The sequence below is a fragment of the Mesorhizobium sp. B2-4-17 genome (assembly GCF_006441275.1).
GTDB lineage: Bacteria > Pseudomonadota > Alphaproteobacteria > Rhizobiales > Rhizobiaceae > Mesorhizobium.
Genome location: NZ_VFUX01000020.1, coordinates 56,687 through 111,457, shown reverse-complemented (window position 1 = coordinate 111,457; position 54,771 = coordinate 56,687). Strand labels below are relative to the sequence as shown.

Below are 54,771 nucleotides of genomic sequence, written 5' to 3'. Positions count from 1 at the left end.
GCCTTGAAGGCCCGATCCTACCTCTGAAAACTCGCCGCTCCTCGGGTAGAATCGGGGCACGCCGGGGGGCTGGCCAGTATTTGGGTCAACAGCCGGCATGCCCGTCGAGTCGCCGGATGCGACCCTTTGTTTGGCCCGTGCGATGTAGGACTGAACCTGTGGGCCCAGAGGAGAGGATTGGTAATCCTCCCATGGCCGACGCGTCTGATATTCCTGCCATGGAAGCGGCTGGCCTTCTGAAGCGCGCCGCGCCGCGTCCGCTTCGGCCTCTGCTCGGGCACGCGCCAAAGACAGCGCGCTACCCGGTTGCTGCATGCCTTGGAACGCCTTGACGGCGGTATCCTGATCAGGCGCGTCAACCTCATAAGTCGCGCCGTCTGGGCCTTGCAGTTCGAAGATCGCCATCTACTGCTTCCTCCGAATCTTCACGCCGTTGCCGGTCGATACGTTGCGGTCCATGGGCTTTTCCTTTTCCAAGGATTGTCAGGCGTCGCCGGGATGTTGACGAGATCAACCATCGGGCTAGCGCAGCTCGGTCCAGTTGCCCAAGGCGACTGCGGAGATCAGCTTATAGTACCAGCCGACGGGGATAATCGCCGAAGCGGTGCTATAGGAGCTGTCTCCGACGGTCCGAAAATCCCCGACGTAGGTAGAGTTGTCGGCGGAAACCTGGAACCGGCACCTGTCTCCGGTAACGGCTATCATGATCGGGCGGCTGGTCGAGTTCTGGTAGGCCGTGCTGAGTGCGCGGCTTCCGGTGACATCCTGCCAGGTCTGGCCCTCGCCGATGTGCAGATTGTTGGCCGCCCACACCGGCAGACCGCTTGCCAATTGCAAGAACTGCCCGTCGGTGCCTTTCGCCTTCCGCGCCCAAGTGCCTGCACCGCTGGCATAGATGATGTCACCAGAAACGGCGGTGCCGATGCCTGCAAGCGCGGTCAAAACTGTCGAGATGCCTTGATAGACAGTGGACAGGGCCGCAATCCCTGCCGTGACGAAGGCAGTGGATGCCACCTGTGTCGTGTTGGTGCCCGCCGTCGCGGTAGGAGTGGTCGGCGTGCCTGTCATCGCCGGGCTGGTCAGCGACTTGTTGGTGAGCGTCTGTGATCCCGTGAGCGTCACCATGTTGGGAACGTCGACCGCTGGGTTGAGGAGCAGCCAGCCCCCGGCCGCCGAGTTCAATGCGGTGGAATACCTGAACAGGAAGATGCCATTCGGCTGAAGCTCGGCCCCGGAAAGGGCGACTTCGCCGGCTCCCACCATCTTGCGGACGGATTTTGCTCCAAGGCCATTCGCGTTGATCGTCGTCGCGGCGGTGTTGGCCGAGGCAATGCGCAGAGCCAGTGGCAGGCCGTCCGCATAGGCCGTGAAGGCCGAATTGGCCGTGACAGTGATCGCGTTCGCCGTGCCGCCGGCCACGAGCGCGCCGCCATTGTCAGCAAGGTATTCCGCCACGCGGCCCATGACCTGCCGAACGCCATCGTTGAGAGCCGATGGCGGCATACCCTCGGCCATGTTGATGGCCGCGTCAGCGTTGCCGTTGACCGATGCAGTCGTCGACCAGTCGTACACCGAGCTCACGCCGCAGCCCTCATAGCCTCGACGGCAATCTGCCGGATGAAGTCGGAGAGGTTCAGCCCGCGCTTGGCAGCAGCTTCAAGCATCGCTGCTTTCTCGTCGCTGAAGACGCGCACCCGAATGCGTTCGGGCATTCCCTTCGAAGAGCGCATGACTTTCCCCTTTGATGAACATGAGGGGAATTTTAGGTTTCGTGCGGCTGTGCCTCAACGCAGCGGGCCACATATAACGAAACAAAGTCAGACATTTACGGACAATGTGAGGCTCGGTTTATCGCCGGATTTCGGCCTGGCGCGCAGTGTCGGCGTATCGCACGATCGCGAGGCTGTTCAACTCGCCGGCCTGATAGGCTTCCAAAGCCACATGGTCCCCGGCAATAACAATAGCGAGGCCGACAGGATCGACGCGCCACGGCGCTTTCGGCCGCAGTTGCTTGCCGATGCCTTCCCGCTTGCACCAGCGCACAATGGTCTCCGGGACCGTTCCAGCGCGACTGGCGGCGATGCTTACACTGATCGGCCTCGGCCATGCCTTTTGCATCTGAACATGCATCATCACGCGGCACCGGCAGTCGATTCAGCAACTAAAACGCGCAGACGTTCATAGAAGGCAGCGCGGCTTGCCAGTTGCAATCGTAGGACCCTTTGAAGCGCTACCGGAGGTGAAGCCATCTCGGCACACAGTGCGATCAACACAGGCCCGATTTCCGCAATCTCCTGTGGAGTTTGAGGACTGCAATCCATTCCGGCGAAATAGGTCTTCGCCATGGCATGAGCATCTTGGCGCCAGATCCTTTCAGCCTCGAAAACATCGAGGTTCATCAGGGCGCCTAGGTCTTTCTGCTGATCAGGGAAAAGCACATTCATTTGAGATCAACCGTGATTGCGGGTTCGTAGGACAGCATAATAATCCCGTCGCCAGGCGTCGAATTGCCTGTCATGCGGGCTTCGCTGGCCGCAAGTTTTCGCTCCGCCATTTCGATGAATTGCACATCTCGGCCATCGAAAGGATCGGCGCCGTTCTGAGCCATGTTTTTCAAGACCCTGTACTCTGGCCAGGTCAAAGGAGGGTGTCCGAGAGGCATAAGAGCGGCAATGCGCCAATGAAGACTGTCAACATGAAGACGAAACGCGCGAACCCGCGCGAACCACTCCCTGGTGTGCTTTTCAGGAGGCGGCGGCGGCGGGTTGGCCCGTTCGTGGCGTTCCAATGCTTCCGCCGCCGCCCGGCGCTCACCTTCCGTGGCGCCGGGGTCCTGGCTCAATGCGCGAAGTTTGTTTGAACGGTCCATCGGTCGCCCTCAGTCTTCATCCTCTGAAAAGTCGATGTTTCGGGAGGCGCGCAGGACCAGGGATTTAACCCTGTGATCGAGGACGTGACAGCGAGCCGCTCCACTACCGATCGCCGCAATGTCGGCGTCGGTGAAACCTGCCCCGCGCAGCGTCTCAATGATGCTCTCTGGATCATCGCTGCCGGCGGCAATCTTCAGGACTTCGAAAACTCGTGGATCTGAAGCAGAGACCATCATCGGAGTGGTGACGAGCGCGTTGGCTTCTTCCGGGCCTACTGCAAGCAGCAGAACAGCGGCCATGGCATCAGCATCACTGGCTTCGAAATCAGGGTTCTGGGCCAGGAATTCATTGTTTTCGACCCAAATGGCGTTGTTCCACGCCTGATTGCGCTGGGCAAAGAACGCCGGCGCGATTTCCTTGAAGCGGTTAAAACGCTCCTCGACCACCAGCCACTGGCCAAAGCGAGGCACGTTTAAATGGATGACCGCGTTGTCGCCGCGCGCGACGACATCAGGGAAGGCCGCCGCCGCGCTGTTGACGAATGCCCACATTTCGCGCTCGAGGTTCTGCAGATCGGCATCGGCATTCGCGAGCGCTATCGAGGCATTTTGCGATGCGATGACGTAATCCGACGTCGCAGTGGGCTGCCGCACTTCCTGCACGTCGGGCCGGCCGCTTCTCGTGAGGAGTTCTACGCCTTCACGTTTCGTCAGCGCTCCCTTTTCGGCGCCGGCACGCCGACCCAGCAGCATATCGACGCCCTGAGCCTTGGTGAGCGGCCTTCTGTCGTATTTCGGCGTCGCACCAGCGAGAAGCTGAGCGCCTTGGGCGATCGAAAGCCGGCCACCAGGATCCCGAAATTTCGCCCTGTTGACCTGACCGCCGCCGCCCCGCTTGGTCTCGCTTTCGGCCAGCAATGCCGCGCCCTGGGCGATGGAAAGTCCGCCCCTTTTCGACGTGTCTAGGGCGACGACATTGGAACTGGTGTCATCCACGCTTTCGGTCTGGAAACCGGCGGCGCCAGCCGGATTGGCGACGAGTGCCACAGCCTCGGAGATGCTCAAGCTCTTGCTCATTTTTCGCTCCTTTCAAGGACGCTCATACGATTGACCGCGCTTTGGCGGCTTTCCATTCGGCAATATCCCGGTCGGACTGCTCTTGCGCGGTCAGGCGGCGAAATCTCACCGTCGTGCGACCGTCTGGGAAAGCAGCCTTGGCGTGTTCCTTCAGACGCTCTTCCTGCACTCGCTGGATCGCCAGCGGGACCCCAGACACATCTTTGAATGTCGGCTTCGCGCCCGCCGGCGGAGTAGGCGTGCCGAAAAGTTCAGCGGGGCTGATGATCTTGCCACCATTGTCACGATCCCAGTCGCCCATCTAAACAATGCTCCTGCTCAAGGCCTTGCTGCGCTTTTCTGCCAGACGTTCCAGATTCTGCCTCTCTTCACGGCTTGGGCCGGCCTGCTCGGCCATTGCCAGGACCCCTGCGACCGCGTTGGCCAAGTCATCCCGCCCGTTGCGGACGTGATCAACAATATCCTTCCCGGAACTCCCCGTGCGCCGCTCAAGGCCGGTGAACTGCTGCACCAGCCTGTCACTGTCGAGAAGGACCGCTTCACCCGCCATCAACATCGGCAAAGCCGCGAGATAGAGTTCCGAGCGGTTCATTTCGGAATGGAGGTAGGAAACGCCGTGGCGATTGTAGGCACTGGTGACCCACTCAGCCGCGTATTTGTCGCCAAACACGCTGGTCAGCCGATATTGCCCCAGAAGCTTGCAAACAGCCCGCGTGATGTCTTCCGGGTCGAAGGGGGCGCGGAACTCCCGCATCGCGTCGACAATCGCCCTGTGGCCTTCCTTGTGGCCAATGGCGATGGTGTAGCTATCGGACACGCCGCCACCAGGGTCGGCAAAGGCGACATAGCGGTGTTTGTAGTCAAATGGCCTCTCGACCATGCCGGCTTCGACACAGGCCTTCACCCGCTCATAAGGCACGAAGGAAGCGATATCATCGCGCCAGATCGACAGATATTCCGACTTGGCCGCGTCGGGGTCGCGCTCAACCGCCTTGTCGATGATCTTCTGCGGAAGCGTCTCGTTGAACTCCCTGGAGGAGCCGAAAGCGACCAGCGCCAGGGGATCACCGTCCGGGCCGTAATGGCGCCTGTAGCTCTCCCAAAGCTCGCCTTTCTTGCCGTAGACCGACGAACACATGATGAGGGGGCCGCGCGTGGTGATCAGCGACGGCCTCAGAGCCGCGAGGATTTCCCTGTCAGGGTTGGAACTGGTCTCGTCCGCGTACCAATAGGCGATCTCGTCACAAACCGCCGCGATTGCCGTAATGCCGCGAATGCTTCGGAAGTTTGCTGGCCTGATTTCGAGATCCACGCCATTGTTGAGGACAATCGTGTCTGCCGTGACCGTCGACACCAGGTGCTTGAGAGCCTTGATATCGCTGAAAGCCGCGTTCGCATGCCGGAAGGCGATTTTCGCTGTCCGTTGGCTCTGGGCCAGGAAGGGCAAGACGCCTCGATCGCCACGATTGAGCACGTCCGACCAGTCGCAAAGGGCCGCGAGATAGACCGAAAGCGTGCCTACTGCGGTCGTTTTTCCCGATCGGCGGCCAGCGATCAGGTCAAGCTCCTCGACCATCTCGGTAGGGGTCTCGCTGCGGCCAGTGCGGGCCTCGTACAGCGCCATTTCCTCGTCAGTGAGTTTCTCGCCCATGGCGGCGATCAGAATGGCCTTCCACGAGGCCCAGGACTTGCCGGCCAGGAGCGTCCCGAGCAGGCGATCATCGTTGAGGGCTTCGCGGATCGAGACGATTGGCTTCAAGCCCGCTTCTCCCGCGCGATATCGTAGATGGACGGCGTGATGTCCCGGGAGCGGCGCTCAAGGCCTATGTCGATAAGCAGGCGCCGGAGCGTGTTGCTCAGGGTCGAATACATGTTGAGCGTGGCGACTTCGGCTGGGCCTTCGGAAAACCGCGCCTCCAGCTGCTCTAGCTGGACTTCCAACGTTGACGCGCGGCGGATGATGCTGCGCTGAGCTTCCGAGAGCGAGACAGCCCCGCCAGCGTCGGCAGTGTGCTCGGCTACCAGGTCGCGGAATCGACGTGCCCAAGGGCCTCGCTCGTCGCCGCCTTCAGCGAACATGCCGCTACCGTTCGTCACGCGGCTGCGGGCAGTCGGTGAAAGCTTGGTGATCGTGGCGCTGTTTGCCTGCAACTTTCCGGCTCCTAGAGATACGCTTATTCGATGCTTGTTCGACCATACCACGTAATAGAGCCTCAAGTCACTGTATCTGCTCGGTTCTCTGGCGTTCGCCAGCGTCCTGTTTCCGCCTTTGTAAGGCGGATTCGTGCGTAGGGTCGCTACCTGTGAGCTATCGGGGCAGAGGAGACGAGCGCACCTGAAGAGGGCTGAGAAAACGTCGTCGCGAAGGTGGTTGTCCGTGCCTATTCACACCCGATTCAACCATGCCAGGCGGGACAAAACGTGACATGTCCCGGTGCGTCCCGGTGGACGGTAAAGCGGGACAGGACGGGACATATACCTTTAGGTATGTCCCGATGTCCCGGTCCCGGCCTATCCATGGCAAAGCCAAGCATGATCGTCATAGAACTGGACGTGGCCTGTTTCTCTCAGGGCATCTCTTGCACGCTGGAATGCCTTGCGCTTGGCTTCCGGGCTATCGTCGGCCGAATGCAGATAGAAGCGCCTGCGCCACTCATCGATTGCCACGACGTTGCAAGGCGGCCAGTCAGAGCCGAGCTTGCGAACACCGCTTGAGGTGAGCGCGTCATCAAGGGCGTTGAGTGCAGCGCGGTTTTTGGCCGACAGCGATGTTTTCTTAGCCGCGGTGGATTTCACGCTGGTATCCATCTCGGGGACGAGTGTTCCGTGGGTCTGTGCCATCCTGAAGCCCCAGGAGCCGTTGCTGTCGGCATCTTTGTGGCGTTCGACGGTGAGAGTTGCCGTCATGGCTTCCTTGTCACCCTCGACCTTGAGGCGGGTATCGAAGCTGCCCCAGAAATGGGTATGCATGCGGGCGCGGCTATCGTCTTGCCAGCCGGTATGAGCAACCGTGAGAATGGAGGCGCCGGTTTCCCGTAGGATTCGCTGTACGCCGTGCACCCATGCTCTGGCGGTCTTGTCTTCGATCTCGGAACCGGCCATTGATCCACCGAAGATATCGACGACGACGAGAGCGAAGTTTCCTCGAATGTTCATGGCGGCGATCAGGGCCGTGATGTCGTCAGACACGTCCAGCCGGATCTCTTTAGGATAGAGGAAGGCGCGGCGATCGCCCTCGTCTATCCGGTGGTGATCGTACCAGCCGGGAATACGGAGCCGTCCGACGCCGTTTGAGCCCTCGGTGGCGACGAAAAGGACGCAGCCATGGCTGACAGCGTTGCCGTGCCAATCCTGTCCGGTGTCGACGCTCAAGCCTATGTCGATGGCGAGGAAGGATTTGAACGCGTTGCTCTTGCCGAACATGACGGCGGTTGAGCGCTTTTGGATGAGCCCCTCCACCAGCCATTCGGGTTCGGGCATGGCGCACATATCCTCGTAGGAGAGGAGATGGATGCTGTTGTCCATCAATAGCCCCTCTTCGCCTGGTGACGGTACTCTTTGGCCGCGAGCTCAATATGAGAAGGCGTAGATGGTGGCGCCGGCCGCCACGGTCTGCCATTGAACTCGGCGACGATGCCGGCGACATAGCTGTAAGACCGCGCGGTAGGGTCATGCTCATAGCCAGCATCGTCAAAGCCGGCCACGGCGCATTGAAGATGGTTGCGGGCCAAGGTTAGATGCCGGACGGCCGCATCGATGTACATGTCTTCGATGCTTGGGAGGTTGGGGCGAATTGTCATGCCGCGCCTCCGTAGGCCAGCCGGGCCGTTGCAAGGGCCAAGGGAACCGACATGTTGAAGCGGTTGATGATCCTCGCTGCTTGCCTGAGATGAAGCGTTTCGCTATTGTCGAAATCTCTGCTGCTGTTTTGAATTTCGAATTCGCGAAGCTCGCCCTGGCCGGCGGGCTTTCGCATTTCAAGAGACGTTCGCATTGGCGCCTCCTGCATGAGACTGGCGGATTACCTCGACCGCTTCGACCGCGCCGATAGCGAACCTTTCCCGCAGGAGCGGAACAAGGGCGCACTTCACTCGGTCGTCTGGTCGGCGCTGGCGCCATTCGGCAACGGCATCGAGCATTTCGGGTGAGGGCTGGAAGCTCATGGCAGCACCCCCGCGATATCTGCGGCGATGATGAGAATGGCGACGAAAGAACATGTCCACCGGATCATGCCGCCACTCCGCGAACAGGCAGGTTGTCGAGAAATGTTTTCAGGTCGTCTGCCGTGATGACGGTTCGGCGGCCCAATTTGCGCGCCTTCAACTTGCCATCGCGCATTGCGTGAAAGATCAGCGTTCTGCCAAGGCCAGCTGCGGCCGCTGCTTCCTCTGGTGAGTAGCCAATTTTATCGGTCATGTTAGGCTCCGTGTGAGTGTGTTGTCGTTCACGGAGCGAACAATAGAACGGCCCATTTTGCCGTTCTGAATTATGGGCAGAATTCAAACATCAGATCGGAGCCGCTTCGCAAGCTGGCGAAACTCTTTCCAGCACGCCTCCGTCAGCCGAGGTGAAACATTAGAAGCAGAAGAGACCTGAGCGATAACTTGAGCGCGCAACTTTTTCGGGCGAGACACGGTGATACGGGCGACGTCCGGTATCACTTCATCGTCCGACAAACCCAGCCGCTCGCGTCGAGCGATCTCAACATCAGCAAACGCCTGCTCCGCTTCTTCTGAACGAAGCCACGCCTTTCTTCGACGGACGGGCACTGCTTGGATACGCGCCCATTCCTCGTCAATGTCCTCATAAACCTTGTGCGTCTTTGCGCTGAGGCGGGCTTCTATCTCATCCCGCCAATGTGCTTCGCATTTTGCACCGACATTCCAGCGCTCCATGATAGTCAGAACGGGCTTACGTCCTGCCCCTTTTCTGGCTCCGCCGCGTGGCATTAGGTGCCCCTAATCTGAACGACGTTGCTGCCTTCCGGCGGTAAGAGCGGCACGACGGCGGCGGCCGCGAGGTCTTCGAGCCCATCGACAATCCAGCGGGCATAATGACGCTCAATCATCGGCACCGAGGTATCGTGCAGCGCCGCCACCAGCCTTATCGGAAGGTTTGCCCGGATCCCGCGCACGATCGAGCTATGCCGCAATCCGTACGGGATCACCGCCGGCATCCCGGCCCGCTGCCGGATTTCCTGCCATGGCCGCTTCAATTCGCTGGCGAACTGCCAAGCGCCCCGGCCCGCGCGTTCCCATCCTATCGAGCCGGCAACCTGTTTGCTCCGCCACCGCTCCAAAAGGGTTTCATCGTTGCCCCGGCCAGTCGTCACCGGCAGCAGAGCGTCCAGCACGTCCTTACCGACCGGCACCGGCACACTGGCAATCTTGCCGCCGCGGCCCTTGCGGGAACTTGGCACCATGAGGCGCGCCTGTGCCCGCTGCACGTCGCCAACCTTCATGCGGGTGGCCTGTGAGAACCGCGCCCCGGTAGCGGCCAGCACCACAACGAGCCGGAACAAGTCGCCATCCCAATTCCCTTCCCTGTCAATCTCGCGCGCGGCGGCGAGGAGCTTGCCGACTTGAGCGGCGGAAAGGATCTGATTGTCGCGGGCCAGAGGCGCCGCCTCGTCGGTGTCCATCTTCTCGGCCTTGAGACCATGTTTGATGATCGCGGGCAACGTCGGGTCCAGCCGCTCCCGGTGCGCGGCATAGGCGCCGTTCAGAGCGGCTTTGAGGTCGTTGATGAGCCTCTGCTCCGTCGTACCCTTCAATCCCTCTGGCAGCTCCTTGCGCCATTCCAAGAGGTCGCTCTCTTTCAGGGCATGTAGACCGACACCGGCAAGCTTGGACGCCCGCACTGCTTCCTGCTTGCCACGCTTGTCCCGGCCGAGCACATACCTCCGAAGCCGCTGCCCGGCATCGGAGCGCACCGTGCGGCCCTTCCTGCGGCTATCTCGGGCGTCGCGTTCGCCAACGTAGGTTTCGACGGCAAGCCGAACTGTCAGCACAGGCCCGGCGGCAGCGGCTTTCGCTTCCTGCCGGGCCTTGGCAACGATCTGGCGGGCCTGCATCTCAGCCTGGGCGAAAGTCAGCAAGCCATCCGTAGGCTTGTCGTTGACATCGTTGGCTGGGCCGACTGGCGCCTGAAGGTAATTCGCACCTGCCCAGTGATTCCGCCAGCGAGCGAACCAGACACCACCGCGCTTGCCATGCCGGTACCAGATCGCGGCATCAGCATCGAGACGGCGGGCGTATTCTCCTGCCGGCAGTTTCGAGCGCGCGCTTGCGGTTGTGATCGGGGCTTCCTTGAGCGTCTTGGCCATCGTGTTTCCGCCTTGGTGTTTTGAAAGCACGTCGAATATACGTCGAATATCTTTCCTTGTACAGCGGTGAACGTAGATGAACGAAAAGCCCGCAAATCAAGGACTTCAGCGCACTTTGCCGAACTTGAAAGCCTCGAAAAACCCGCCCTCTCACGGCGGGAACAGGGGTTCGATTCCCCTTGGGCGTACCACGACATATCAAGCACTTAGCTCTGATCAACGGAAAACCGTCAAAATAGCGGTTAAAAGCTTGCGCCCCACCACCCTCGGTGCTGCGAGCCGGCTGATCGTCGAACGGATTCGTCACCCACCAACCCGGTGTCGCCAATTGACCGAATACACCCAATTTAAGTCAGGCCGCGACGCTTGAAAGCATAGCGATTTCTGCTAGTTGCGGCGCGGGGTTGCATCCGCGGCAGCGCGGATTTGGGTTGGGGTAGAGTTGGAATGGCCTCGGTGAAGATAATTTGCCCGCGCTGCCACGGCTGCGGCAAGGTTTTCGATTGCTCAAGATGGTGTACGTCAAAAGGACATTGCTGTCCGCAAGGGACGCATCAGACCGGTTGCCCCGGGAAGACCCTCGCCTGCACCGAGTGTGGCGGCGTGGGGATACTGGCGGAAACGGAGCTTAGGGCTGTGGTATAGCCTGGCTTCGGTCAGAACGGGCGGTTTCGCGTTGCGATTGTGCCCTGCATCATCTGGAAAAGCCCTCGACCTTGAACGCCAAGCCTCCTTGCACCGCCGCGCATCGCTAGGAATCGTTGCTGCTGGCGCCGCAGGGCTGATTGCATTAGCATCACGACATGGATCTTGAAGCCGGGCTCAGGCGGCGCGCAGAACGCCGGATGCCGGGCAGGTCCGCACGGGCGGCTGGTGCCGCTGGGAGAGGCCAATGCAGAAACTGCAATCGCAGGGCGTCCATCACATCACGCTGGTCGGCGCCGGGCGCCAGACCTCAATCGATTTCTGGGAAGGCGTGCTTGGCATGCCGTTCATTTTCGAACAGCCCAACCTCGACAAGGCCAGCGAGAGCCATCTCTATTTCGATCCGGGCGACGGCCGGCTGATCACCGTCTTCACCGATGAGAGCCGTACGCCGCAGAAGCGGCGCACGCCGACCGATCCGGGCTGCGTCCATCACATCGCGTTTGCGGTGTCGCGCGTCACCTTCCTGCAAGCGGTCGCCCGGCTCGACGAGCGCGACATCAAGCACAGCGGCGTCAAGGATCGCGGCTTCATGGATTCGATCTATTTCGAGGATCCGCTCGGGCTGCTGATCGAGCTCGCCTCCTACCGTTTCGAGCCGCCGGTGGGCTTTACCTATGCCGACGTGCTGATGGAAGCGCACAGGCTGCGTTTGGCGCGCGGCGACTACAATATCACGGAAGTGCATCTCGCCGACGCGATTCAGGCGCTCGTCGAGCGTTCCCGCGCAACCTTGTCGAACGACCGGACACCGAAGAATCCATACTGAACGGATCAGAGGGAGGAGCAAATGGCGAAGACAGCGACGAAGAGTCCGAAGAAATCCGCGGCGAAATCAGTGGCCAAGCCGGCGGTGAAATCAGCCGTAAAGCCGGCGGCAAAAACAGTGGCAAGGCCGGCGGCCAAGGCCACTGCCAGGCCCGTTGCGAAGGGCAAGGCGAAATCGGCGAAGAAACCTGCCGTGAAGCTCAGCATGCTGAAGCCCAGCGTCAACAACATGACTGTACGGGTGTTCGCGCGCGCGGCCGGGCTGGATGCCGCCGAAACCGATGCCTGGGGCCATACGCGCTCGCCCGAATTCACCGCGCGAAACCCGTCGCATTTGACGCCGATGATCGAAGACAAGGGCCTTCCCAGAGGTGTGTTGTGGGAAAGCTGCGCCATCATGCAGTATCTCGCAAACAAGCACGGGCTGGAGAAATTCTACCCCAAGGCGCCGGCCAAGCGGGCCATGGTCGACAGCGCCATGTTCTATCTGGTCGGTACGCTCTACCCGTATGTGGCGCGCGCCACCTATCCGTTGCTCGGCTTCCCGCAATATGCCGGCGAGGTCGGCCACAGCGACGCCCACCCGGACAAGAAGTCCGAAGCGCAGAAGGCCGCCATGGCCGCGATCGCCGAGCCGCTGGAGATCTTCCACAGCTTCTTCAGGAACGGCAAGCCGTTCATCGGCGGCAAGCATCCGTCGATCGCCGACATCCGGCTGGCGGCGACGCTCGAATTCCTGGCTGTCATCGACTATCCGCTGCCCAAATGGGCGAAAGAGTACATGGCGACGATCGAGAAGAAGCTCGGCAAGGCCTATGCCGAGCCGGCCGGCGACGTGCGTGGCTATATCGCCCATGTGAGGTCGCAGGCGACGGCCTGAGGTTAAGGGTTCGTTAACCAAGACCCTGTCTACTGTCAGGAATTCACCGCGCGACCACGGATGTACTGGCGCAATATCGGTGAAAGGAAAGGTCGGCTCATTGCCGGCCTTTTGCTTTTCGGCCCCATGCTGGAACATCACGGGACAGCGATCAGGCAACGCCAGAGCATCAACTTTTTGCGCCGGGATATTGTCATTGCCGGCGTTGGCTCTAACATCCCTTTCAACGGGTCGGGCAAAGAATGTCGGCCTGGGAGCGAGATGAGGGCTTGCAATGAAAAGCATGGCTGCGACGCTGATCATCGCCGGCGGAATGCTGGTTGGCACACTCCTCCCGTCGCATGCCGCAACGCTCAACACTATGGATGATGTCGGGGCAGCGATTCAGGCGTGCTGGACGCCGCCGCCCGATGCCGGGGATTCGACCGTAACCCTGAGCTTCAGTTTCAAGCGCGACGGCACGCTGATCGGTGCGCCGCGTCCGACCGCCGCCAAGGTGGCCGGCGACGACAAGGCGCGGAAGTCGTTCATCGACGCGGCGGTTGCGGCGGTCAAGAATTGCACGCCGCTGAGCTTTTCGCCGACGCTGGCTCAAGGCATAGGCGGCAACGTCTTCACGCTGCAATTCGTCTCGCCGAAGAAATAGCCGTTCTTGCAGAGTTTTCCGGGTTGTCCTGACGCAGATGGGGCCGGGAAAGCTCACATATATATCAACGGTCCGACAACGGCTTCCAGCTCTGCCGGGGTGGCTTTTCGGGCGAGCCCCCGGTCAAAGGCTCAGGCGCCGTACCTTGGCATGCCGTGCCAGGTCCGGTGTCTCGAAGACATAGTCGCTCCACGCCGATTCCGGAATTTGCCCGGCCAGATAGCACTCCAGCAACAGGTTTTGCTCGGGAGTGAGCGGCCTTGGCGCGCGCTCGTGATCCAGCCCCAGGGAATGAAAAAGGTTCCTCGTCAGTTCCGATACCGTGAAGTGGATCGACATCCGCGTTCTCCTTTGCCCCTTCAACGCCGCAACCCGGGCAAGGTTTCAGGAGCAGGCCCCGGTAACGACGGATTGATCGTTCGCCCGGTAAACAGCGCAAATGCACGGCGCGAACTGCCACTGCCGGCTTCTTCAACGCTTGCGCGGACCCTGCCAGTAACTGGACGAAAGGTGCAGCGCCCTATACTCCGGGTATCGCCCAGCGGCAGTCGATCGAGGCCGGCAAGCGGCCGGGTGCGCGTGGTACGGCCCGGCCACTTCCCGGGTAGCGAGGAGCCTGCCGCTTGCCCGATAGAACCGTGATCTGCCTGGAACAGCCGCGTGCTTGCGGCGTTGTGATCGACACCAGCCGGGAGAGACGCCATGGCCACGTTCAGGGAAATGAGGGTTCTGGAGATCGTCGAGGACGGCTCACTGACCAAGGATGAGAAGATCGCTGAACTGCGCAAGATCGAATCCGAGGCACGCGGCCTGCAGCGAGCCGCGTCGGAAAGCCCGATGGGCGAAGATGATGGCTGGCAGGACGATTTGCGCCAGGTTCGGCTTGCGCTCGACAAACTAGGGGCAAAGGAGCCGAAGAAGGGCGCGGCATCGCTATAGGTGCGCTGTTTGCCACAAGGCTCTGGCGAATTGCGGGGGCAGTTCATTGTTTCGCGGAAACGAAGAACGGCTCCATCTCCTGGTTTCAAAGTAATTTTGGTCTCGAGCAATTCCGAGCGGGAAGCCGCTTTGCAGCTTTGCGAGGATTGCCCTAGTCGCAGACCATGCGAACCCTTTCGCCTGGCGCGCTCACATTCCTGCAGGCCAGTTGCCTTTCCGGCTCGGAGGATGGCGGAGACGGCGGCGAAAGCCTCGTCTGGCGCCGTCTCTGCATGGCCGGCTTCACGACCTTGCGTTCGGAAAACTGCCCAGGCTGCTGCGGCGGCACCGGAATGGCGCCATTGTTGACCTGCGGTTGGTAGTCGACATTGGGCGGCGGCCGATCCCAGAAACGCCTGGCGTCGAGGGGTCGCGGGATGATGACCGTGCCGTCATAGCTTCGCGAGCAGCCACTGCCGAAAAGCAGCGTCACGCCCAGCAAAAAAGGCCCTATCCGTCCATACATTAGCAACACCCCTGCGGGCTTATAACGCGGCCTTGGTCCACCAGACAACCGGACGGAATAACGCAGCAGGAACCGCTCGGTTGCTCCGTTAAGGTTAGCGGATCGTTAATGCTTGTCGGGCACATTCCGCCGACGAACCGCGGAGGGAGGGTTCGACCTTGTTTTTCGGGGTGGGGACAGCATGGCGGAAGCGGACGAAGCGATCGGCGGGCGCGGCAAGGGCGGGGCAGGCAAGGCAACAGCGGATGGCGGCGACAGGTCATCGTGCACGCCCGATCTGGATTGCGCCGACGCGCTCCGCCAACTTGTCGAGCTGGGCTCGGACTGGGTCTGGGAAACCGACGACGAGCTGCGCTTTTCCTGGCTTTCGCCAAACTACCAGGCTGCCACCGGTATCGATCCAGCCAATGTGCTTGGCCGGTTCCGCTTCGATTTCCTCAACCAGGTCCTGAAGGGCAAGCGCAGCGCGACAGCGCATCTGGAAGATCTGCAGGCGCACCGGCCATTCCGCGATTTCATCTACGAACTGAAGGGAGGCCGCGACGACTGCCGCTGGGTGCTGACCTCGGGCTTTCCACGGTTCGACGGTGAAGGAAAATTTGCCGGCTATCGCGGCATAGGCCGCAATGTCACCGCGCTGGCCAGCGCCTTCGGAGACAGTGAGCACAAGCAGGGCGAACGATTTTCTTCGGAAAGCCTCGCCAACCTTCGCGCGATGGTCGATTCAATGCCGATCGGCGTGGTCGTCCTCGATGCCGACATGCGTGCCGAGGTGATCAATCGCGCCTTCTATGATTTCTGGAAGATCGATCCCACTCGCGCCGGCATCGGCTCGGCCTTCCGCGATCTGATGGAGGCCAGCCGCGGCATCGATCCCTACGGCGCCGATGAAATTGCCTGGCAACGCCACACCGCCGAGCGCGAAGCCGAAATCAGGGCCGGCGTCGCCGGTTCCAGACGATTGCCCCACAATGACGGGCGCACGCTGGTCGCATCGCTGGCACCGCTGGCCGGCGGCAAGCGGCTCATTTCCTATGTCGACGCCACCGACATGAAGAGTCGTGAAACCGAGCTCGCCGACGCGCTGGAAAAGGCGAGGCTGGCGGAGGCGGTGATCAATGCGGTAGAGAATCCGATTTTCGTCAAGGACGATCATCTGAGGTTCGTCTTCGTCAACGAGGCGTTCGCGGCGCTGTTCGGCCAGACACCGCAAGCCATGCTTGGCAAGCCTGGCAACGATTTCCTGAGCCCGGCCGAGGCTGCGCTCTTTGAACACAGCGAACGGGAAGTCCTGTCGACCGGACAAATCTACGAAGTCGAGGAAAATTTCGAGGACGAAGGTGTTGCCCGCTCGCGCATCGTCCGGAAAAACCGCGTCCGCATGGCAAGCGGCCGCGATTATGTCGCCGGTTTTCTCTTCGACATCTCGGAGATGAAGCGGCGTGAGATCGAGGCGCAGGATGCGCGCAAGCATTTGGCCAGCGTGCTCGAATCGCTACCGGCCGGCGTGATCATCTACGATCGCGATGACAATTTCGTCTTCGCCAACCGCAAGATGAAGGATGCGGTTCCGGAACTGGAGACGGTATGGCAACCCGGCCGCACCTTCCGGGAAGCGTTGGCATCCGGCAATTCCGCCGGCTATTTCCGGCAGAGCGGCGATCCGGAGCTCGACAAACTCTACGACAGCGATCCGCAGCGTTGGGTCGATGGGGTCCTCGCGCGGTGCCGCCTGCCCAGCGCGTCGTTCGAGCGCGTCAATCCCGACGGCAGCTGGCATCAGGTCTACGACATGCGCGCTGATGACGGCACGTTCATCGGCGTGCGCGTCGACATCACAGGCATCAAGAGCCGCGAGGCGGCCCTGCGCGATTCGATGCGACAGATCGATCTCTTCCGGCACGTCATGGACGAGTTGCCGGTGGCAGCCTTCATCAAGGCGCAGGACCTCAGCATCGAATTCGTCAACAAGGCCTGGTGCGCGATTACAGGCCTGGCCAAGGAGGACGTCATTGGCCGGACCGACCATCAGCTGTTCGGCGCCGAGGCGGCGGAAAGCTACGGCCATGATGACACCGATGTCGTGGCGACCGGCAGCGTGCGCGAGGTCGAGGAGCCCGTCACCCATCGCGACGGCACGGTGCGGCAGTTGATGACGCGCAAGAGCCGCCTGGTGGCCATCGACGGATCGGTGCATCTGGTCGGTTCCAGCACCGACATCACCGAGGTCAAGGCACGCGAGCAGGCTCTGGAGGAGAGCATGCGCGAGAACGAGGTGTTTCGCAGCCTGATCGACAATGTGCCGGTGTCGATCTACGCCAAGCGCTCCGATCTCAGGCAGTTCTACGTCAACAAGGGCTGGTGTGATCTCACCGGCTTCAGCAAGGAAGAAGCGATCGGCAAGACCGATGTCGAGATCTTCGGGCCGGATGGCGAAGCCTTCGTGGCCGGCGATCTGGCCGTGCTGCGCACCGGCGAAACCCAGGAGATCGAGGAGACGGTGCGGCTAGCCAACGGCAGCGTCAGGCACCAGTTCGCGCGCAAGGGCGCGATGATCGCCTCCGACGGTTCGCTCTACCTGATCGGTTCGACCACCGATATCACCGAGCTCAAGCAGCGCGAGGCGGAACTCAGCGAGGCGCGCCAGCGCGCCGTCCTCGCCGACCGCGCCAAGTCGGAATTCCTCGCCAATATGAGCCACGAGATCCGCACGCCGATGAACGGTGTGCTGGGCATGGCCGAACTCCTTGCCAAATCCAATCTCGATGCGAAGCAGAAGACGTTCACCGACATCATCGTCAAATCGGGCAACGCGCTTCTGACGATCATCAACGACATCCTGGATTTCTCCAAGATCGATGCCGGCCAGCTGGTGCTGGACCCGGCGCCCTTCAACCTTGCCGAGGCGATCGAGGACGTGGCGACGCTGGTGTCGACACGCGCCAAGGAAAAGGATCTCGAGCTCATCGTGCGCATCGAGCCGGGGCTCGAAAGCCTGTTCATCGGCGATGTCGGCCGCATCAGGCAGATCGTCACCAACCTGCTCGGCAATGCAGTGAAATTCACCGACGAAGGCCATGTGCTGGTCGATGTGACCGGCGAGAGGATCCCGACCGGAACCCGGTTGACGATCTCCGTCACCGACACAGGCATCGGTATCCCCGAGGACAAGCTGAAGCAGGTGTTTGAAAAATTCAGCCAGGTCGACACGTCCTCGACAAGGCGGCACGAAGGCACCGGGCTCGGCCTTGCCATCACCTCGCGGCTGGTCGAGCTGATGGGCGGCACAATCGGTGTCGAGAGCGCCGAGGGCAAGGGCTCGACTTTCTGGTTCACGGTGACGCTGCCCAGGGCCGAACAACAGCATGGGCGGCGCATCATGCCGGTGGACGTCACGGGCGCGCGCGTGCTGATCGTCGACGACAATGCCGTCAACCGGGCCATCCTGACCGAGCAGATGACGTCATGGACGTTCGATTCCTGCGCGGCCGAAAGCGGCGCCAAAGGGCTGAAGGTGCTGATCGCCGCGGCGGCCTATGGCGTGCCCGTCGATTGTGTCGTGCTCGACTACCAGATGCCCGGGATGAGCGGCGCCGAAATGGCCCGCATCGTGCGCAACACCGAAGGCCTCGCCGACACGCCGATCATCATGCTGACCTCGGTCGACCAATCGCTCGCCAACACCAGCTACCGCGATCTCGGCATAGACGCCCAGTTGATCAAGCCGGCGCGCTCCTCGGCGCTCCTGGAAACGCTGGTCGGGACCATCCAGCGCCATCGCCATGCGAAGAACGGCCACGCCCAGCCGCCGGCAGGCGAGGGCCTCGGCGCTTCCCAGCGGCGGCCGCTGGCGCCGTCCGAACAACGCGCGCAATTGCAGCCGCCGCCGGTTCGTCCAAGGCCTCCCGTCACCGGCGGTGGCGGACATCGGCTGGATATCCTCGTGGCCGAGGACAATGAGGTGAACCAGATGGTCTTCACTCAAATTCTCGGCGAGACCTGCTATGGTTTCGAAATTGTCGGCAACGGCCGCAAGGCGCTCGACGCCTTCGGCAGGCTCAATCCGTGCATGATCCTGATGGACGTCTCGATGCCGGAGATGAGCGGGCTGGAGGCAACCGCCGCGATCCGTCGGCTGGAACAGGAAACCGGCACGCATGTACCGATCGTGGGCGTCACCGCGCACGCGCTCAAGGGCGATCGCGAACGATGCCTGGAGGCGGGCATGGACGATTATCTGCCCAAGCCGATCAGCCCGAGGGCCCTGCTGGAGAAAGTCGAGCGCTGGATCAGCGCAGGCCAACAGGTCCAGCGCAACGCGGGATAGCACCGCGTCGGCCGGTTCCAGCAATCCGAAGAGGCGGGCCGGAGGGAATCAGTCGGGATTTGCTGCTACCCCTGCGTGCAAAGACTATGGTGCGATCGCACCATATCAAAGGCGGTGCTTAGCCGGGACAATGGCAACATCGAATTCCGCTCTTCTCAGTTACGGGCGGGAGCAGCGACCGCCGGCAAGAAACAGCGTCACTCTACCCCAACGGACCTGTTTTCGGCGATGGCCCGGCCACGACACGCTCTGGCCTCGAGCAACGCGCTCCCGTCCGGATTTTCTTCATCCGAGCCGGCCCGGCGAATCCAACGCCGGCTTCGAGCCAGCAATGGCTCAAGCCACTGATTCCCGGGGCAAACCCGGACCGGGCCGCAACCATCCGAAGCTACCGCCTTTCCCCGCGCCGGCGACGCGTTACCCGGTTGACACGAAACTGTCATGCGACTGTTATAATCGAAGGCTATTGGCCTCAGCGGGCGCCGGCAAAAGGGCGCCGAGAGACCATCTTCCGAACAGGAGCAGGCCACATGAGACATTTCATCCGCTCGGCGGCCGTTGCGATTGCAATGGCTGCGGCGTCCACCTTCACCATGTCCGCAGCGTTTGCGGCTGATATCTCCGGCGCTGGCGCCACTTTCCCCTACCCGATCTACGCGAAGTGGGCCGACGCCTACAAGAAAGAGACCGGCATCGGCCTCAATTACCAGTCGATCGGTTCCGGCGGCGGCGTCAAGCAGATCAAGGCCAAGACCGTTACCTTCGGCGCTTCCGACGCGCCGCTGAAGGGTGAAGACCTCAACTCCACCGGTCTCGCCCAGTTCCCGATGGTGATGGGTGGCATCGTGCCCGTCGTCAATCTCAAAGGCATCAAGCCGGGCGAACTCGTTCTCGACGGCACGACGCTGGCCGATATCTTCCTCGGCAAGATCACCAACTGGAACGACGAGGCGATCAAGAAGCTCAACCCCAAGGCCAAGCTGCCAGACCAGGCGATTGCCGTTGTCCACCGTTCGGACGGCTCGGGCACCACGTTCAACTTCAGCTACTATCTCGCCGACGTGAACGCCGACTGGAAGTCGAAGGTTGGCGTCAACAGCGCGCTCGAGTGGCCGGTGGGTATCGGCGCCAAGGGCAATGAAGGCGTTGCCAACAACGTGTCGCAGACCGGCGGCGCCATCGGCTATGTCGAGTACGCATATGCCAAGCAGAACAAGCTGACTTACACCGACATGATCAACAAGGACGGCAAGAAGATCGAGCCGACCGCGAAGGCGTTCTCGGCCGCGGCGGCCAATGCCGACTGGAACTCACAGCCGGGTTATGGCGTCATTCTCGCCAATCAGCCGGGCGCTGAGTCCTGGCCGATGACGTCCGCGACCTGGATCCTGCTGTACAAGAAGCCCGATGACGCCGCGGCGACCAGCGAAGCCCTCAAGTTCTTTGCCTGGTCCTATGCGAAGGGCGACAAGATGGCGGGTGAACTGGACTACGTTCCGATGCCGGACAAGGTCGTCAAGAGCGTCGAGGAAATGTGGAGCAAGGACATCGTCGGCAGCGACGGCAAGTCGCTCTACGCCGCCAAGTAACTCTCTTTGTCGAAGGGAGGACGCCTTTGGCGTCCTCCCATTTCTTTCGAATACGAGGGGCTAGATGACCACCGTTTCAGAAGCTACGCCGTTATCGAGCGTCATGCGGTCCAGGGATGCGACAGTGCGGCGCTTCGCCTTCACGGACATGGTGTTTCGGGAGGCTACACGCTCTTCTGCCGTCCTCGTCCTGCTCATCCTCAGCGGCGTCGCCATCTCGTTGTTTGCCGGCTCATGGGAAGCCCTGTCTAAGTTCGGCTTTTCCTTCCTGACGACCGAGGCATGGAACCCGGTCACCGAGAATTTCGGCGCCCTGTCGCCGATCTACGGCACCATCGTCACGTCAGCCATCGCAATTCTGATCGCCGTTCCCATCGGCATCGGCATCGCCGTCTTTCTTACCGAACTTTGCCCGCGGCCGCTGCGGCGCCCGATCGGCATCGCCGTCGAGCTTCTGGCCGGCATCCCTTCGATCATCTACGGCATCTGGGGCCTGTTCGTGTTCGCACCGTTCCTGCAGACGACGATACAGCCTTTCATCATCGACATCTTTCACAACGTGCCCGGGCTCTCCAGCCTGTTCGCCGGCCCGCCCTATGGCATCGGCCTACTGACGTCGTCGCTGATCCTGGCCATCATGGTGCTGCCGTTCATCACCTCGATCACCAAGGACGTGTTCGACACAGTGCCGGCGGTGCTGAAGGAATCGGCCTACGGCATCGGCTGCACAACCTGGGAAGTCACGCGGCGCGTGGTCATTCCCTACACCCGTGTCGGCATTATGGGCGGCGTTATGCTCGGCCTCGGCCGCGCGCTCGGCGAAACCATGGCGGTGACCTTCGTCATCGGCAACGCGCATCGTATCAGCGCCTCGCTGTTCGCGCCGGCGACGACGATCTCCGCGACGATCGCCAACGAATTCACCGAAGCCGACGGCCAACTCTACACCTCTTCACTGGTGGCGCTCGGCCTGATCCTCTTCGTCATCACCTTCATTATCCTTGCCATCGCACGCTATATGCTGATGCGCATCGACGCCCGCACGGGAGCCTGACCGATGTCGACGTCCCTGGCACTCCACAACAGACGCAAGAGAAGGAACGGCGTGATGATGGCGCTCTGCGTCGTCGCCGCCGGCATCGGCCTTGCCTGGCTGGCGCTGATCCTCGGCGCCCTGGTCTACAAGGGCCTGTGCGGCGTTTCGCTGGCGGTCTTCACCGAGATGACGCCACCGCCCGGCGATGCCGGCGGCCTGCTCAACGCCATCTATGGCAGCATCGTGATGACCGTCATCGGCGTCATCGTCGGCACGCCGATCGGTGTGCTGGCCGGTACTTACATGGCCGAATACGGACGCTTCTCGAAGCTGACCACGGTGGTGCGTTTCATCAACGACATCCTGCTGTCGGCGCCGTCGATCGTTATCGGCCTGTTCGTCTATGAGTTGCTGGTGCGGCCGATGGGGCACTTCTCCGCCATCGCCGGCGCCGTCGCGCTGGCCATCCTGGTCATCCCGGTGGTGGTGCGCACCACAGAGGACATGCTCAACCTGGTGCCGAACGCCTTGCGCGAGGCCGGCGCCGCGATCGGCGCACCGCGCTGGGTGGTCATCCGCTCTGTCGCCTATCGTGCCGCGCTTTCCGGCATCGTCACCGGCATATTGCTGGCCATCGCCCGCATCTCCGGCGAGACGGCGCCGCTGCTCTTCACCGCGCTCAACAACCAGTTCTGGTCAAGCAATCTCAACGCGCCGATGGCCAGCCTGCCTGTCACCATCTTCCAGTTCGCTCTCAGCCCTTACGAGGAATGGCAGCAACTGGCGTGGACCGGCGCACTTATAATCACCCTAACGGTTCTCGGGCTGAGCATCTTCGCCCGCAGTCTTACCGGACGCAGAGAGGACAGATGAAACCGATGTTGTCCACCGAGTTGAACGTGGCCGAGGCTGCCGTGGAAAAGGCCAAGATCGAGGTCAAGAACCTCAATTTCTACTATGGCCAGTCGAAGGCGCTGAAGGACATCAGCCTGTCGCTGCCCGAGCGCAGTGTCACCGCCTTCATCGGCCCTTCGGGCTGTGGGAAGTCGACGCTGCTGCGCGTCTTCAACCGCATCTACGAGCTCTACCCGAGGCAGAGCGCCGAGGGTCAGGTGCTGCTTGACGGCCGGAACATTCTCGACCGCTCGCAGGACCTCAACCTGCTACGCACCAAGATCGGCATGGTGTTCCAGAAGCCGACGCCGTTTCCGATGTCGATCTATGAAAACATCGCGTTCGGCGTCAGGCTCTATGAGAAGATCAGCAAGGCCGAGATGGACGGCCGTGTCGAGCAGGCGCTGAAGCGCGCGGCTCTGTGGACCGAGGTCAAGGACAAGCTCAACGCCAGCGGCCTCAGCCTTTCGGGCGGCCAGCAGCAGCGTCTTTGCATCGCCCGCACCGTGGCGGTGAAGCCGGAGGTCATCCTGCTCGACGAGCCGGCATCGGCGCTCGACCCGCTGTCGACCGCCAAGATCGAGGAATTGATCGACGAGCTGCAAGCCGACTACACGATCGTCATCGTCACCCACAACATGCAGCAGGCGGCGCGCGTGTCGCGCCAGACGGCTTTCATGTATCTGGGCGAGCTGGTCGAGTTCGATCGTACGGAGAAGATCTTCACATCGCCCCGCGAGAAGCGCACGCAGGACTATATCACCGGCCGCTTCGGCTGATCTCACGCATACGAGGACCAGGATCATGGCCGAACACACAGTCGCTTCTTTCGACGAGGATCTCGGACAGATCAGCAGGCTGATCAGCGACATGGGCGATCTCGCCAGCTCGATGGTCGGCGGCGCCACCAAGGCGCTGCTGAACTCCGACAACGCGCTGGCACAGCGCGTTGTCTCCGACGACGTCATCATGGACGCGCGCCAGCGCGAACTCGACGACCGCGCCATCACGCTGATCGCCAAGCGCCAGCCGATGGCCGACGATCTGCGGCATGTCGTCGGGTCGATCCGCATGGCCGGCGACCTCGAACGCATTGGCGACCTTGCCAAGAACATCGCCAAGCGCGTCGGTACGGTCGGCCTGTCCACCACGCCGCGCGACCTGTCGCATTCCATCGACGCCATGGCGCAGCTGGTGCTGATCCAGGTGCAGGGCGTGATCGAGGAGTATGCGGCGCACGATGCCGAGGCCCTTGCCAAGCTGCGCGCCGATGACGAACGTATCGACGTCAAATACACCTCCGTGTTCCGCGAACTTCTCACCTACATGATGGAGGATCCGCGCAACATCACGGCTTGCACGCATCTGTTGTTCTGCGCCAAGAATCTCGAGCGCATCGGCGACCATGTGACCAACATCGCCGAGAATGCCTACTATGTGCTGACCGGTACGCAGCTGCCCGCGAATCGTCCGAAGCAGGACGAAACGGCGATGTCGGCGCCGGCGGCTTGATCGTCAGAGCGGTTCACCGTTTTACGGAAAACCGCTCTCTCTCTTGTTTCCATGCAATTCCGGACGGAAAACCGCTTCACACTTTTCCTGGAATTGCCTTAGAGGTGACCAGTCGATGATCGCGCCACGCATCATGGTGGTGGAGGATGAGGAGCCACTCGGCGTGCTCCTCCGCTACAATCTGGAATCGGAAGGCTACCAGGTCGAGGTGGTCCCGCGCGGCGACGAGGCGGAGATTCGCCTGCAGGAGAACGTCCCCGACCTCCTGGTGCTCGACTGGATGGTGCCGGCGGTGTCCGGGATCGAACTCTGTCGCCGGCTAAGGATGCGGCCCGAGACCGAGCGGCTGCCGATCATCATGCTGACGGCGCGCGGCGAGGAAAGCGACCGCGTGCGCGGCCTTTCGACCGGCGCCGACGATTATCTGGTCAAGCCGTTCTCGACACCGGAATTCATGGCCAGGGTCAAGGCGCTGCTGCGCCGCGCCAAGCCGGAAGTGCTGTCCAGCGTGCTCAAGGTGGGCGACATCGTGCTCGACCGCGAATCACATCGCGTCTACCGCAAGAAGAGCGAGATCCGGCTCGGGCCGACCGAATTCCGCCTGCTCGAATTCATGATGCGTCATCCCGGCCGGGTGTTCTCGCGCAGCCAGCTGCTCGACAATGTCTGGGGGGAGACGATCTATATCGACGAGCGCACGGTGGACGTGCATGTCGGCCGGTTGCGCAAGGCGGTCAATAACGGCCGCATGCCCGACGTCATCCGCACCATTCGTGGTGCGGGGTATGCAATCCGCGAGGATTGAGCGCGACTTTATTCAGGCCACGTTCTTCCCGGAGCCGGCTTTCGCCTGCATGCCCGGCGCGAAAATCTCCTGGTCGACGAAGGTCAGCGCCCGCATGGCGCAGCCCTCGCGGATCAGCGGCAACTCGTTGGGCTCGGTGTCGAAGGAAATCGATTTCGAGTGCTGGCCGCCGGCGGTCTGGGCGATGGCCTCGCGCAATGCCGGCTCGATCAGGTCGAAGGCGGCGGCGCTGACGCCGACCATGGCGACGGGGGCGGGATCGATCAGCGCGAACAGGCTGCCGAGGCCGTAGCCCAGCGCCTCGCCGGCCCTGCGGTAGGCCTCGCGCTCGGGCCCGTCCGTTTGCCGCGCCGTCGCCGCCAGCGCCCGCATCTGCGCGTCGCTGACATCGGCGACCGGCTCGGTGTCCTCGCTGAGCTGCCTGGCGTTGCGCCAGATGGCGTAATTGCCGGCATAGGCTTCGACGCAGCCGCGCCGCCCGCAGCGACAGAGCGCGCCGCCTGGCCGATGGATCATATGGCCGAATTCGCCGCCCGAGGAATGGGTGCCGGTGAAGAGCTCGCCCTTCAGCACCAGGCCCATGCCGATACCGTGCGAAAGGAGAATGGCGATGAAGTCGTCGCGGTAGCGCTCCGGATCGCGCCAGCGCAGCGCCACCGCCATCATGTTGCAGTCATTCTCCACGGTGGCGGGGATGCCGAACTCGGCTTCGAGTATGTCGGCGAAGGCGATGTCGGTCTGCGGCGTGATGGGCGACCACAGCATTGCCCGGGCATCGGTGTCGGTGATGCCCTGGATCGCCAGCGCGATACGGGCGACGCTGCGCACGTCGAGGTCGGGATCCTCCAGGCGCCGCCGCACGATGGCGACGCATTCGCCGATCAGTGCATCGCGCGACATGGTCAGCGTATCCAGCCGGCGCTGTTCCTCTGATATGACCTGGCCGGCATAGTCGATGACGGCGACGGACAGGAAATTCAGCGACAGCACCACGGTCATCACCGTTGCGGCTTCCGGATTGAGGCCAAGCCCGACCTGCGGCCTGCCGCGTTTGAGCGCGCCGGCCTCGCTCGGCTTGCCTTCGGCCAGGATACCTTCGCCGATCAGATCAGAGGAAATCGCCGATATGGTGGAGTGGCTGAGGCCGGTGGTCGCGGCGATTTCGGTGCGCGAGGGCTGGCCGGCCCGGCGCACGGCCGCAATCACCATTGCGCGGTTGCGCCGGCGCAGATCGTCGTGGCGGATTCCGACCGACATGCCTTTCCAATATCCTCCCGGTCGCCGCGGCTCGTCGTGCCCCTCGAACACTGCGGCAACAGATCAAATACTGGCAGAAGCGGCCGGCGATGTCATTTATTTATTGCGGGGCCCGAAAAAAGGTTCTCGGCCCTGAAAATCCATCAGAATCATTGTTGACAGCCTTCCGGCTATGCATCACTATTTTTTTTGAGGCTCGAAAAAATAGAGCCTTTGTGCCGGCCTTCGGGTCAGTTTGGTCGCGCCATACGCGGCGCAGGGAGGATATCATGAAGAGATTCGCAGTCGCCATCCTGGCGGGTGTCGCCATGTCACTGACGCTCGCGTCGGTCGCGCAGGCGAAGGGTAAGGTCATCGGCGTTTCTTGGTCCAACTTCCAGGAAGAGCGCTGGAAGACCGACGAGGCCGCCATGAAGAAGGCGATCGAGGCCGCCGGCGACAAGTACATCTCCGCCGACGCACAGTCCAATCCCGGCAAGCAGCTCACCGATGTCGAGAGCCTGATCTCGCAGGGCGCCAATTCGCTGATCATCCTGGCGCAGGATGCCTCGGCCATCGGCCCGGCCGTCCAGAAGGCGCTGGATGAAGGCATTCCGGTCGTCGGCTATGACCGCCTGATCGAGAACAAGGACGTCTTCTACCTGACCTTCGACAACAAGGAAGTCGGGCGCATGCAGGCCCGCGCGGTGTTCAAGGTCAAGCCGGAAGGCAACTACGTCTTCATCAAGGGCTCGGGCGCCGATCCGAATGCCGACTTCCTGTTCTCGGGCTCGATGGAAGTGCTCAAGCCGGCCATCGACAGCGGCAAGATCAAGAATGTCGGCGAGGCCTATACGGACGGCTGGCTGCCCGCCAACGCCCAGAAGAACATGGAGCAGTTCCTGACCGCCAACGACAACAAGGTCGATGCCGTGGTCGCCGCCAATGATGGCACCGCCGGCGGTGTCGTCGCGGCGCTGACCGCGCAAGGCCTTGCCGGCACAGTGCCGGTGTCGGGCCAGGACGGCGATCACGCCGCGCTGAACCGCATCGCGCTCGGCACCCAGACCGTGTCGGTGTGGAAAGACGCGCGCGAGCTCGGCAGGAATGCCGCCGAGATCGCCTCGCAACTGGCCGACGGCAAGAAGATGACCGACATCGCCGGCGTGAAGGACTTCACGACGCCTGGCGGCAACACCGTCAAGTCGCTGTTCCTGACCCCGGTCGCCATCACCAAGGACAATCTCAACGTCGTCATCGATGCCGGCTGGATCAAGAAGGACGAAGTCTGCGCGGGCGTCGCCGCCGGCACCGTCGCGGCCTGCAACTAAGCTGGCCTGTTTCTCTCAGATATAGACGCCGCGGCCCTGGAACGGTTCAGTGTTTCTTGAATCGCTGAACCGTTCCAGCCCATTGTTTCCCACAATTCCGGACGGAAAACCGCTACGCACTTTTCCTGGAATTGCTTTAAGGCGGCGTTTTCTCAAAAAGATTTGTGTTTCCGCATCAGGCGGATAGCTTCTAGGCTGGGCTCCGGCGTCCGCGCCAGACGGCGGCCAGTGGGAGGAAATCATGACCGACACGACGTCCAACCCGCCGCAGGTCGATACCGCACGCGCCTCGGAACTCGGCGCGGTCGCCCGCTTCCTGAAGGCAACCGAGATCGACACCCGCATGCTCGGCATGATCGGCGCCCTGTTGCTGATCTGGGTGGGGCTGCACGTGATTTCGAGCCTGCGTCTGGGCGTCAATCCGCTCGATTTCGACAGCCGCACCTTCCTCACGCCGCGCAATCTATGGAACCTCTCCGTACAAAGCTCCGCGGTCGCCATCATGGCCTGCGGCATGGTGCTGGTCATCGTCATGCGCAACATCGACCTGTCCGTCGGCTCGGCCGAGGGCCTGATCGGCATGGTCATGGGTTTCGCCCAGGTGCATTTCCTGGTTCGGTTCGTCGGGCTTGAACTCGGCAATCCGTGGATCTGGGTGCTCGCGCTGGTCATCGGCCTGGTCCTGGGCCTGCTGATCGGCGCCTTCCAGGGCTTCATCATCGCCTATCTCGAAGTGCCCGCCTTCATCGTCACGCTGGGCGGCCTGCTGGTCTGGCGCGGCGCTGCCTGGTGGGTCACCAGCGGCCAGACCGTGGCGCCGCTCGACGCCACCTTCCAGCTGATGGGAGGCGGGCCGGCCGGATCGATCGGCGCCACCTGGAGCTGGATCGTCGGCATCGTCGCCTGCCTCGCCGTGGTGTTTGCGCTTTTCAACGGGCGGGTGCAACGCAAGCGCTTCCGTTTCCCGCTGCGCCCGATCTGGGCCGAGACGCTGCTTGGCGCCGTCACCTGCGCTGCCATCATGGGCGCGGTATGGCTGGCCAACTCCTATCCGTGGCCGATCGGCATCGTGAACAGATACGCCGCCGCCAACAACATCACCGTGCCCGAGGGCGGCCTGTTCATCGCTCACGGCATCGCCATTCCGGTGCTGATGGCGGTTGCGGTCGGGCTGATCATGACCTTCATCACCAACCGCACCCGTTTCGGCCGCTATGTCTTTGCCATCGGCGGCAATCCGGAGGCCGCCAATCTCGCCGGTATCAACACGCGCTGGATCACCATGAAGGTGTTCATGATCATGGGCGTGCTGGCCACGATCGCCGCCGCGATCTCGTCAGCCCGGCAGAACTCGTCCACCAATGTGCTTGGAACATTGGACGAGCTGCTCGTCATCGCCGCGGCCGTCATCGGCGGCACGTCGCTTGCCGGCGGTTCGGGAACGATCATCGGCGCCATGCTCGGCGCGCTGCTGATGCAGTCGCTGCAATCCGGCATGGTGCTGCTCGGTGTCGACTCGCCGCTGCAGAGCATCGTCGTCGGCGCCGTGCTGGTCATCGCCGTCTGGCTCGACACCGTCTATCGCAAGCGGGTTTAGAGGATACGATCATGGCTGACAAAAACGCTCCCGCCGGCCCGCCGCTGGTCGACATGCGCAACATCTCGATCGCCTTTGGCGGCATCCGGGCCGTCGACGACGCCTCGATCGATCTTTTCCCCGGCGAGGTCGTGGCGCTGCTCGGCCACAACGGCGCCGGCAAGTCGACGCTGATCAAGATCCTCTCCGGCGCCTACAAGCGCGACGCCGGGCAGATATTCGTCAATGGCGAGGAAGCCACGATCACCAATCCGCGCGATGCCAAGAAATGCGGCATCGAGACGATCTACCAGACGCTGGCGCTGGCCGACAATGTCGACTCCGCCGCCAATTTGTTTCTCGGCCGCGAGTTGATGACCGCCTGGGGCACGCTCGACGATGTTGCGATGGAGGCCGAGGCGCGCAAGGTGATGGGGCGCCTCAATCCCCGCTTCCAGCGCTTCAAGGAGCCGGTCATCAAGCTGTCGGGCGGGCAGCGGCAGTCGGTGGCGATCGCACGCGCGATCCTGTTCAACGCCCGCATCCTGATCATGGACGAGCCGACTGCGGCGCTTGGGCCCCAGGAAACGGCACAGGTCGGCGAACTGGTCAGGCAGCTCAAGTCCGATGGCATCGGCATCTTCCTGATCAGCCACGACATCCACGATGTGTTCGAACTGGCCGACCGGGTCTGCGTGATGAAGAACGGCCAGGTCGTCGGCACCGCGCGTACCACGGATGTAACCCAGGACGAGGTGCTCGGCATGATCATCCTGGGCAAATGTCCTCCTGGCGCCATTCCCGGACCGGGTGCGCTGAAGATCGCCGCCTGAGGCCTATCGGTCGCGCCCGGCCTTGGCGGACCAGGCCCGCGTTGCCGCTCATGTGATATGCCAGTGATCGCGATGGCTTGGCCTGGCCATTGTGTTGGCCCGGCGACTTGCCCATAAAGGTCCGGTATTGCCCATGGACCGCATCATCCGTTGAAGAGACTTTTTCCAATCGTTGCGTTCATCGCCGTTGCGCTGATCAGCATGACCATGGCTGGGTTCGCCTATTTCGCGACGCAGGAAGCCGCCCGCATCAAGTTCGAAGCGGCGGCCGACGACGCACTCAACCGGATCGAGAGCCGGATCGACCTGCATCTGTCGCTGCTGCGGTCGACGCAGGCCCTGTTCGATGCCCGCAACGGCGACATCTCCCAGAACGAGTTCAAGGCGTTCTTCGACGCGCTGGATATCGACAACAATTTCGCTGGCCTGGGTGGCATCGGCTTCCTTCAGCTTGTCAAGACGGGCGACGAAGCGGCGGTCGAACGCGATATCCTGCACGATTTTGGCGCTAGCCATCCGGTCTATCCGGCCTCGACGCAGCCCTGGCGCGCGCCCATCACGCTTTTCGAGCCGCTGGATCCCTCCAGCCAGTCCAGCATCGGCTACGATATGTTCAGCGAGCCGGTGCGGCGCGCGGCGATCGAGAAGGCAATGGCCGATGACCAGCAGCACGCGAGCGGGCTGGTGCAACTGGGCCAGGGCACGGGCGTGGCGCAGACCTTCACCGGCTTCCTGGTCTTCGTGCGGCTCAACGTCGAAACCGCGCCGGAGGTCATCAACGCATCGCGGTCCTCGACCGCGGGCTTTCTTTACGCCGCCTTCCGGGCCCGCGACCTGTTCCAGATCGCGCTCAGCCGCGCGCCGCTGCTGCCGGTCAACACCGAGATCTATGACGGCGCGGTGAACGGCGACAATCTGCTGTTCCGATCGGAGACGCCACCGGTTTCGGCCCTTGGTGACCGGCTGCTGGTCACCCGAAAGATCACGGTGGCCGGCCGTCCGTGGACCGTGCTGTTCAGGCCGACCAGCGCCTTCTCACAACCGTCGTCGCGCGCCATCCCGATGATGCTGGGGCTGTTCGGCCTGCTGCTGGCGGGCGCCATCGCGCTGGTGGCCCGCTATCAGGAGCGGGCCTACGAGGCGGTATCGCGCCTGCACGAAACGACCGAAAAGAGCCTGCTCGAAAAGGACCTGATGCTGCAGGAGATGAAGCATCGCATCAAGAATTCGATCACCAGGGTGCTGGCGATCGCGCGGCAGACGGCTTCGCGGGCGACCGATGTCAACGAGTTTTCCGCATCCTTCTCGGCCAGGCTGCAGGCCATGGCCGCGTCGCAGGACATGCTGACGCGCTCGCGCTGGCAGAAGGCCGATCTCGCCGACCTCCTGCGCATCGAGCTCGGTCAGGTTTTCGGCAAGGAATTGCCCGACGAGCTCCTCTCAGGCCCGGAGGTGCTGCTCGACGAGACCACGACGCAGGCGCTTGGCCTGACCTTCCATGAGCTGGCGACCAATGCGCTCAAATACGGCGAAGCCGGCAATTCCGTTGGCGCGCTCAAGGTGGACTGGCTGCTGGAAGGGCGCGGGCGCGAGCGGACGCTGGCCCTCAACTGGCGGGAGGCCGGAAACAAGAAAGTCGAGGCGCCGGCCGAAACCGGATTCGGCACCAAGCTGATCGACCTCAATGTCACGCGCGAACTGCGCGGCACGATCAAACGCGATTTTCAGGCCGATGGTCTGAAGGTGGAAATCAGAATTCCGCTGGTCGGCTAAATCTGCCGTCACCAGGCCAAGCAACAGATCACCGGTCAAGAAAATCCGGAGGCACGATACCGGCCTCCGGATCTGGATTCCGTTGTCGCTGACTAGTTGCAGCGCGCCGTGTAGATGCGGCCGTGGCGATCACGGTATTGGCAGTAGCCATTGCGCAGGTTGCGCACCAAAAGGCCGGAACCGGCACCAACAGCCGCACCGACCAGTGCGCCCTTGCCGCCGCCGACCAGGCCGCCGATACCGGCGCCAATCAAGGTACCGCCAGCCACATCCTTTTCGGTGCTGGTACAGCCGCTGACCGCGACCACCGCAACCATGGCAATAATCATTTTCCGCATAGAGTCACTCCTCACTTTGTGTCCTCACTTTAGTAAACTCCAACCGCCATTTAGCATGAAACAACGGTCTTTGCTGCTCGAATTTATTGTTGGCTAAGGTCGTCTTTTTCTGGGCGCGCCGCGTTAGATGCCATGACGGGGCTGGAAATCGCCAGCGAAGCGTCGAGGCTGCCATCAGGGCGCACATTCCAGACGATCTGGTCGTAGTCATCCTCGAGCGCGGGATCGACAGCCAGGCATTTGGCAACGATGTGCTGCGCCTGCCCCTGAACGTCGCCCATGGCGAAGGGACGCTCGGCGGTGCATTGGTCGGCGGTTGCGAAGACGCTGACCGGCACCTGCAGTTCACGGCACTCGGCCATCGAGTTGGTGCAACCGATGACCAGCAGCAACGCGGCGATGTGTTCCATGGAGAAATATCCTCTCGCCACAACAACGGACCGCATCGCCAGAAAGTTCCTTTTCCACCCGGGGATAGGCGAATAATGCCGGCCCGCCGGCAACAGATTTCCGCAATGGCCCACGTCACCCGTTGGAACGGCGGCCAAGACCATATCCGAGCCGGCCCCCAGCCAGGACGCCGGTCGCGATCAGGTGAACTGGAACAGCACTGTCAGGAGGATTGCCGCGACCAGCGCCAATCCAACAATGTCCGGTAACCGGTTACGGGCAGCGGGAAGCGATTGCGCGGATGTCTCAGGGTCCAGAAACTCGCCCATGGAAATTCGGGCGGCCTGTTCCAGCCTGTTCATGTCGGCAACCGTCAAGGGCATCCTCCCGTACCGAGCTGTAAATACTCCTGCGGAAATGTCCAAAAAGGCTGCAGGTTCCGCTGGTATCTGAGAAAAACAGTATTCATTCTCATGGTGAATAGCCGGTTAAGAATCGCTGCTTGTCGTGGCCCGCTCATTGAGTATCGAAGTTGCTGTGCGGAACGATAAGGCGGTATTCAAGATGGCCATCGGCGATGTCGAGGCTCGCGGTTCCACTCAGGGATGCCGGCACCACTCGTTCCAGCGCGACGCTGCCGAAACGCTTTTGCTTGCCTCGGCCGCCGTTGGTGCCAATGGTTTCGGCCCATATGAGTGACAGGGTAACTTCACCGGTGGCGGCAGTGTTGAGATCGGCGGTCACCTCGACGAAACCATCCGGCCGGGACAGGGCACCGTAGCTGACCGAATTGACCGCGAGTTCATGCATCGCCAGGCCGATATGCAGCGCGGCGTTTGGATTGAGGTAGGGATTGGCGCCTCGGAAGCGAAGGCTATGCGGTGTGTTCGTCTCGTAGCGGCCGACCTGGCTGGCCACCAACTCATGGAGCGCCGCGCCGCGCCAGTTGGAGGATGTCACCAGATCCTGGGAAGAAGCCAGCGACTGCAGCCGGCCGCGAAAACGCGTCAGGAAGTCGCTGATGCCATCGGAATAGCGACCGGTCTGGGTCGCGATGCTCTGGATGATCGCCAGGAGGTTCTTCGAGCGGTGGCTGACTTCGCGCAGAAGCGTTGTCAGCGTCTGTTCGCGCCGTTTCTGCTCGGTCGTCTCGACCATGGTGGTGACGACACCTTGCACGTCGCCGTCGTCGCCCCGGTCGGCATCAACCCAAACCTGAAACCAGCGCACGCCGTTCTCGACCGGCATACTGATTTCAAGGTGCTGAGGATTGCCAGTCACGACCACATCGCGCTTGGCGGCGCTGATGCGGTCGGTCTGCGCCAACGGCAGGATGCCGTTGCTATCGGTATTGTCCGAAACCCAGGGCGCACGCATGTTGCGGGCCCAGACGGTCTTCATCTCGCGATCCTGATAAAGGACCGAGATTCCAGCATTGTAGAGGGCGTGGAGTAAAGCCCGGCCAAGCTGCATGCCGCTTTCTGCCGGATGCAGGGCGATGACCTCGTCGCTTCGTGCGCTTTCCGTTTTATCTGGAGTCCTGGAGCGCATCTGTCCATCTGTCCACCCAACTCAGGCTGAACGGCTCACCGTCAAATGGGTTCCCCATGAAATTTGTCGAAAGCCGGCCTCCAAAATCGGTCCGCCGGACGGTGTCCCTTTGAAAGGATACCGCCCGGCGGTGGCTGGAAACCGTTTGAGGGGTGCGGCTTCCAGTGTTCGCCTGGATGGAGCGTTCACGCCCGCCTGAACAGGCCGGCAAGAAGCGAAATGACCAGGAAGGCGAGAAAGATGAAGAACAATATCTGCGCGATCCCAGCAGATGTACCGGCGATGCCGCCAAAACCAAGCGCGCCGGCGATGATTGCTACGACGAGAAATACGAGCGCCCAGTAAAGCATGGCTCTTCTCCTTCCGAATGATGCTGACAAAACGTGGGTGGTTGCGGATTGTTCCACCCTTTACCGAAAAAGACGATGCGTGCAATGGTTCGGATCAATTCGCCGATAAGGACCGCAAAGGGCCGCCCGATGCATCACATCGGGCGGCCCTCGCAGTCATACTGTCCGATCAGATCCGCGAAGCCCTGATCCTACGCGGCGGCCTTAGCCTGACGGTCGAAGAACAGCGCCTGGCTGATCAGCGCCTTGACCATGTCGGGATTGAAAGGCTTGGTCACCAGGAAGGCCGGTTCGGGGCGCTCGCCGGTCAGGAGGCGCTCCGGAAAGGCGGTTATGAAGATAACCGGCACGGAGGTCGACGACAGGATTTCGTTGACCGCCTCGATGCCTGAACTGCCGTCGGCGAGCTGGATGTCGGCCAGCACCATCTTCGGCCGCGTCTTGCCGAACATCGTCACCGCTTCGGCGTGGGTGCGCGCCGTGCCGACGACACGATGGCCGAGGCTCTCGACCATCTCTTCTATGTCCATGGCGATCAGCGGCTCGTCCTCGATGATCAGCACGTCGGTTGCCACCTGGCGGGAAATCTCATCGCTTGCCTGGGCAAGCAATTCGGAGAACTCCTGTTCGCCGACGTCGAGTATCTCGGCGGCCTCGTCCTCGCTGAAGCCTTCCACCGCAACCAGCAGGAAAGCCTGGCGGGGAAGCGGCGCGATCGCATTGAGATTGGCGGCCGCGCGCTGCTCCCACGCCGATTGTGCCTGCTCCTGCGGCACGCGGATGGCGACCGAGGTGAAGAGCTTGGCGAAAACCTTGTACAAGGCGATGCGGTCGCTCGATGCCTCCGGGAAGATGTCGATGTCGGCAATGATGGCCTCGAGCATGGCGGCGACCAGCGCGTCGCCGCTCTCTTGCGATCCTGAGACGGCACGCGAGAAGCGGCGCAGGAATGGCAGATGCGGAGCGATGGTAGCGGATAAGCTCATGATGGACGTCTCCCTCAGATGACGCGTTTGACTGAATCGCAGGTCAAGCTGCATGCAAGTCCCACGGGTACAACGCGGCCATTCCGAAAAAGTTCCGCGCGATATGGAACGAATGGGCGGCGACGGCGTTTGAAAGCGGGATGGGCAACCACACGGGGGGCCGCTCGCCTTGTGTTGAGTTGAATAAGGGCGGCTTCGGTGCTGGGAATATAAGGGCAAAATGAAGAATATGACGAAAGATATTTTGGCTGGCGCCGCGGGCAGGCGCCGGAACGGGGTCGGCGATCCATTGGGGCCGAATTCCGAAATCGGGCGAAAACTCAAACAGTATTATGACGAGTTGGTGTCCGACGATGTGCCGGATCGCTTTGCCCGGTTGCTCAGCCAACTGGAGCAGACCGAACCCGCGCAGAAAAAGGACTGAGGGCATGGCAGCGGTCTCCCAAGGCTTCAAGACCGATCTGCTTGGGGCAATACCAAGCTTGCGGGCGTTTGCCGTGTCGCTGACGCAGAATGCCGACAAGGCCGACGACCTCGTTCAGGAAACGCTGGTCAAAGCCTGGGACAAGCATGAGAGCTTCCAGCCCGGCACCAATCTCAAAGCCTGGCTTTTCACGATTCTGCGCAATGAATTCTATTCGCAAATGCGCAAGCGCGGCCGCGAAGTGCAGGACAGCGACGGCATCATGACGGCCAGGCTCGCGGTGCATCCGGCCCAACACGGTCAACTCGACCTCAAGGATTTTCGGGGCGCTCTCGAGCAGCTTCCGGAGGACCAGCGTGAGGCCATCATCCTCATCGGTGCGTCGGGCTTCTCCTATGAAGAGGCCGCCGAAATCTGCGGCTGCGCGGTCGGAACGATCAAGAGCCGCGTCAGCAGAGCCCGCACACGGCTGCAGGAAATTCTCAAAATCTCCGGCGAAGACGAATATGGCCCCGATGCGATCTCAACTCAGGTCACCGGGACGGCTGCACATTGAAGCGCGATCCGGACGCGGCCGTATCGGTCTCGACACCAGGGGAGCCACGTCCGTAAGCCAGTGCCACCGCTTCGACGAGATCTTGGCCTGAATAGGGTTTGGAGACCAGCCTCACTTCAGGAAAGGATACCTGGATCTCGTGCGCATCCGAATAGCCGGAGGCAAAGACGAACGGGACGCCTGTTTCCCGCAAGCCGGCGGCGAATTCGAGCGTCGAGGCGCCACCCAGCATCAGATCGACGATGGCCACGTCGAATTGCAGTGCGATCTTTCGGCCATCGACCTCGGTCAGGTCGCGGGCAACCACCACTTCGTTGGCACCATGGTCGCGGCAAAGCTGCTCCACCTCCATGGCAATGAGGAATTCGTCCTCCAGGACAAGAATTCGTAATCCGTCAAGCAAGTGAGGCACAGGCAATCGCTCCATGAGACGTCCTGAGTCATGATCGCAATTTGGCGCGTTGTCATTTAAAAAAGACATGCCGCGAGCGGCGGGATCCGATCCCTGGCAAGCGATTGAAACCGGACCTGCCGGCTGGCAGGCTTTCGAAGAGGGGGTCGACAACGAAAGCGCTCAAGCAGCTCGCCGGCTGGGAAGGGCTGGGCGGGGCCGCCGCCCACTGATCTGATGCGGCTAATCCCTGGCAGATGGATGCGCGCCGGGAGGTTTTCGGCTAGTTTTCCCAACGTCGGAACCTTGAGACGCACGGCGCGTTTGAAATCGAGCAATCACAAGGAGTTAAGCAATGGCAACCGCCGCAGGGAAAACCGCCAACGAGGCGCGGGCGAATTCGGATCTCGAAGCCGACATCAGGCAGTTGAAGGCCGATATCAACAAGCTCACCAAGCAGTTGGCCAAGACCGGCGAAGATGGCTACGGCACAGCGCGCCGCGCGGCGACGGAAGGCGTCGAGCAGTTGCGCGCTCAGGGTGAAGCGGCCTTCGACAGCCTGCGCGGCAACGCAAGGGACATCGAGGCCCAGATCGTTGCAAGCGTTCGGGAAAAGCCCGTGACGTCCCTGGCGATCGCCGCCGGCGTCGGCTTCCTCTTCGCGCTGCTCGCGCGCCGCTAGTTCCGCCGCAGATGGGACTGCTGACATCCCTGCTTTCGGGTTTCGCCTCCGGTGAAACCATGGCCGCCATACGCCGCGCGCGTGCGGCGGCCATCGTCTACGCGCTTGCCGCGCTGGCGGCGCTCTGCGGTCTCGGCTTTCTGGTCGGGGCAGCCTATATCTGGGTCGCCGCCCGCTATGGATCGCAGGTGGCGGCACTCGATTTCGGCATCGGCTTCCTGGTGATCGCCGGGCTCGTGCTTCTGAGCCATCGCTTGATGGCCGGTGCCCGCGCCCGCCGCGAGGCAAGGCGGCGCAGTGCCGATATGAAGGCGATCGGCATCTCCGCCGCACTTGCGGTGCTGCCGGCATTGATTAAGGGAAAAGGCGGCCTCGGCGTCATTCTGGGTCCGGCCGCGGCACTTGTGGCCTATGCCATCTACCGCGAGAACGTGAAGCCCGACGATCCGGAGGCCAAGGGGCCGAAATGACGCCGCCGCTCGGATCCGCGATCATGGCCAGTCAGTCACTTAGACAGGTATTCCAGCGGCATCGATATTGCGGCGAATACGCCTTCGGGCCGGAATTCATGGGTCACTTCGCTTGAAATGACCTTGGCCAGGCTGCGGCGGATGAGGATCGAACCAAAGCCGTGGCGCTCGGGCGGGGCAACCCGTGGGCCGTCGCTTTCGCGCCAGGTCAGCACCAGGCGCCGGGCGCCCTTCCTGCCCTGTCTTCCAGTCGAGATCGACCTTGCCGGATGCAACCGACAGAGATCCATATTGCAGCGCGTTGCTGGCCAATTCGTGCAGGATAAGGCCGAGGCCGACGGCCTGATCGGGCGACAGCAGCAGATCGGCGCCGGAGATGGTGATACGCGGCCGATCGGCCGCGTCGAACGGCCTGATCTCGATCTGGACGAGTTCGCGGATGCCGATACCGCGCCACTCGCGGTCGGACAAGAGATTGTGGGCGATGCCCAGGGCCTGAAGCCGGGCGCCGAAAGCCTCGAGGAATTCGCTTGGCTGACGGGCATGACGCACGGTCTGAGTCGCCAACGCCTGGACGGTCGCCAGCGTGTTCTTGACGCGGTGGTTGAGTTCGCGCAGCAAAAGCCTCTGCCGCTCCTCGCCGAGCTTGCGTTCGGAGATGTCGTAGTTGACGCCGAAGATCAGCGTGGGCTTGCCGTCGCCATCGCGCTCGATGACACGGCCGCGTGTCGCCACCCAGCGCGGCGGATGAAAACCTTTCACGCGATATTCGCCGAAATAGTCGTCGCTGCCGGTCAAGGCATCGCGAAAGCGGGTTTCGGTCTGATAGACGTCGCGCGGGTCGATGGCGGCGAGGATGTCGCGTGCTCGCAGGCGGGTCGAGCGCGGCAGGTTGAACAGTTCCGACAGCCGGACATCGCATTCGATCATGTCGCTGCGGATATCCCATGCCCAGCTGGCGAGCGAGGCCGCGTCGAGCGCGATGGCGCGCCGTTTTTCCTCGCGCGCAAGCGCGGCCTCGGCGATAGCACCGCTACGGGTCGCATCCTTCAAGGTGAACAGGCTGCCGGCAAGGCCGGCGAGACTCTTCAACTGGTCGAGCCTGGCCGGGGATGGATAGGCGTGCGGCTTGCGGTCGAACACGCATAGGGTGCCGATCCTGGCGCCCGCGATGATGATCGGAGCGCCGGCATAGAAGCGCACATGACGCTTGCCGGTGACCAGCGGGTTGGCTTTGAACCGTGGATCCGTCGTTGCGTCCGCCACCACCATGGGTTCGTCGCCAGCGGCGATGGTGTGGGCGCAAAAGGAGATATCGGTCGCGGTCCCGGTCTCGTCCAGGCCGAAGCGGGACTTGAACCATTGCCGTTCGAGATCGACGAGCGTGACCAGTGCGACCGGCACGTGCATCACGGCCGCGGCAAGGCTGGTGATGCGGTCGAAATCCGGATCGGCCGCGGTATCCAGCATCTCCAGCCCATGCAACACAGCCAGCCGGTCTTCGTCCCTCACCGCGCGCGCAACCTTGGCCGGCAGACCCGGCCCTGTTTCGCTCCTGCTATTCACCCAAATCCCCAATGTCCCGGCCTTCGCCGTCTTGCCCGCCAGGCCAGGCGTCTCCGGAACCATCCTAGCAAGGAACCGTTACCCGACCGTGATTTGCCGGATGCACCCGGTAGTGCAAAACGAGACAAGGACCGACCATGACCAAGATCATTCCCGAAAACAAAGCGCGTCAGGGGCGATGGGGCTGGCACGGTTTGCGTATTCTGATCGCTGCGCTGCTTCTGGCCTTCGCGGCCTGGGGCATTGCCGAAATCTATGGCGAGGTGGCCAAGACCCCGGCGACAGAGCAAGGAAGTGCGCCAAGCGGCTAGATTTTCGGCCGCCGTCGTTTGAGATCGCATCAGGCGGCCTTTGCCTCGGCGATGCTGGCCGGCACCAGGACATTGAGCGCGCCAGGCTGGATTTCAATGATCGTCTCACGATCGAGCCTGACCAGTTCGCCATCCATGACGGCACGGAACTTCCTGCTGCCGGAATGAATTTTCAGAACCGTCCGATCGGATTGATGGATTTCGACATGCTCGTTGTCGCGCCATTTGCCGCGCGCCATGTTGAAGAGGAACTTGACGAGCTCGGCGCGTTGCTGCGCCACCGTGACATAGATGCCGAGCACGCCGCCCGCCGGATTGTCCGCATAAGGCAGGTGGCCTTCGCCGAACAGGTTGTTGGTGACGCCGATGCCTGATATGCGCGCCGTCATCTCGGCCTCGCCGATACTGAGCGTGACGTTCATGGCCGGCGGATTCTTGATCGTCGCCCAGGCCGCCTTGGCCGAAGCGCCGATCTTTCCGAGGCGCGAACCGAATTCCATCCTCTCGCGCAGCTGCACCATCCTTGCATGCATGCCTATGGAGAACTGATGGATGAAGGGCTGGCCGTTGGCCGTAGCCATGTCGACCGCGATGATTTCTCCGTCGGCGAAGGACTTCAGCGCCGCATCGAGCGACTGCGGAATGCCCAGGCCACGCGCGAACAGGTTCATGGTGCCGGCGGGCAATATGGCAAGCGCCTTTTTCTTGCCCATCAACCTGGCCGCCGCGGCTGAAATGGTTCCGTCACCGCCACCAGCCAGCACAACATCGACGGTGCGGCGCGAAACGGCATGGTCGAGAGTTTTCGCTACGTCCTTGCCGGCGACCACGTCTATGCTGAGAGTGTGGCCTGCCGTTTCCAGCGTCTGACGCATCGTGTCGGAAAAAGCGGCGAGGTCGGTGGTGCGCAAGGTGCCGCCGTCCTGGTTCAGCACCGCAGCAAATTTCATACCCCGCTCCGTAAGCTCAACCAAAAGCCGACCGGGACGCGCCCAGCCAAGGCAAAAACACGGCGAAACGGGAAAAGTTCCGGCAGCGCCGGGGACCTACGGCTGCGTTTGGCGGCTGTCATCCATGAGCGTCGTGTTGGTAACGAATGCCAGGGCGTCTTTTGGAACAACAGCATGGTCACGACGTTGTGAACCTGTAGAAGACGCCGCGCCCGCGCCTTCCCTGCGATGGTTCAACCGGACGCGGCGTGCACGAAATCACGAGGAGACCATCATGATCCGCACCCTTTTTGCCACCTCCGCCCTCGCGACATTGATCGCGACCGGCGCTTTCGCGCAGAGCGCGACAACTCCCGCACCCGCCGCACCCGCCGCTGAGCAGCCGGCACCAGCAGCTCCGGTTCCGCGCGCCGAAGGCAGCATCGTCACCAACATCATTGGCGCATCCGTCTATAACGGCACTAGCGACAACGCCGAGAAGATCGGCAAGGTCAGCGATGTCGTCTTCGACAAGGATGGTATGGCGAAGTCCGTCGTCATCGGCGTCGGCGGCTTTCTGGGCGTCGGCACGAAGAATGTCGCCTTCGATTATGACAAGCTGCAGTGGGCCGAGAAGAACGGCGACCGCTGGCTGGTCGCACAGACAAGCAAGGACGAACTGAAGGCGCAGCCGGAGTTCGACAGCAAGGCCTATGCGCCGGCCCCTGCTTCGACGGGTGCGGCAGCGCCCGCGACAACCGCGCAAAATTCCGCCGACACGAATGCCGCGCCTGCCCAACCGGTGAAGCACGCCGAGGGCAACCTAGCGACTAACATCATCGACAAGGCCGTCTATAACGGCACCGGCGATGACGCGCAGAAAATCGGCAGCGTCAACGACATCGTGCTGTCCAAGGAAGGCAAGGCCCAATCCCTGGTCATCGCCGTAGGCGGGTTCCTTGGGCTCGGTGCAAAGAACGTAACCTATGATTTCAACAAGGCGCAGTGGGCGGAAAAGAACGGCGAGCGCTGGCTGGTGGCGCAGACCACCAAGGAAGAGCTGCAGGCACAGGCGGATTTCAACCGCAAGGCCTATGATCCGGCACCGGCGACGACCGCTTCCAACGCACCGGCGGCAACTGCGCCGGCTACCACCACGGCACCTGCCGCCGCTCCGGCGAACAAGACAGCCGAGGCTCAGCCAGCGCCCGACCAGACACAGACGGCCGCCATCGACAAATCGACGCTGACCGCGATGCCGGTCGGCGAGATCAGGGCCGACGACCTGAAAGGCACCACCGTCTACGGCGCCAACGACGCCAAGGTCGGAACAATCGGGGATGTCGTGCTCACACCCGACAAGAAGCCCGATGCGGTTATCGTCGACGTGGGCGGCTTCCTTGGCATCGGCGCGAAGGAAGTGGCGGTCGGCATGGACAATTTGAAATTCATGACCGACAAGAACGGCAAGAAATACCTCTATACCACTTTCACCAAGGAACAGCTTCAGGCGCAGGCTGCCTACGACAAAGGCAGCTATGCGCAGAACCGCGACCAGCAGCGGATGGTTGTGAAGTAAGGGAACAGGGAATAGGCAGTAGGGCAGTAGGTGGAGAAAGTCTGGCGCGCAGCAGCGTTTTGGGATTTCGTACCGCCTACTGCCTACTGCCCACTGCCCACGCCCTTCCGAAATGCCCAGCAACGCCATTCTCCGTCAATTCCGCCAGCGCCAGAGACTGGTCGAGATGTTCAGCCCGCCAGGCAAGCAACCGTTCGGCGAACTCCAGGCGGGTGGACAGATGTGCAGGGCTCGTGGCGAGGTTGGTCAGTTCGCCAGGGTCCGCCTCCATGTTGAAAAGCAAGGGTGGCAAGCCGCCGCCAAAATGCACGTATTTGAATTTCTTGGTGCGGATGACGGCGAGGTTGCACTGACGCGAGGACACGCCGAAGTGTTGCTCGGCTTCGCCGTCCGCGATCGAGCGGAAATCGAACTCCCAATGCGCGGCGTCGCGCCAAACCGCGGGGGTTCCGCCGCTCAGGAATGGTTTCAGTGAGCACCCATCGAGATGCGGTTCGGGAGCCGCGCCAAGCAGATCCGCGAGCGTAGGCAATATGTCCACCGCTTCGGTGAAGCGATCGACAGCGCTGCCGGCGGCCTTGCCGTGACGCGGGTCGCGGATGATCAGCGGTATGTGGTAGCCGCCCTCGAAATAGCCTCCCTTGCCCAGCATGAAATGGTCACCCATCATCTCGGCGTGGTCGGAAGTGAGCACGATGATGGTATCGCCCCATGCGCCTGATGCCTTGACCGCTTGCCATACGCGGCCAAGCTGTACGTCGACTTCCGAGATCATGCCGTAGTAAATCGCCCGGATGGTGCGGAAATCATCCTCGCTCCAGTCGTGCACTTTGCCTGTAGCGCCGGGGCGGAACTTCGCCCGTTTCTGCCGGCCAAGATCATAGGCGAGATAGGGATGGCTCTGGGCTTCAGCCCGCCAACTCGACGCGCGGTGAAAAGTGGGGCCATCGGCCGGATCGTATAGCGTGTTGTAGGGCTCCGGTACGATGAAGGGTGGATGCGGGCTGATGAAGGAGAGATGCGCGAACCATGGCGTGGCCTGCTCCTGCTCGCCGAGCCAGCGGATGAACTCACCGGCAAGGAAAGCCGTCGGCGTATGGTCTTTCGAATAGATTGGCCGCGCCTCAGTCACTGCGTCGGCGCCGTCTTCCTCGTCCAAAGGACGGTGGATGCCGGGAAATCCGGCGCTGGCATCGATGCCCTGCTGCGCCAGCCAGGACAGCCATTGCTTCTGATGTTCGGGCAGCTGCTGGCGCACCGTGAAACCCGGCAGCACGCCCTCGTAGCTTTTCAACCTTGGATCATCAGGCGCCAGCAGGCGGGGATCGAGCGCGATGTCGGTATAGCCGAACAGCGTCGGATCATAGCCGAGGGCTCGGGCGTGCAGCGCGATGTTGCCATGACGGGCATCAAGCGGCGAGCCGTTACGGCAGACGCGGTTGTTCATCTGATAGAGGCCGGTATAGAGGCAGGCGCGCGCCGGCGAGCAGGGCGCCGCGCCGCCATAGTGCCGCTTGAACAACACGCCCTCGGCGGCCAGCGCGTCGGCGTTCGGCGTCCTCACCACGGGATGGCCGGCGGCCGACAGGCAATCCCCCCGCCACTGGTCGCAGGTGATCAGGAGAACGTTCGGGCGCCTGGCTTTTCCTGTCACTCGCAATCCCCTTCTCCCGACATTGGCCGAGTACCATTCATGGACCCGATTTCCGGCACCAACGCAAGACCACCTGCGTTAGCTGGCTGGTGAACAAAACTCTTTCAGTTGTTCACTTTTAAAGCACAGTCCATTCTGTGTTTGCCGCCTTTGCCGCGGGCAGGCCTCTCCACATATTGGCGTGGACAGCGGCGAGGGCCGCACGAACACAAGGGACGGAGCCAAGACAATGCTCGACCAGATCAAAGGTCTGCATCACGTCACCTCGATGGCTGGGGATGCCCGACAGAACAATGATTTCTTCACCCACAAGCTCGGCCTGCGCCGGGTCAAGAAGACAGTCAATTTCGACGCACCAGACGTCTATCATCTCTATTACGGCGACGAGGTCGGCACGCCTGGTTCGGTGATGACCTATTTTCCGTTCCCCCATATCGGCAAGGGCCGTCACGGCGTCGGCGAAGTGGGCACCACCGTCTACTCCGTGCCGGAGGGCACGCTCACTTATTGGGAAAAGCGGTTCATCGACGAAGGCGTGACCGGTGTTTCCCATGAGGAGAGCTTTGGCGAGAAGCGGCTCAAATTTGCCGGTCCCGATGGCGATGGTTTCGCGCTCGTCGAGGATAAGGCCGACGGCCGCGCGCCCTGGGTGAAGGGCGGTGTTCCCGCTGACGAAGCGATCCGTGGCTTTCACTCGGTTTCGCTCAGGCTGAAGGATGGCGGCGCCACCGAGGAGCTCCTGAAATTCATGGGCTACGAAGAGATCGAGACATCAGGCAATGTCAGTCGGCTCGCCGTGAGGAACGGCAACGGCGCCGATGTCGTCGATATCGAATCGCTGCCGACCGCGGCCTTCGCCGATCTCGGCGCCGGCTCCGTCCACCATGTCGCTTTCGCGGTCGAGAACCGCGCCAAGCAGCTCGAAGTGCGCAAGGCGTTGACGGACACAGGCTATGGGGTCACGCCGGTGATCGACCGCGATTACTTCTGGGCGATCTATTTCCGCACGCCGGGTGGCGTGCTGTTCGAGGTCGCCACCAACGAGCCGGGTTTCGACCGCGACGAGGACACCGCGCATCTGGGCGAAGCGCTGAAACTGCCGACGCAGCATCAGCATCTGCGGCCCTATCTCGAACAGCATTTGCAGAAGCTGGAAGGCTGAAGCAATGAGCAAGGACGCTTACACCTATAAGAGCCTGCCCGGTTCGCCGGGCGGTCCCTTGCTGTTCGTCTTCCACGGCACGGGCGGTGACGAGAATCAGCTCGTCTCGCTGGGGCACGATCTCGCGCCCCAGGCTACCATCGTCTCGCCCCGCGGCGATGTGTCGGAGTATGGCGCGGCGCGCTTTTTCCGCCGCACCAGCGAGGGTGTCTACGACATGGACGATCTTGCTCGAGCGACCGGGAAGATGGCCGATTTCGTCAAAGCGCATGTCGAGGCGGCGAAGCCCTCGGCGGTCTACGGCCTTGGCTATTCCAATGGCGCCAATATCCTGGCGGCTCTGGTGTTCGAAGCCCCTGAGCTGTTCGACGCTACGGTGCTGATGCATCCGTTGATTCCGTTCGAGCCGGAGGTCAAAGGCAGCCTGGCCGGCTGTCACATCCTGCTGACCGCTGGCAAGCGCGATCCGATCTGCCCGCCGAACCTGACGGCGCGGCTCGAAGCCTATTTGCGTGCCGACGGTGCCGATGTCACAGTGGAGTGGCACGAAGGCGGGCACGAGGTGCGGCCAAACGAGATCGAGGCGGCGCGGCGGCTTTTTGCCGGTATCGCCCAAGGAGTGTAGAGATGCCCGACCAACTGCCCGAGATCGAGCTGGAAGATCGCGACCCCAAAGGCCGCTATGTCCTGCGCGGGCCCGACGGCGCCGAGGCGGAGATGACCTTCACCAAGATCGGCGAGCATCAGCTCATCATTGACCATACCGAAGTGCCGGACGCGTTTCGCGGCCAGGGTGCCGGGCTTCGGCTCGTCACCCGCGCTGTTGAGGACGCGCGCGCCGCGGGCAAGAAGATCATACCGCTTTGCCCGTTCGCCAATGCCCAGTTCCGCCGCCATCCGGAATGGGCCGATGTGCTGAAGCAGTAGGCGCGCAGGCACTTTTTGGCAGGCAGCAACGGGGGACGAAGGGGCAGTCCCCGCTGCCAGCCGGCATTGTAATTTGCGCCGACCGTGCATCTTGCCTAGATAGGATATATCGCCGCGCCGACAAACGAATTGAATGATCCCCCGATGACCGAAACAGATCTCGTCCCCGTCTTCGACGGCCACAACGACACGCTGCTCAGACTCTATCAGTCGAAGGACACGGACGTCGAAAAGCTGTTCGTCGAAGGGAAATCGGGCGGGCATATCGACCTGCCGCGCGCCAAGGCTGGTGGCTTCGCCGGCGGCATGTTCGCCATCTTCCCGCCGCCGGTCGAAAAGGCCAGGCGCAGCGCCGTGCCCTCGGCGCCGAGCGCCAGCGAGCCGCTGCCGCCAGAGGTGCCGCGCGCCGATGCGCTCAATTCGACGATCGCCATGGCCTCGATCCTGTTCCGGCTCGAGCGGGCGGGAGCGCTTGCCGTCTGCCGCAGTGCCGGCGATATCCGCAACGCCATGGCCAAAGGCACGATTGCCGCCGTGTTCCACATCGAGGGCGTCGAGGCGATTGATCCTGAACTCACCATGCTCGACGTGCTGCATGCCGCCGGACTGCGTTCGCTCGGTATCGTCTGGAGCCGGCCGAACGCCTTCGGCCACGGCGTGCCGTTCCGCTTTCCGTCCTCGCCCGACACCGGCCCGGGCCTGACCGATGCCGGCAAGGCGCTGGTCAAGGCCTGCAACGAACTCAAAATCATGATCGACCTCTCGCATCTCAACGAGAAGGGCTTTCGCGATGTCGTGGGCCTCAGCGACGCGCCCCTGGTCGCCACCCACTCCAACGTGCATGCGATATGCGGCCATTCGCGCAACCTCACCGACTGGCAGCTCGGCGCGATCCGCGAATCCGGCGGCATGGTCGGGCTGAATTTCGCCACCGGGTTTTTGCGCGAGGACGGCCGCATGAATGCCGATACCAGCCTCGATCTCATGGTGCGCCACATCGATTCCCTTTTGCAGGCCCTGGGCGAGGACGGTGTCGGCCTCGGTTCTGATTTCGACGGCGCCATGATCCCGGCCGTGATGGGTGACGTCGCCGGCTTGCCGAAGCTGATCGATGCACTGGCGGCACGCGGTTTCGGTCGCGCGCTGATCGAGAAGATCGCCCATCGCAACTGGTTGGGCATGCTGGAAAGAACGATAGGATAGAGCCTATTCGAAGCCCATGCGCTTCAGCCAATCCTTGCCGACACCGCGATCCCTGATGATCGGCAGCGGGTTCTCCGAATCCAGCCTTGCGCAGATGCGGTAGACTTCGAGCGTCTCGGCGCTCATCTCGTCACGCTTGTAGAAGAACATGGCGGCGGCATAGCGCGTGCGTCCGGACCATTTCTCGCCGAGTGGCGTGTTGACCAGTTGCCACTGTTCGGCGGCTTCCCCACCATCGTCCAGCTTGTCGGCTTCGTCCATGGTCAGAAATCCGCCGGCGGATTGGCGGTGCGGCGGTCGAGCTTGATGAAAGGCCGCGCCACCACCTTGGCCCGCTTCATAAGCTTCTGATACTGCAGCTCGCGCATGGCGTAGATTTCGACCCAGAGGTCTTCCACGACAGTATCACCGTATGGCCGCGCCAGGGAGGCGATAGCGATGTTTCGCTTGGCCATTGGCGACCACATGGCGGCGCTGACAAGGCCAACTTCCTGGCTTTTCTTGTGGTAGACGATGGCGTGTTCGGCAGGGATGTTGCCTTCGATCTCCAGTCCGACCAATACATGGCGCAACTGGCGCTTGGCGCGCGCTTCGAGAATGGCGCGGCGGCCGTTGAAGTGGCCTTTTTCCGGATCGATCATGAAGCCGAGCCCGATCTCGTCGGGCATGCGCGGACGGTCGGCGCGGATGGCATGCTCGGCGGTGGTGAAGTCGGCATTGGCAACGATCAGCCCGGCCTCGAGCCGCGCGCGGTTGAGCGCGGTGTAGCCGATCGCGCGGATACCGCGCAGTTCGCCAGCGGCCATCAGCCGGTCCCAGAGGCTCAACGCCTTTTCGGCTGGGACGAAGAGTTCGTACCCGAGATCGCCGGTGAAGCCGGTGCGCGATATGGTGATGGTGCCGCCATCATGAGCAAACTCGGCGAGGTCGAAGATCTTCAATCCCTCGACACCGGCAAAGCCGGCGTCGCGCAATACGGCGAAGGAGGTCGGCCCTTGCAGCGCGAGCCCGGCGACGGCCTCGGTTTCTTCCTCAACGACGACGTCGAAACCAATGGCGCTATCCAGCAGCCACGGCAGATGCCGCTCCTGCGAGCACAGGCGAAAGCGTGTCGGCGACAGACGGAACAGGGTGCCGTCGTCCAGCACAAATCCTTCATCGTCGCACCAGGCGGTGTAGTGGACGCGTCCCGGCCTGAGCTTGCTGACATCGCGCAGCGTGACGCGATCGAGGAAGGCTTCGGCCTCCGGTCCCTCGATCCGGTATTTGGTCATCGGCGAAATGTCGAACAGGGCCGCCTGGCTGCGGATAGCGAAGTATTCCAGCTCCTCGTCCCACAGCGAATGCGGGGCGCGGTAGCCGGCCCAATTGTACCAATCCTGGGTTTTGGCCAACGCGTCGAGGCGCGGCTGGAATGGTGTGCCGAGGCGCAGCGTGCGGAAATGCCCCTGGGCGGCGATGCGGGTGGAAACAGCCGCATCGGCTGGCCTTGCAACGGGCTTCTTCCTGGTTGCCTGAGCCATGGCCTACCTCTTCATCGCAATGATACGCCGTGCGGCGTTCAAGCCCGGTGCACCCGAGACGCCGCCGCCGGGATGCGAGCCGGCGCCGGCGAGAAACAGGCCTTCGAGCGGCGTGTCGTAGCCGGACCAGCCGGAGACGGGGCGCGAGACCAGCATCTGGTCGGCCTGCAACTCGCCATGGTGCCAATGGCCGCCTGGTATGCGGTAGCGTGTCTCGATATCGGCCGGCGTCAGAAGCTCGGCATGGACAACGCTCTTGCCGATGCCAGGCGCGTAGGCTTCGAGCTGCGCCATGATCGCCTCGAGGAATTTCGGTTTGCCGGCATCCCAGCCTTCTTTCAGCGCATAGGGTGCGTATTGCACCACCGCCGACAGAACGCAGGCGCCATCTGGTGCCAGCGACGGATCGGCAAGGCTGGGCAGCGTGATCTCCATCACCGGTTCGGGCGAGAACTCGCCGTATTTCGATGGATTGAAGGCGCGCTCGACGTGATCGGGCGAGGGCGCGATGATAAGTCTGCCCTTTTGAGTGGCGGCATCGACACCCGTGAACTGCGGCGGCCGGTCAAAGCCCAGATGAAGCTTGGCGGCATCACCCTTCATGCGTATATTTTTCACCTTGCGAACAAAGCCGGTGTCGATCTCGCGCGGCCCGACGAGCTCGAGGAAGGTGGTCGCCGGATTGATGGCCGAGACGATCGTGCGGGCCCGCAGTTCCTCGCCAGTGTCGAGCGCGACGCCGACGGCGCGGCTTTTTTCGACGATGATCTTTGCCACCGGCGACGATGTGCGGATGGTGACGCCAGCCTTTTCCGCCGACGCGCGGATGGCGGTGACGACGGCGCCCATGCCGCCCCGCGGCAATGCCTGCGCGCCGGCCACTCCGGAGGTCTCGCCAGCGAGTCGGTAGTAGAGGCCGAGCAGCGAGGTCGGCGAGCGCGGGCCAAGGTGGCTGCCGAGCGTCGCGTCGAAGGCCAGCAGTCCCTTCAGCCTGTCGTAGGTGAGCTGCTCGTCGAGCAGGTCGGCGACATTCATCAGCAGGACGCGCAGAAAGTCGCGCATGTCTTCCTTGCCGAGCTTTTTCAAGGCCAGTGCGGTCTGACCGAGAGAAGCCGTCTCCAACAGCGACATGCCGGCAAGGTCGGGCGCGCGTCGGGAGAGGAATGGCTTCAAGCTGCCGGCATAGCGCAGCAGTTGCGCGCGCAGTTCCTTCCAAGCGGACTGTTCCCTCGAGCTGGCGCCGGCCAGCACTTCCCCATAGGCACCATGCAGGACAAGCGGCGGGCCGTCCTTCGACAGCGCAACCGACGGCAGGAAGTCAGCGCGGGCGAATTGCAGCCCATGTCTCTCCAGTTCCAGCGTCTTCACCACATCGGGATGCAGACGGTTCAGCAGATGGGCGATCGAGGAGGCGCGGAAGCCCGGGGCGAATTCCTCGGTGCGCGCGGCGCCGCCGGCTTCGGCCGCGGCCTCCAGCACCAGCACCTTGCGGCCGGCTTTGGCCAGCGTGGCCGCGGCGACGAGGCCGTTATGGCCGCCGCCAATGACGATTGCATCAGATGACGTCATGGGCCGGGCTCATATGTGAGGTGGATTTGGCGAGATCGCGCAGGATTTCAGCCGCGGCATTGCGGCCGGGCGCGCCCATCACGCCACCGCCTGGATGGCTCGAGGAGCCGCACATGTAGAGCCCACCCACCGGCGAGCGATATTGCGCGTAGCCCGGCACCGGGCGGTTGAACAGCAGCTGGTCGAAGGTCAACTCGCCCTGGAAGATGTTGCCTTCGGTGAGGCCGACCTCGGCCTCGATCTCGCGTGGCGTACGCACCTCCATGTGGACGATGCGGTCGCGGAAGCCCGGTGAATACTGAGCGATCTGTGAAATCACGCTTTCTGCGAAGCCGTCGCGATCGGCATCGGTCCATTCACGGCCGGCGATCTTCGGCGGCGCGTATTGCACGAAGCAGCTCATGAAATGTTTGCCGGGCGGCGCCATGGTCGGGTCGAGCGTGGTCGGGATCATCATGTCGAGGAACGGGTCGGCCGACCAGCGCCCGCCCTTCCAGTCGTCATAGGCGCGCTCCATGCGTTCCACCGAATCGGTGAAATGCATGTCGCCGCGATAGACCGGCGAATCCTTCGGCAACGCCGGGAATTCCGGCAGCGAATCGAGCGCGATGTTGAGCTTGCCGGAGGAGCCTCGAATCTTGAAGTTCTTCACCCGGCGCAGGAAGATGTCGGGCAGTTCCTTCTCTTCGACCAGCTTCAGGAAGGTGCGCTTCACGTCGGCGTTGGAGACGACCAGCTTGCCGTAGATCTCCTCGCCGCCGGCCAGCACCACGCCCTTGGCCTTGCCCCGGTTCACCAGCACATGGTCGACCTCGGCGCCGGTGCGGATGGTTCCACCCGAGGCCTTGAACGATGCAGCCAGTGCCCTGGTGACCGCCCCCATGCCGCCGCGCGCATATCCCCAAGCCCCGACCGAACCGTCGACCTCGCCCATATAGTGGTGCAAAAGTACATAAGCCGTGCCCGGCGACATCGGTCCGAGCGCGGTGCCGATGATACCGGACAGCGCGAAGTTCGCCTTGATGACATCGGTTTCGAAATGCTCGTCGAGGAATTCCGAGATCGACATCGTCCAGAAGCGCAAGGTCAGCGCCATCTCCTCGGCGGAGAGGCCGGCAAACTTTTTCCCCAGATAGAGAAGTTCGCCGAGATCGCGCGGCCGCAGGCTGGTCGGGTCGGGCGCGGTGCGCATCAAGAGCGGCTGGATGAAGCGGCACTGCCGCGTTACGTCGCGGGCGTAGCGGTCATAGGCCTCGGCATCGCGCCTGGAGAAGCGGGCGAATTCGCGCCGGTGTGCGTCATGGTCGCGGTAATTGGCGAGATAATCGCCATCGCGGGTGAACACCGCGCCGCCCTCGTAGGAGATGACCTGCAGGCCGAAGCGCGGCAGTTCGAGGTCGCGCATGATCTCGGGCCGAAACAGCGAGCAGACATAGGAGCAGTTGGAATAGAGGAAGCCCGGGGTCAGCTCGCGGCTGGTGGCCGCGCCGCCGACCCAATCGTTCTTCTCGACCACCAGCACGTCGAGCCCGGCCCGCTGCAGATAGCAGGCATTGACCAGGCCGTTGTGTCCGCCGCCAATGACGATCGCATCCCAAGCTTTCATTGTGGCCCAATTTTCATATGCGGCCCGCTCTTCATTTTTGCGTGATCTGTTCCCGAATGCGCCGAATTTGGCATGGCATGAGCCAATTTGTCCAGCCATTCTGAATGAATGTTCAACAAATTATGTTGCGTTTTCGCCCATATGCGCTACGCTTTGCCGGCGTTCGAAATGAGCATTCATCGATTGGATCGAAGGCTGATGATCGAAGCGGCTGATGCCGAACCGGAGTATGACGACACAGCGATCCGCTTCCTTGAGGCGTTGTGGGGCGATGGTTACCTGTCGCCAGGCGGGCCAGACGAGGTCGACCGGGTGGTCGAAGGGCTTTCGCTCAAGGGCAAGACCGTTCTGGATATCGGCTGCGGCTCGGGCGGTATCACCCTGCATCTGGTCGAGCGCCACGGCGCCGCCCACGCCGCCGGCTTCGATGTCGAACAGCCGGTGATCGAGGCGGCCAGACGACGAGCCGCCGCCCAAGGGCTGGCGGATCGTGTCCGTTTCATCCAGGCTCCGCCAGGACCGCTGCCTTTCGCCGACCGCTCGTTCGATGTCGTCTTCTCCAAGGACGCGCTGCTGCATGTGCGCGACAAGGACGCGCTGTTCGCCGAAATCTTCCGCGTGTTGAAGCCGGGCGGCGTTTTCGCCGCTTCCAACTGGATGATCGGCGAACCATCGCCCGACATGAAGGCCTATGTCGCGGCGGAGGGGCTGTCTTTCGCCATGGCGTCGCCGACGCGCTATGCGCAGGCAATGCGCCAGGCGGGCTTTGCCGATGTCAGCGTCAGGGACCGCAATCCCTGGTATCGCGAGGTCGCGCGCGAGGAACTCGATAAGCTCAGGGGGCCGCTCTATCCGGCTGTCGCCACCGTCGTCGGCGCTGCCTATGTCGACAAGAACATACGAACCTGGGAAGCCATGCAGAAGGTGCTTGACAGTGGCGAGCACCGTCCCACTCATCTTCGCGGGTGGAAGCCGGATGCGATTGGATAGCCGGCGATGCTGGAGACCATCACACGCATGAAGACGGCAGACGCCAGGGACGCCCTCCTTGAACCGGCACAAAAGGCTGAATCCGAGAAGCGCGGACGCAAGGCCTCGAAGGAGGTCAGGCAACTTCAGCTCATCGAGGCGACGATCGATTCACTCGCCAAGCGCGGCTATTCGGAGACGACCATGGCCGATGTCGCCGACGGCGCAGGCCTGTCGCGGGGCATCGTCAATTTCCACTTCGAGAGCAAGGAAAAGCTGCTCGTAGCGACGCTGCAGCACATGTATGACGAATATTCGGCCCATTGGCGCAACGCGCTGCAGAAGGCGGGGGATGACCCGGCCCGCCAGCTTCAGGCCTTGGTCGCCGCCGATTTCGACCGCTCGATCTGCAACAAGCGCAAGCTTGCCGCCTGGTGCGCCTTCTGGGGCGAGGCCAAGTCGCGGCCGACCTATCAGGCATTGAGCAGCGCTCGGGACGCCGTCTACCAGAACATCTTCATCGAGCTTTGCGCGGCGCTGAAGGAAAGCGGCGGCTATGCCTATGAGCCGCAGGTCATGGCGCTGGCGCTCAGCGCCATGACGGAGGGGTTGTGGCTACGCTTGATGATGGGCACCGAGGACACCACCCGCGAGACCGCCTTGCAGGCGGCGAACGAATTCCTGTCGGCGGCTTTCCCGAGACACTACGCGCCGAAGGCCGCCGGGGCGACGAAACCATAAGAAAACCACAGAGGATGGAACAGCAATGAAGCAATTCACTCGACGCCTGACGCTGACATTGGCGCTTGCCGGAACACTGGCGGCTTCAGCTGCGGCCCTGGCGCTCGCCGCCGACAAGGACTTGATCGTGTTCGACTGGTCCGGATACGAAGCCCCCAACTTCCATCCGAAATATGTCGAGAAGAACGGCGATTCGCCGACGTTCGCCTTCTTCGGCGATGAGGACGAGGCGTTCGAGAAGGTCCGTTCCGGCTTCAAGGCCGATATCGGCCATCCCTGCTCGCAGAGCGTGGTGAAATGGCGCGAGGCCGGCCTGCTGCAGCCGCTCGACACGTCGAAGATCGCGGGCTGGAAAGACCTCAGTCCCGGCATCATGGCAATGAAGAATCTCGCCACGACCGACGACGGCAAGGCGTGGTTCATGCCGTGGGACTGGGGCAATACGCAACTCACCTACAACTCCTCCAAGATCGACGAGAAGGACGTCCAGTCGCTGAAGGCGTTCGCCGATCCGAAGTACAAGGGCCGGGTGTCGATCGGCGACAATGTCGACGACGCCTATGCACTTGCAGCCCTCGCCATCGGGCTGAAGGACTGGACCAAGATGACGGACGACCAGTTCAAGCAGGCGTCCGATTTCCTGCGCCAGGTGCACAAGAACGTCCGCTCCTACTGGACCGATACGACAGATATTGTGCAGTTGCTCTCCGGCGGAGAGGTCGACCTCGCCTGGGCCTGGAACGACGCGACCGTGCAGTCGGTCGCCGCCGGCGTGCCGATCAAATCGAAGAAGGACACGGCGGAGGGCATATCGACCTGGGTTTGCGGCTATGTGCTGTTCAAGGACGCGCCGGGCAATACCGACAAGGCCTATGACTACCTGAACGCGGTCAATGATCCGGAGATCGCCAAGGTGCTGGTCAAGGACTGGGGCTACGGCCAGGCCAACGCCAAGGGCATGGCTGGCGTCGACCAGGCCATCCTGAAGGAAAAAGGCTATGACGATGTCCAGAAATTCGTCGACAAGACGCTGTTCCAGTCGCCGCTGCCGTCGGATCTCAAACTGAAGATGATCGCCGAATTCGAGAAGATCAAAGCCGGCTATTGAGCCTGGCGACGACTATTCGTCCGCCGCCGACCCGGCGCGCGGACGGGCTCGCCAAGAGAGTGGAATTCCCCTAACGTCGCAACAACGTTCGCGACGGGGAGTTTGGCCATGAAGTCAATGCTACGCCGCCTCGGCGCCGGACCAACAGCCGCCGACCTCA

The 54,771-nt window shown here is 62.4% G+C and carries 61 protein-coding genes and 1 pseudogene (2 of these 62 only partly in view); 30 read left to right on the top strand and 32 right to left on the bottom strand.

Translation table 11 applies throughout. The annotated features are described in order from the left end of the window. From FJ548_RS17440 to FJ548_RS17385, 12 genes are all read right to left on the bottom strand, one after another. Window positions 1-405, bottom strand: the beginning of a protein-coding gene (locus FJ548_RS17440; protein WP_140778513.1) for a hypothetical protein. The gene continues 1,818 nt to the left of window position 1, outside the view; the window shows 405 of its 2,223 coding nt (coding positions 1-405); the start codon lies at window positions 403-405; its stop codon lies beyond the left edge, outside the window. 117 nt (window positions 406-522) lie between these two features. Continuing rightward, entirely contained in the window at window positions 523-1,572 is a 1,050-nt protein-coding gene (locus tag FJ548_RS17435; RefSeq protein ID WP_140778512.1) for a hypothetical protein, read from the bottom strand. A gap of 5 nt (window positions 1,573-1,577) precedes the next feature. Then, window positions 1,578-1,730 (bottom strand): DUF1778 domain-containing protein, encoded by a 153-nt coding sequence (locus tag FJ548_RS17430; protein ID WP_140778511.1) that lies wholly within the window; start codon window positions 1,728-1,730, stop codon window positions 1,578-1,580. Between the two features lie 118 nt (window positions 1,731-1,848). Next, on the bottom strand, window positions 1,849-2,043 hold the full coding sequence (locus tag FJ548_RS17425) for a hypothetical protein (protein ID WP_140778510.1): 195 nt from the start codon (window positions 2,041-2,043) through the stop codon (window positions 1,849-1,851). Between the two features lie 89 nt (window positions 2,044-2,132). Continuing rightward, the gene (locus tag FJ548_RS17420) at window positions 2,133-2,444 is read right to left on the bottom strand and encodes a hypothetical protein (protein ID WP_140778509.1); all 312 of its coding nucleotides are present in this window, start codon (window positions 2,442-2,444) and stop codon (window positions 2,133-2,135) included. After that, window positions 2,441-2,869, bottom strand: coding sequence for a hypothetical protein (locus FJ548_RS17415; RefSeq protein ID WP_140778508.1), 429 nt, complete (start codon window positions 2,867-2,869; stop codon window positions 2,441-2,443). Before FJ548_RS17415 ends, FJ548_RS17420 begins: the two co-directional genes overlap by 4 nt. 9 nt (window positions 2,870-2,878) lie before the next feature. After that, window positions 2,879-3,946 (bottom strand): hypothetical protein, encoded by a 1,068-nt coding sequence (locus FJ548_RS17410; protein ID WP_140778507.1) that lies wholly within the window; start codon window positions 3,944-3,946, stop codon window positions 2,879-2,881. A 22-nt stretch (window positions 3,947-3,968) separates the two neighbouring features. Continuing rightward, on the bottom strand, window positions 3,969-4,247 hold the full coding sequence (locus FJ548_RS17405; protein WP_140778506.1) for a hypothetical protein: 279 nt from the start codon (window positions 4,245-4,247) through the stop codon (window positions 3,969-3,971). Next, window positions 4,248-5,705: a hypothetical protein gene (locus FJ548_RS17400; protein WP_140778505.1), complete on the bottom strand. Its 1,458-nt coding sequence runs from the start codon at window positions 5,703-5,705 to the stop codon at window positions 4,248-4,250. Then, window positions 5,702-6,097 (bottom strand): hypothetical protein, encoded by a 396-nt coding sequence (locus tag FJ548_RS17395; protein ID WP_140778504.1) that lies wholly within the window; start codon window positions 6,095-6,097, stop codon window positions 5,702-5,704. The genes FJ548_RS17400 and FJ548_RS17395 overlap by 4 nt, the downstream gene beginning before the upstream one ends. 360 nt (window positions 6,098-6,457) lie before the next feature. Further along, the gene (locus tag FJ548_RS17390; protein WP_140778503.1) at window positions 6,458-7,471 is read right to left on the bottom strand and encodes an AAA family ATPase; all 1,014 of its coding nucleotides are present in this window, start codon (window positions 7,469-7,471) and stop codon (window positions 6,458-6,460) included. Then, window positions 7,471-7,746: a hypothetical protein gene (locus FJ548_RS17385; protein ID WP_140778502.1), complete on the bottom strand. Its 276-nt coding sequence runs from the start codon at window positions 7,744-7,746 to the stop codon at window positions 7,471-7,473. The genes FJ548_RS17390 and FJ548_RS17385 overlap by 1 nt, the downstream gene beginning before the upstream one ends. 207 nt (window positions 7,747-7,953) lie before the next feature. Between FJ548_RS17385 and FJ548_RS29875 the strand changes: the two genes are divergently transcribed. Further along, window positions 7,954-8,094 carry a hypothetical protein gene (locus tag FJ548_RS29875; protein WP_181168822.1) on the top strand — a complete coding sequence of 47 codons (141 nt, stop codon included), beginning with the start codon at window positions 7,954-7,956 and terminating at the stop codon, window positions 8,092-8,094. 79 nt (window positions 8,095-8,173) lie between these two features. On the opposite strand, the gene FJ548_RS17380 is transcribed toward FJ548_RS29875, so the two are convergent. The 3 genes from FJ548_RS17380 to FJ548_RS17370 form a co-directional block, all read right to left on the bottom strand. Continuing rightward, window positions 8,174-8,362, bottom strand: a complete 189-nt coding sequence (locus FJ548_RS17380) for a helix-turn-helix domain-containing protein (protein ID WP_140778501.1) — start codon at window positions 8,360-8,362, stop codon at window positions 8,174-8,176. An 83-nt stretch (window positions 8,363-8,445) separates the two neighbouring features. Then, entirely contained in the window at window positions 8,446-8,841 is a 396-nt protein-coding gene (locus tag FJ548_RS17375; protein ID WP_140778500.1) for a hypothetical protein, read from the bottom strand. Window positions 8,842-8,894: 53 nt separating this feature from the next. Further along, entirely contained in the window at window positions 8,895-10,271 is a 1,377-nt protein-coding gene (locus tag FJ548_RS17370; protein WP_140778499.1) for a tyrosine-type recombinase/integrase, read from the bottom strand. 892 nt (window positions 10,272-11,163) lie between these two features. Here FJ548_RS17370 and FJ548_RS17360 point away from each other — a divergent pair. From FJ548_RS17360 to FJ548_RS17350, 3 genes are all read left to right on the top strand, one after another. Continuing rightward, on the top strand, window positions 11,164-11,745 hold the full coding sequence (locus FJ548_RS17360) for a VOC family protein (RefSeq protein ID WP_140608890.1): 582 nt from the start codon (window positions 11,164-11,166) through the stop codon (window positions 11,743-11,745). A gap of 21 nt (window positions 11,746-11,766) precedes the next feature. Beyond that, window positions 11,767-12,624 (top strand): glutathione S-transferase family protein, encoded by an 858-nt coding sequence (locus FJ548_RS17355; RefSeq protein ID WP_140765967.1) that lies wholly within the window; start codon window positions 11,767-11,769, stop codon window positions 12,622-12,624. 274 nt (window positions 12,625-12,898) lie between these two features. Further along, the gene (locus tag FJ548_RS17350; protein ID WP_140608886.1) at window positions 12,899-13,270 is read left to right on the top strand and encodes a cell envelope integrity protein TolA; all 372 of its coding nucleotides are present in this window, start codon (window positions 12,899-12,901) and stop codon (window positions 13,268-13,270) included. Between the two features lie 123 nt (window positions 13,271-13,393). Here FJ548_RS17350 and FJ548_RS17345 read toward each other — a convergent pair whose 3' ends face one another. Beyond that, window positions 13,394-13,609 (bottom strand): hypothetical protein, encoded by a 216-nt coding sequence (locus FJ548_RS17345; RefSeq protein WP_140608884.1) that lies wholly within the window; start codon window positions 13,607-13,609, stop codon window positions 13,394-13,396. A 363-nt stretch (window positions 13,610-13,972) separates the two neighbouring features. On the opposite strand from FJ548_RS17345, the gene FJ548_RS17340 reads away from it, so the two are divergent. Then, entirely contained in the window at window positions 13,973-14,209 is a 237-nt protein-coding gene (locus FJ548_RS17340) for a hypothetical protein (RefSeq protein ID WP_140608882.1), read from the top strand. Window positions 14,210-14,360: 151 nt separating this feature from the next. On the opposite strand, the gene FJ548_RS17335 is transcribed toward FJ548_RS17340, so the two are convergent. Beyond that, on the bottom strand, window positions 14,361-14,714 hold the full coding sequence (locus tag FJ548_RS17335; protein ID WP_246671467.1) for a hypothetical protein: 354 nt from the start codon (window positions 14,712-14,714) through the stop codon (window positions 14,361-14,363). 181 nt (window positions 14,715-14,895) lie between these two features. Here FJ548_RS17335 and FJ548_RS17330 point away from each other — a divergent pair, with 181 nt between their 5' ends. The 7 genes from FJ548_RS17330 (at window position 14,896) to phoB (ending at window position 24,877) form a co-directional block, all read left to right on the top strand. Continuing rightward, on the top strand, window positions 14,896-19,041 hold the full coding sequence (locus FJ548_RS17330; protein WP_140778498.1) for a PAS domain-containing protein: 4,146 nt from the start codon (window positions 14,896-14,898) through the stop codon (window positions 19,039-19,041). 530 nt (window positions 19,042-19,571) lie between these two features. Next, window positions 19,572-20,630, top strand: a complete 1,059-nt coding sequence (gene pstS / locus FJ548_RS17325; RefSeq protein ID WP_140608876.1) for a phosphate ABC transporter substrate-binding protein PstS — start codon at window positions 19,572-19,574, stop codon at window positions 20,628-20,630. 64 nt (window positions 20,631-20,694) lie between these two features. Next, window positions 20,695-21,684, top strand: coding sequence for a phosphate ABC transporter permease subunit PstC (gene pstC / locus FJ548_RS17320; protein ID WP_140608874.1), 990 nt, complete (start codon window positions 20,695-20,697; stop codon window positions 21,682-21,684). A 3-nt stretch (window positions 21,685-21,687) separates the two neighbouring features. Beyond that, the gene (gene pstA / locus FJ548_RS17315; RefSeq protein WP_140778497.1) at window positions 21,688-22,539 is read left to right on the top strand and encodes a phosphate ABC transporter permease PstA; all 852 of its coding nucleotides are present in this window, start codon (window positions 21,688-21,690) and stop codon (window positions 22,537-22,539) included. After that, window positions 22,536-23,339, top strand: a complete 804-nt coding sequence (pstB, locus tag FJ548_RS17310; protein WP_140698486.1) for a phosphate ABC transporter ATP-binding protein PstB — start codon at window positions 22,536-22,538, stop codon at window positions 23,337-23,339. The genes pstA and pstB overlap by 4 nt, the downstream gene beginning before the upstream one ends. Window positions 23,340-23,364: 25 nt before the next feature. After that, window positions 23,365-24,072: a phosphate signaling complex protein PhoU gene (phoU, locus tag FJ548_RS17305; protein ID WP_140608868.1), complete on the top strand. Its 708-nt coding sequence runs from the start codon at window positions 23,365-23,367 to the stop codon at window positions 24,070-24,072. 115 nt (window positions 24,073-24,187) lie between these two features. Then, window positions 24,188-24,877 carry a phosphate regulon transcriptional regulator PhoB gene (phoB, locus tag FJ548_RS17300; protein ID WP_032917568.1) on the top strand — a complete coding sequence of 230 codons (690 nt, stop codon included), beginning with the start codon at window positions 24,188-24,190 and terminating at the stop codon, window positions 24,875-24,877. A 12-nt stretch (window positions 24,878-24,889) separates the two neighbouring features. Here the strand turns inward: phoB and FJ548_RS17295 are convergent, their stop codons facing one another. Further along, entirely contained in the window at window positions 24,890-26,134 is a 1,245-nt protein-coding gene (locus FJ548_RS17295) for an ROK family protein (protein WP_140698489.1), read from the bottom strand. A gap of 269 nt (window positions 26,135-26,403) precedes the next feature. Between FJ548_RS17295 and xylF the strand changes: the two genes are divergently transcribed. The 4 genes from xylF to FJ548_RS17275 all read left to right on the top strand — a co-directional run bounded on the left by xylF (window position 26,404) and on the right by FJ548_RS17275 (window position 31,626). Further along, window positions 26,404-27,444: a D-xylose ABC transporter substrate-binding protein gene (xylF, locus tag FJ548_RS17290; RefSeq protein WP_140743024.1), complete on the top strand. Its 1,041-nt coding sequence runs from the start codon at window positions 26,404-26,406 to the stop codon at window positions 27,442-27,444. 241 nt (window positions 27,445-27,685) lie between these two features. Continuing rightward, the gene (locus FJ548_RS17285; protein ID WP_140698496.1) at window positions 27,686-29,041 is read left to right on the top strand and encodes a sugar ABC transporter permease; all 1,356 of its coding nucleotides are present in this window, start codon (window positions 27,686-27,688) and stop codon (window positions 29,039-29,041) included. Between the two features lie 11 nt (window positions 29,042-29,052). Next, window positions 29,053-29,853: an ATP-binding cassette domain-containing protein gene (locus FJ548_RS17280; protein ID WP_140778496.1), complete on the top strand. Its 801-nt coding sequence runs from the start codon at window positions 29,053-29,055 to the stop codon at window positions 29,851-29,853. 150 nt (window positions 29,854-30,003) lie between these two features. Further along, window positions 30,004-31,626, top strand: coding sequence for a CHASE domain-containing protein (locus tag FJ548_RS17275; RefSeq protein WP_140778495.1), 1,623 nt, complete (start codon window positions 30,004-30,006; stop codon window positions 31,624-31,626). 92 nt (window positions 31,627-31,718) lie between these two features. Here the strand turns inward: FJ548_RS17275 and FJ548_RS17270 are convergent, their stop codons facing one another. The 6 genes from FJ548_RS17270 to FJ548_RS17250 all read right to left on the bottom strand — a co-directional run bounded on the left by FJ548_RS17270 (window position 31,719) and on the right by FJ548_RS17250 (window position 35,241). Then, a complete protein-coding gene (locus tag FJ548_RS17270; protein WP_140608856.1) occupies window positions 31,719-31,964 on the bottom strand; it encodes a YMGG-like glycine zipper-containing protein in 246 nt (81 codons plus the stop codon). A gap of 83 nt (window positions 31,965-32,047) precedes the next feature. Beyond that, window positions 32,048-32,374, bottom strand: coding sequence for a hypothetical protein (locus FJ548_RS17265; RefSeq protein ID WP_140608854.1), 327 nt, complete (start codon window positions 32,372-32,374; stop codon window positions 32,048-32,050). A 180-nt stretch (window positions 32,375-32,554) separates the two neighbouring features. Continuing rightward, window positions 32,555-32,737: a hypothetical protein gene (locus FJ548_RS29870; RefSeq protein WP_246678692.1), complete on the bottom strand. Its 183-nt coding sequence runs from the start codon at window positions 32,735-32,737 to the stop codon at window positions 32,555-32,557. A gap of 133 nt (window positions 32,738-32,870) precedes the next feature. After that, complete coding sequence (locus FJ548_RS17260) at window positions 32,871-33,905, bottom strand: PAS domain-containing sensor histidine kinase (protein ID WP_140608852.1); 1,035 nt, start codon at window positions 33,903-33,905, stop codon at window positions 32,871-32,873. Between the two features lie 185 nt (window positions 33,906-34,090). Beyond that, window positions 34,091-34,255, bottom strand: a complete 165-nt coding sequence (locus tag FJ548_RS17255; protein WP_010911886.1) for a DUF1328 domain-containing protein — start codon at window positions 34,253-34,255, stop codon at window positions 34,091-34,093. 191 nt (window positions 34,256-34,446) lie between these two features. Beyond that, entirely contained in the window at window positions 34,447-35,241 is a 795-nt protein-coding gene (locus tag FJ548_RS17250; RefSeq protein ID WP_140608850.1) for a response regulator, read from the bottom strand. A 220-nt stretch (window positions 35,242-35,461) separates the two neighbouring features. Here FJ548_RS17250 and FJ548_RS17245 point away from each other — a divergent pair, with 220 nt between their 5' ends. Both FJ548_RS17245 and FJ548_RS17240 read left to right on the top strand, forming a co-directional pair. After that, a complete protein-coding gene (locus FJ548_RS17245) occupies window positions 35,462-35,665 on the top strand; it encodes a NepR family anti-sigma factor (protein WP_140608848.1) in 204 nt (67 codons plus the stop codon). A gap of 4 nt (window positions 35,666-35,669) precedes the next feature. After that, on the top strand, window positions 35,670-36,221 hold the full coding sequence (locus FJ548_RS17240) for a sigma-70 family RNA polymerase sigma factor (protein ID WP_013892668.1): 552 nt from the start codon (window positions 35,670-35,672) through the stop codon (window positions 36,219-36,221). On the opposite strand, the gene FJ548_RS17235 is transcribed toward FJ548_RS17240, so the two are convergent. After that, a complete protein-coding gene (locus FJ548_RS17235; protein ID WP_226890421.1) occupies window positions 36,199-36,633 on the bottom strand; it encodes a response regulator in 435 nt (144 codons plus the stop codon). The genes FJ548_RS17240 and FJ548_RS17235 overlap by 23 nt on opposite strands. Before the next feature lie 334 nt (window positions 36,634-36,967). On the opposite strand from FJ548_RS17235, the gene FJ548_RS17230 reads away from it, so the two are divergent. Both FJ548_RS17230 and FJ548_RS17225 read left to right on the top strand, forming a co-directional pair. After that, window positions 36,968-37,294, top strand: coding sequence for a DUF883 family protein (locus FJ548_RS17230; protein WP_140778494.1), 327 nt, complete (start codon window positions 36,968-36,970; stop codon window positions 37,292-37,294). An 11-nt stretch (window positions 37,295-37,305) separates the two neighbouring features. Further along, window positions 37,306-37,764, top strand: a complete 459-nt coding sequence (locus tag FJ548_RS17225; RefSeq protein ID WP_140778493.1) for a hypothetical protein — start codon at window positions 37,306-37,308, stop codon at window positions 37,762-37,764. Window positions 37,765-37,799: 35 nt separating this feature from the next. Here FJ548_RS17225 and FJ548_RS17220 read toward each other — a convergent pair. Beyond that, window positions 37,800-39,330: pseudogene (locus FJ548_RS17220) on the bottom strand (HWE histidine kinase domain-containing protein). Window positions 39,331-39,467: 137 nt separating this feature from the next. Between FJ548_RS17220 and FJ548_RS17215 the strand changes: the two are divergent. Then, window positions 39,468-39,641 carry a hypothetical protein gene (locus FJ548_RS17215; RefSeq protein WP_140608839.1) on the top strand — a complete coding sequence of 58 codons (174 nt, stop codon included), beginning with the start codon at window positions 39,468-39,470 and terminating at the stop codon, window positions 39,639-39,641. 29 nt (window positions 39,642-39,670) lie between these two features. Here the strand turns inward: FJ548_RS17215 and FJ548_RS17210 are convergent, their stop codons facing one another. Continuing rightward, window positions 39,671-40,591, bottom strand: a complete 921-nt coding sequence (locus FJ548_RS17210) for a diacylglycerol kinase family protein (protein ID WP_140765950.1) — start codon at window positions 40,589-40,591, stop codon at window positions 39,671-39,673. Between the two features lie 274 nt (window positions 40,592-40,865). Here FJ548_RS17210 and FJ548_RS17205 point away from each other — a divergent pair, with 274 nt between their 5' ends. Next, window positions 40,866-42,149, top strand: coding sequence for a PRC-barrel domain-containing protein (locus FJ548_RS17205; protein WP_140778492.1), 1,284 nt, complete (start codon window positions 40,866-40,868; stop codon window positions 42,147-42,149). A gap of 76 nt (window positions 42,150-42,225) precedes the next feature. Here the strand turns inward: FJ548_RS17205 and FJ548_RS17200 are convergent, their stop codons facing one another. Beyond that, entirely contained in the window at window positions 42,226-43,803 is a 1,578-nt protein-coding gene (locus tag FJ548_RS17200; RefSeq protein WP_140608833.1) for an alkaline phosphatase family protein, read from the bottom strand. A gap of 229 nt (window positions 43,804-44,032) precedes the next feature. On the opposite strand from FJ548_RS17200, the gene FJ548_RS17195 reads away from it, so the two are divergent. From FJ548_RS17195 to FJ548_RS17180, 4 genes are all read left to right on the top strand, one after another. Next, window positions 44,033-44,965, top strand: a complete 933-nt coding sequence (locus FJ548_RS17195; RefSeq protein ID WP_140778491.1) for a VOC family protein — start codon at window positions 44,033-44,035, stop codon at window positions 44,963-44,965. 4 nt (window positions 44,966-44,969) lie between these two features. Further along, window positions 44,970-45,590, top strand: coding sequence for an alpha/beta hydrolase (locus FJ548_RS17190; protein WP_140778490.1), 621 nt, complete (start codon window positions 44,970-44,972; stop codon window positions 45,588-45,590). A gap of 2 nt (window positions 45,591-45,592) precedes the next feature. After that, window positions 45,593-45,892: a GNAT family N-acetyltransferase gene (locus FJ548_RS17185; protein WP_140608827.1), complete on the top strand. Its 300-nt coding sequence runs from the start codon at window positions 45,593-45,595 to the stop codon at window positions 45,890-45,892. Between the two features lie 144 nt (window positions 45,893-46,036). Then, entirely contained in the window at window positions 46,037-47,095 is a 1,059-nt protein-coding gene (locus tag FJ548_RS17180) for a dipeptidase (protein WP_140778489.1), read from the top strand. Window positions 47,096-47,098: 3 nt separating this feature from the next. Here the strand turns inward: FJ548_RS17180 and FJ548_RS17175 are convergent, their stop codons facing one another. From FJ548_RS17175 to FJ548_RS17160, 4 genes are read right to left on the bottom strand one after another with little or no spacing between them, the layout of a single operon-like run. After that, window positions 47,099-47,356 (bottom strand): hypothetical protein, encoded by a 258-nt coding sequence (locus tag FJ548_RS17175; protein WP_140608823.1) that lies wholly within the window; start codon window positions 47,354-47,356, stop codon window positions 47,099-47,101. A gap of 2 nt (window positions 47,357-47,358) precedes the next feature. Continuing rightward, on the bottom strand, window positions 47,359-48,618 hold the full coding sequence (locus FJ548_RS17170; RefSeq protein WP_140608821.1) for an aminomethyltransferase family protein: 1,260 nt from the start codon (window positions 48,616-48,618) through the stop codon (window positions 47,359-47,361). Window positions 48,619-48,621: 3 nt separating this feature from the next. Next, on the bottom strand, window positions 48,622-50,187 hold the full coding sequence (locus FJ548_RS17165) for an NAD(P)/FAD-dependent oxidoreductase (RefSeq protein WP_140778488.1): 1,566 nt from the start codon (window positions 50,185-50,187) through the stop codon (window positions 48,622-48,624). After that, window positions 50,174-51,793, bottom strand: a complete 1,620-nt coding sequence (locus FJ548_RS17160; RefSeq protein ID WP_140778487.1) for an NAD(P)/FAD-dependent oxidoreductase — start codon at window positions 51,791-51,793, stop codon at window positions 50,174-50,176. Before FJ548_RS17160 ends, FJ548_RS17165 begins: the two co-directional genes overlap by 14 nt. A gap of 198 nt (window positions 51,794-51,991) precedes the next feature. On the opposite strand from FJ548_RS17160, the gene FJ548_RS17155 reads away from it, so the two are divergent. The 4 genes from FJ548_RS17155 to FJ548_RS17140 all read left to right on the top strand — a co-directional run. After that, window positions 51,992-52,783: a methyltransferase domain-containing protein gene (locus FJ548_RS17155; RefSeq protein ID WP_140778486.1), complete on the top strand. Its 792-nt coding sequence runs from the start codon at window positions 51,992-51,994 to the stop codon at window positions 52,781-52,783. Window positions 52,784-52,789: 6 nt separating this feature from the next. Beyond that, window positions 52,790-53,503, top strand: coding sequence for a transcriptional regulator BetI (gene betI / locus FJ548_RS17150; RefSeq protein ID WP_140608813.1), 714 nt, complete (start codon window positions 52,790-52,792; stop codon window positions 53,501-53,503). A gap of 25 nt (window positions 53,504-53,528) precedes the next feature. Next, window positions 53,529-54,611 carry an ABC transporter substrate-binding protein gene (locus FJ548_RS17145; RefSeq protein WP_140778485.1) on the top strand — a complete coding sequence of 361 codons (1,083 nt, stop codon included), beginning with the start codon at window positions 53,529-53,531 and terminating at the stop codon, window positions 54,609-54,611. 108 nt (window positions 54,612-54,719) lie between these two features. Beyond that, on the top strand, window positions 54,720-54,771 hold the beginning of the coding sequence (locus tag FJ548_RS17140) for a hypothetical protein (RefSeq protein ID WP_246678691.1). It continues 131 nt past the right edge of the window; only the first 52 of its 183 coding nucleotides appear in the window; the start codon lies at window positions 54,720-54,722; its stop codon lies off the right edge, out of view.

Coding starts and splice junctions, on each gene's coding strand:
- FJ548_RS17225 (WP_140778493.1), top strand. CDS start 37,306: ATGGGACTGCTGACATCCCTGCTTTCGGGTTTCGCCTCCGGTGAAACC.
- FJ548_RS17160 (WP_140778487.1), bottom strand. CDS start 51,793: ATGAAAGCTTGGGATGCGATCGTCATTGGCGGCGGACACAACGGCCTG.
- FJ548_RS17180 (WP_140778489.1), top strand. CDS start 46,037: ATGACCGAAACAGATCTCGTCCCCGTCTTCGACGGCCACAACGACACG.
- FJ548_RS17240 (WP_013892668.1), top strand. CDS start 35,670: ATGGCAGCGGTCTCCCAAGGCTTCAAGACCGATCTGCTTGGGGCAATA.
- FJ548_RS17155 (WP_140778486.1), top strand. CDS start 51,992: ATGATCGAAGCGGCTGATGCCGAACCGGAGTATGACGACACAGCGATC.
- xylF (WP_140743024.1), top strand. CDS start 26,404: ATGAAGAGATTCGCAGTCGCCATCCTGGCGGGTGTCGCCATGTCACTG.
- FJ548_RS17340 (WP_140608882.1), top strand. CDS start 13,973: ATGGCCACGTTCAGGGAAATGAGGGTTCTGGAGATCGTCGAGGACGGC.
- FJ548_RS17270 (WP_140608856.1), bottom strand. CDS start 31,964: ATGCGGAAAATGATTATTGCCATGGTTGCGGTGGTCGCGGTCAGCGGC.
- FJ548_RS17430 (WP_140778511.1), bottom strand. CDS start 1,730: ATGCGCTCTTCGAAGGGAATGCCCGAACGCATTCGGGTGCGCGTCTTC.
- FJ548_RS17370 (WP_140778499.1), bottom strand. CDS start 10,271: ATGGCCAAGACGCTCAAGGAAGCCCCGATCACAACCGCAAGCGCGCGC.
- FJ548_RS17360 (WP_140608890.1), top strand. CDS start 11,164: ATGCAGAAACTGCAATCGCAGGGCGTCCATCACATCACGCTGGTCGGC.
- FJ548_RS17215 (WP_140608839.1), top strand. CDS start 39,468: ATGACCAAGATCATTCCCGAAAACAAAGCGCGTCAGGGGCGATGGGGC.
- phoB (WP_032917568.1), top strand. CDS start 24,188: ATGATCGCGCCACGCATCATGGTGGTGGAGGATGAGGAGCCACTCGGC.
- FJ548_RS17380 (WP_140778501.1), bottom strand. CDS start 8,362: ATGACCGATAAAATTGGCTACTCACCAGAGGAAGCAGCGGCCGCAGCT.
- FJ548_RS17385 (WP_140778502.1), bottom strand. CDS start 7,746: ATGACAATTCGCCCCAACCTCCCAAGCATCGAAGACATGTACATCGAT.
- pstC (WP_140608874.1), top strand. CDS start 20,695: ATGACCACCGTTTCAGAAGCTACGCCGTTATCGAGCGTCATGCGGTCC.
- FJ548_RS17350 (WP_140608886.1), top strand. CDS start 12,899: ATGAAAAGCATGGCTGCGACGCTGATCATCGCCGGCGGAATGCTGGTT.
- betI (WP_140608813.1), top strand. CDS start 52,790: ATGCTGGAGACCATCACACGCATGAAGACGGCAGACGCCAGGGACGCC.
- FJ548_RS17145 (WP_140778485.1), top strand. CDS start 53,529: ATGAAGCAATTCACTCGACGCCTGACGCTGACATTGGCGCTTGCCGGA.
- FJ548_RS17420 (WP_140778509.1), bottom strand. CDS start 2,444: ATGAATGTGCTTTTCCCTGATCAGCAGAAAGACCTAGGCGCCCTGATG.
- pstB (WP_140698486.1), top strand. CDS start 22,536: ATGAAACCGATGTTGTCCACCGAGTTGAACGTGGCCGAGGCTGCCGTG.
- FJ548_RS17415 (WP_140778508.1), bottom strand. CDS start 2,869: ATGGACCGTTCAAACAAACTTCGCGCATTGAGCCAGGACCCCGGCGCC.
- pstA (WP_140778497.1), top strand. CDS start 21,688: ATGTCGACGTCCCTGGCACTCCACAACAGACGCAAGAGAAGGAACGGC.
- FJ548_RS17190 (WP_140778490.1), top strand. CDS start 44,970: ATGAGCAAGGACGCTTACACCTATAAGAGCCTGCCCGGTTCGCCGGGC.
- FJ548_RS17260 (WP_140608852.1), bottom strand. CDS start 33,905: ATGCGCTCCAGGACTCCAGATAAAACGGAAAGCGCACGAAGCGACGAG.
- FJ548_RS29875 (WP_181168822.1), top strand. CDS start 7,954: ATGAGACTGGCGGATTACCTCGACCGCTTCGACCGCGCCGATAGCGAA.
- FJ548_RS17165 (WP_140778488.1), bottom strand. CDS start 50,187: ATGACGTCATCTGATGCAATCGTCATTGGCGGCGGCCATAACGGCCTC.
- FJ548_RS17230 (WP_140778494.1), top strand. CDS start 36,968: ATGGCAACCGCCGCAGGGAAAACCGCCAACGAGGCGCGGGCGAATTCG.
- phoU (WP_140608868.1), top strand. CDS start 23,365: ATGGCCGAACACACAGTCGCTTCTTTCGACGAGGATCTCGGACAGATC.
- FJ548_RS17175 (WP_140608823.1), bottom strand. CDS start 47,356: ATGGACGAAGCCGACAAGCTGGACGATGGTGGGGAAGCCGCCGAACAG.
- FJ548_RS17170 (WP_140608821.1), bottom strand. CDS start 48,618: ATGGCTCAGGCAACCAGGAAGAAGCCCGTTGCAAGGCCAGCCGATGCG.
- FJ548_RS17210 (WP_140765950.1), bottom strand. CDS start 40,591: ATGAAATTTGCTGCGGTGCTGAACCAGGACGGCGGCACCTTGCGCACC.
- FJ548_RS17375 (WP_140778500.1), bottom strand. CDS start 8,841: ATGGAGCGCTGGAATGTCGGTGCAAAATGCGAAGCACATTGGCGGGAT.
- FJ548_RS17345 (WP_140608884.1), bottom strand. CDS start 13,609: ATGTCGATCCACTTCACGGTATCGGAACTGACGAGGAACCTTTTTCAT.
- FJ548_RS17405 (WP_140778506.1), bottom strand. CDS start 4,247: ATGGGCGACTGGGATCGTGACAATGGTGGCAAGATCATCAGCCCCGCT.
- FJ548_RS17355 (WP_140765967.1), top strand. CDS start 11,767: ATGGCGAAGACAGCGACGAAGAGTCCGAAGAAATCCGCGGCGAAATCA.
- FJ548_RS17335 (WP_246671467.1), bottom strand. CDS start 14,714: ATGTATGGACGGATAGGGCCTTTTTTGCTGGGCGTGACGCTGCTTTTC.
- FJ548_RS17390 (WP_140778503.1), bottom strand. CDS start 7,471: ATGGACAACAGCATCCATCTCCTCTCCTACGAGGATATGTGCGCCATG.
- pstS (WP_140608876.1), top strand. CDS start 19,572: ATGAGACATTTCATCCGCTCGGCGGCCGTTGCGATTGCAATGGCTGCG.
- FJ548_RS17285 (WP_140698496.1), top strand. CDS start 27,686: ATGACCGACACGACGTCCAACCCGCCGCAGGTCGATACCGCACGCGCC.
- FJ548_RS17245 (WP_140608848.1), top strand. CDS start 35,462: ATGAAGAATATGACGAAAGATATTTTGGCTGGCGCCGCGGGCAGGCGC.
- FJ548_RS17250 (WP_140608850.1), bottom strand. CDS start 35,241: ATGAGCTTATCCGCTACCATCGCTCCGCATCTGCCATTCCTGCGCCGC.
- FJ548_RS17280 (WP_140778496.1), top strand. CDS start 29,053: ATGGCTGACAAAAACGCTCCCGCCGGCCCGCCGCTGGTCGACATGCGC.
- FJ548_RS17330 (WP_140778498.1), top strand. CDS start 14,896: ATGGCGGAAGCGGACGAAGCGATCGGCGGGCGCGGCAAGGGCGGGGCA.
- FJ548_RS17410 (WP_140778507.1), bottom strand. CDS start 3,946: ATGAGCAAGAGCTTGAGCATCTCCGAGGCTGTGGCACTCGTCGCCAAT.
- FJ548_RS17195 (WP_140778491.1), top strand. CDS start 44,033: ATGCTCGACCAGATCAAAGGTCTGCATCACGTCACCTCGATGGCTGGG.
- FJ548_RS17185 (WP_140608827.1), top strand. CDS start 45,593: ATGCCCGACCAACTGCCCGAGATCGAGCTGGAAGATCGCGACCCCAAA.
- FJ548_RS29870 (WP_246678692.1), bottom strand. CDS start 32,737: ATGCCCTTGACGGTTGCCGACATGAACAGGCTGGAACAGGCCGCCCGA.
- FJ548_RS17265 (WP_140608854.1), bottom strand. CDS start 32,374: ATGGAACACATCGCCGCGTTGCTGCTGGTCATCGGTTGCACCAACTCG.
- FJ548_RS17255 (WP_010911886.1), bottom strand. CDS start 34,255: ATGCTTTACTGGGCGCTCGTATTTCTCGTCGTAGCAATCATCGCCGGC.
- FJ548_RS17205 (WP_140778492.1), top strand. CDS start 40,866: ATGATCCGCACCCTTTTTGCCACCTCCGCCCTCGCGACATTGATCGCG.
- FJ548_RS17295 (WP_140698489.1), bottom strand. CDS start 26,134: ATGTCGGTCGGAATCCGCCACGACGATCTGCGCCGGCGCAACCGCGCA.